Source organism: Anabaenopsis sp. FSS-46, from assembly GCF_029891665.1.
GTDB lineage: Bacteria > Cyanobacteriota > Cyanobacteriia > Cyanobacteriales > Nostocaceae > Anabaenopsis > Anabaenopsis arnoldii.
Genome location: NZ_JANQDG010000093.1, coordinates 1 through 44,743, shown reverse-complemented (window position 1 = coordinate 44,743; position 44,743 = coordinate 1). Strand labels below are relative to the sequence as shown.

Genomic DNA, 44,743 nt, shown 5'->3' with positions numbered 1-44,743 from the left:
AGGGATTTAAACGCAGCAATTAACTTATCGAGGTTGGCTAAACCTTGAAAGCTTACTGAGGGATAACCGCTCCCATGCTCCCATTGAAGTAAGAAATAAATGTCTAGACTTGTCTAGGATTTATATAGCAGATAATACAGCAGGTTTCATCTGAGTAGGTACAAAAGCCGGCAAGATGCCCACCCCACAAAAGTTGTATCATTCAATCTGTACTTCAGATTCGGTGCTAGGTGCTGTAGGAACTAATTCAACAAAGTGAAAAACCGCCGAATTAATCCAATAGTCACCGCGGGTACTTCTAACTGGGGCGTTAATCCCACATTTTCTAAGGGCTGAAATACTCTGATAGCTTGGGGATTCTTCTGGGCCAGACGACGACCAATTTCAGGTCCTGTGAATTGGGATTTTTGCCCCCAAATAATCCCAGTAGGAGTCGTCAACTGTTGAATATAAAGGGACAAATCAAAACATAAGTCACCACGGACAAAAGACAGGGCTGCATATTCAGCATTTGGTTGTTGGGCAGATTCCAGATAAGCTTCGACAATTTCCTCGTAAATGCGATGAGACTGGGCAAATTGCCTTTGTTCTAAAAAGTTGCGAATCCCTGCACTTGTAGCAATTCCAGTGCTATAAAGTAAGCGATCAATCATGGGAACACTAACTACCTGGGCAAAAATACTGCGAGAGTAGTCTTGACCAAAATCTGAGAGTCCCGCCGGTGTCACTAGAATTAAAGACCGAAATAAATCGGGATGGGCGATCGCCACTCGAATTGTGAAAGCCGCAGTCAGGGAAGAAGCGATCACCCTCACAGGTCCTGTACAAGTTTGCTGTAAAAACTCCCGAATCGTCGTCAGATAATCATCAATCATATAGTTTCGGGCTGGATGCTCAGACCTACCCCAACCGATTAAATCCGGTGCTAGAATGCGATACTCAGCCGCAAAAGCCGGATAAACCTTTGACCACTCATAAGCAGAAGAACCACCACCAAAGCCATGTAAGAAAACTAAAGTTTCCTGCTCATCTGTTGCAGTTCCATTCTGCCAAGGTGAGCTAGTGGCAGTATAATAAACCATCTTACCCAGTGAGGTCATTATGGAGCGTTGCTCAAATCCCTGTGGTTGAAACATAAGTATTGATTAGAGTTATGTAATAATCGGATCGCTGGCCTATTGAACCGAGACAGACTACAATTTTAATGATCACTCAGCCAGTAAATTTAAACCTCTGGCCACCGTCATAAATGATTTTTATGCGTCCTGTGCTATTTTTTTGATAGCCGTCTTAATATTAGACAATTTTTTATACACTAGATCAAGACTATGGCAAAGGCTTCATTTTTTATTAAAGTAATTACACAGATACTGCAATGGTTACCTGGAGAGTTGAAAACAAGCAGCTACAAGCAACTAAGTTTCCAGGTATTTTCCGGTCCGGGGGGTATTCTGGGCTTTCTGACAATTGTTCTGGCCATGCTGTTGTGGAACTGGAAACTGCTCTTAGCCCTTGTAGTTGGGGTTGGGGTAATGTTATTAGTTTACTCAATGCAAAAATGGGACTGGCAATTACACTTATCCCAGCTGTGGCGGTTATTAAATAGTTCCAATTCTCGTTTTGCCTTAGCGGTAGGTAGTGGAGGTATTGCCACTGTTACCACATACATGGCTGCTGCTATCTGGGTTGACTCTAAAAGTTCTTGGATTGCGACCGGTGCTATTGTCCAAGGTTTAGCAACCTTATTAACTTTAGTTTTACTGATGTGGCAAATCCTCAGTTTTTATGGAACACAACAGCAAAACAACCTTGATCAGTTGTTAGTTAATTTAACAGTAGAAGACCCATTGCAGCGTTTAATTACCATACGGCAAATAACTAAAATTATCGCTCATCACGGAGTTGATCGCAAGGTACAGCAAGAAGTCATTCAGTGCTTACAGCTATTACTCAGTCAGGAGCAAGAAACAGTGATCAAAGATGCGGTTTTAGATAGTTTACAGGCTTTAGATGGTTTACAAGCTCTAGCATCCAGTCCAGTGAAACCTTTGCGCCCTCTATCTAGCAAGTCTCAGGTTACCGTTTCTTCCTCTGGAAAATTAGCTTAATCCTATATTCCACCCCTTGCAGTTACTCGATAAATCAAAGCTTTCAGGGCAAATTCCGGCAAAGCCAACATCCGCCGCCAACGCCAAGGTTCTTGATATAGGCGATATAGCCATTCTAAGTTATTATTTGCCAACCAAGCAGGAGCGCGAGTTTTGCTCCCTGACCAAATATCGAAGCTACCACCAACACCAATCCAAATTGCTTGGGGACACAAATGACGATTTTGGGCAATCCATAACTCTTGACGTGGGACTCCCAAACCTACAAAAATTACTTGTGGCTGCAATTGTCTGAGGGTTTGTTTTAATTGCTGTTCTTCTTCTAAGGTATGGTAGCCAGAATGAGTACCTACTACGTTTAAGCTGGGGATTTTTAGCTGCCAAAATTCCTTGGCTTTGACAACTACTTGGGGAGCGCCACCATAGAAAAAAATTTTTGTATCTGTTTGCTGTTGTCCCAGTTCTTGCAGCAGGTTTTCTGCTAGTTCAATCCCCGGAAAACGCTGCACTTTTTGCCACATAAGCCACCGCAAATACAGGACTACCCCCGCACCATCTGGAATTACTAGGTCGGCATTTTTAACGGCTTGGGCCAGGGTCGGATTCTTTCGTGCTTGCATAGTCATTTCTGCATTCAGGGTGACCACATGAGCACCTCTGCTCTGTCGTAGGGATTCCAGGAGCCAGCCCGGATAATTGCTCACAATATGAACTGGTATTCCCAGTACCGAAAACTCTTGAGGCGGTTGCAACATAGCCTAATTTTCAATAGGAATTACAGGGGATGATTTCGACCGTTAGTCTATCAAATTTTTTTTTCATTGAGCAAAAAAAATTATGTTGTGAAGGCCAGAATAATATGAAAGTTCTTTACTAAAGAAATATCTATTTTTAAGGTAAAGTTGTACACTATACTCCCTAATTTGAATATGAATAAGATTTGTAAAATGCGTATTGCGATCATTGAAGATCATGAACTGATTCGTCTGGGGATTAGGAGACTTTTAGAACAAAGGGCGGAAATTGAAGTTGTAGGAGAAGCTGCAAATGCGGTGACAGGTCTGGAAATGTTAAAAAAGGTACAACCAGATATTGCGATTATTGATATTGGTTTACCAGACAAGGATGGTATTCAACTCACACAAGAGTTGAAAGCTCTCTCTCCTGGAGAAAATTTACATACAAAAGTGCTGATTCTCACGGTTGACAATCATCCAGAATCTGTAATGGCTGCTTTTGCTGCGGGCGCAAACTCTTATTGTACGAAGTATGTTGACTTTTATACTTTAATGGTAGCGCTACGGAACACTTATCAGGGCAATTGTTGGATTGATCCGGCGATCGCCAGGATTGTCTTACAAGCAGCACAAGCAAATACCCAATTACGACCAGATGAGTACAATATTTTACCAGATTCTCAGGGTGAGAAGAACAATACCGCGGCTCGTAACCTCTCAGCCAGGGAAATACAAGTATTACGCCTCATAGTGGACGGTTGTACTAATGACATGATTGCACAACAACTTGATATTAACCTGGGAACTGTCAAAAGTCATATCAGAAGTATTTTGAGTAAGCTGGGTGCTGATGACCGCACCCAAGCCGCAGTAAGTGCTTTGCGCCATGGATTGCTGGGTTAATAGTGTCTGCTCATCAAGAAGAAGCTAGGTAATCAGGTGGGTTTTTTGATGACCCCTTAATTTACATAATGGATGGTTTCTTAACAAAAATCAAATAATTTTTAGATATAGGTATATTAAGAAATGTTGAACAAAGGAAAATGGATCAATATTCTGTAACTAGCAGCAGTGTAGTTAAAGCTAAAGCCAGAGAGTTGGGATTTCACAAGGTGGGGATTACTGCTGTCAATGGGGTAGATGATACAAACGTCCAGAGGTTACAAACATGGGTAAATCTGGGTTATCACGCCGATATGGAATGGATGAATAACCCTAAGCGTCAAGATATTACCTTAGTTATGCCAGAAGTGCGATCGCTTGTATGTGTCGCTCTCAACTACTACACACCAGATCAACGTCCTGAAGGTAAAGAATATGGTAAAATCTCCCGTTATGGCTGGGGTAGAGACTATCATAGGGTCATGCATAAAAAGCTCAAGGCTTTGACTAGTTGGTTGCAATCCCTCGACACAAGTATTCAAGCCAGATATTATGCAGATACAGGCCCTGTACAAGATAAACTCTGGGCGCAGCGAGGGGGGATCGGTTGGATTGGTAAAAATGGTAATGTCATCACTAGGGAATATGGATCTTGGGTATTTTTAGGGGAGATATTGACCAATCTAGAACTAGAGAGCGATCGCCCACACACAGAACACTGTGGTAGCTGTACTCGTTGCTTAGAAGCCTGTCCCACAGGTGCAATTACCCAACCCTTTGTGGTGGATGCCAATCGGTGCATAGCCTATCATACCATTGAAAATCGCTCTGAAACATTACCAGAAACCATATCAGCCAATTTACAGGGCTGGGTTGCGGGTTGCGATATTTGCCAAGATGTGTGTCCGTGGAATCAGCGGTTTGCGCAAACAACAGATGTAGCTGATTTTCAGCCTTATCCTGGGAATGTTGCCCCCCATCTGGTAGAATTAGCCAATATATCCCACCAAGAGTGGGAAAAACGCTTTCCTGCTTCAGCCTTGCGGCGAATTAAGCCAGAAATGTTCAGGAGAAATGCTCGTGCTAATCTTGATGCATCCCCACCTAAAGAATGACCCACAAAGTAATTATTTTTGATTTTGATGGTACGATTGCGGATACAGTAGATGCTCTGGTGACTATTGCCAATCGTTTAGCTGGAGAGTTTGGTTATATCCAAATTACTCCAGAGGATTTAGCCCTGCTGAGAAATTTTACCTCTAGGGAAATTATTAAATACTCTGGTGTCTCTATGTTGAAAATTCCCTTCCTTCTCAAAAAAGTTAAGGGGGAATTAAAAGCAAAAATCCCCGAATTAAAACCTATACCGGGTATTTCTGAAGTTTTAGTAGCACTGCATAGTCAAGGTTATAGACTGGGAATCATTACATCTAATTCCCCAGAAAACGTCACAGCATTTCTGAGCAACAACCAATTAAATCACTTGTTTGAGTTTATTTATTCAGGGGTGACAATCTTTGGCAAGACAACTATAATTAATAATGTATTAAAACAGAAAAAACTCGACCCTACAACAGTAATTTATGTGGGGGACGAAACCAGGGATATAGAAGCTTCAAAAAAAGCCAATATTAAAGTTATTGCGGTGACTTGGGGTTTTAATTCTCCAGAAGCTTTAGCTAAACAAGAACCATCTATTTTAATTAACCATCCCCAGGAACTGCTAGAAGTTATCGGAGTTCTAGACTGTTGAATATTTTCATCAATCCTCTTGAGAGGATTTTTGCTTTCAGACGGGGAATTTATTCCCCGGACTGGTTGACTTGATGGTGAGTTTATTCCTTGATGTAGTTGACCTGATTGTGAATCTATGGCGCGATCGCATTGACGATCTAAGGTTATATTCCCGTCCCTTTTAGTGTCTGTATAAAATACTTAGTCGGGGAGAACATAAGACTTACCAAAAGAGGTATAATATTCTTCTGTTGGTTATAGCGAGAATTTTCTCGCTTTTTTTGTATAACAGCACGTGGAGGCTACGGAAAGCCAGTGACTGACCTTGCAGCGGGGGAAATCGTCCGGGTGCGATCGCGCCAATACCTAATAAATTTATCTCCAGAAATTGCAGAACGTTGGAAAGCAACTAAAAATGTGCTTAACCAAGGTGTTGACTCAATAGCTAATTCAAAACAGCAGTTTAGTGAGTCTTTAAAAGCAACAGCAAGTAAACAGACAGGTGAAGTAGTTGATACAGTTATTAATACTTTCCAAAAGGTTAAGGACTCTGTAGACGAAACTTTGCAAAGTGCTGAACAAATCAAAAATACTACATCATCAGCATTGCAAACTGTTGTGACTGATTCTGTAAATAATTGGCTGACTCAACACCCTGGATTTTTGCGGTTCCTTCATGTGTTGGGCTGGGCTGGTAGTCACCCGATTGTCACTATAGTGATTTTGCTGTTTGCGATCGCTTTGATTGGGAGCATTGTTAAAGTCATTGTCCGCCTGATTGAAACAGCTAGTTGGTCGTTACTCCAAATTCCAGTTAAATTAATTTGGTCTGTGATTAAAGTTAGCTTTGTTTCTTTGACTAAATTTACAGGTTTTGCTCTTCAATCAGTGAGAGATTCTAAATTAGATAATACGGTAAAAAATTTACCTATAAACTCTGAAACTTTCGATAACAATAAACATCAGCGATTAGCTCAAATCTCTAAACGTTTAGAAGTGATTCAAGCAGAACAACAACAACTTTTAGCAGAAGCAGCAGACTTAATGGCTGGGGAAAATATTGATCATTCCACTATTCATAGCGCCTTGGCGATAACTGAGGAATAATTTTATCCTCCTTTAAATCATTTAGGATTGCTATATGGGTTAATAAACTTGATGAAAATGATAAAATTCAATCAAAAAGGATTGATGATTTTAACTGGTGTCATTTGAAAATCATCAACATTGCGGGTAACTAAAATCAACTGATGATGATGCGCTGTCGCGGCAATCAGACTATCCATTACAGCTAACTTTTTACCTTGCAATTCTGCATTTGCAGAAAATTTTGCCCAACTATCTAAAATCTCATCATTTATCGGTAAAATCTGAGAAGAAAATTCCCTTTCTACTTTTTGCAGCCATATTTTTAGTTTTTGATATCGTTCCATCTGTGAGTTTTGGATTTTATAAATCCCTTTTTTTATTTCAGCGATGGTAACACTACTTAAAAATAGCTGTTCAATTGATTGTTGATTAAACCATTGACTAACTTGGGGGTTGGGAACTTTTTTAAAAAACTCAGACATTATACAAGTGTCAATTAGATAAGTCATATTTCAAAGTTCCTACCTGTGTCTCTATCACGTTCAAATAACGAGGCGATATCATCTTCGGCAGATTCATCATCTATAAAACGTAATCGCTCAAATAAAGGCAGTTCTTTTTTTTGTTGCTGTAAGTAATTGGATAGTATTTTAATGACTGCTTCCTGGGCATTTTCATAGTGACTAACTGCGACAATCTCATTAATTAGTTCATCATCTATTGTAATAATGGTCATTGTTTTTCCCCATTTTTAATAAGTTGTCCAACTATATTGTAAAATATTCTATTTTCGTTGTCAAAATTGCCTGTGATAAATGTGGGGCGTAAGGGTTAATTCTCATCTCTCAAACTTCCAAATCTTTGCACAGCCGTAATACACCCTACTTAATATTTACTCTCTCTTATACAATATATGTACAGCACTTTGCGTAACAATGAGGTACACTGTGTCGATTTTAAAAAAACAAAACTTGACGGTTGATTTATCTGGGCGATCGCCCCTTCCCCCTGTACACTGCTGTATATCCTGAATCTAAGACATAGTTACTGCGGTTAAATCCTCTGGGGTCAAATGGTTGTGAACCACAGCGCCATCACGAAACCAAATAATCCGCTGGGTTTGACGCGCCACCTCTGACTCATGGGTGACCATAATCACGGTAATTCCACTGTGATTTAATTCGGTGAAAATATCTAAAACTTCCTGGGTAGTTTGAGAATCCAGCGCACCGGTGGGTTCATCAGCTAGCAAGACAACGGGACGATTGACAATAGCACGGGCGATCGCCACCCGTTGCTGCTGTCCCCCTGATAATTGAGTGGGTTTGTTATTCAGGCGTTTTTCTAAACCAACCTTGATTAATGCTTCCCTGGCGCGATCGCCTCTTTCCCTGGGGTTGACACCAGCATATGCCATTGGTAACATGACGTTTTCTAATGCTGTGAGTTGGGGTAATAAATGGAACTGTTGGAACACAAACCCCAGTTTGATATTCCGAATTTTTGCCAACTCACCATCATTCATGGTTGCTACATCCAGGCCATCTAAATAGTAATGTCCCGTAGTAGGGCGATCCAAACAGCCAATAATATTCATAGCTGTGGATTTACCAGAACCAGAGGGACCCATAATTGAGCAATATTCCCCCTCATTGATGGTCAAATTCACATGATTGAGTGCTCTAACTTCCGTTTCTCCACTCCCGTAAATTTTAAAGATATTTTCTAGGCGAATAATTGCTGATGGGGTTGGGGGATGAACACCAAGATTATCGGTAATTGCAATAGTATTTTTCATAGGAAGGGAACAGGGAACAGGGAACAGGGAACAGGGTATAGGTTATGGGAAGGGAACAGGGAACAGGGAACACAGGAACAGGGTATAGGTTATGGGAAGGGAACAGGGAACACAGGAACACAGGAACAGGGTATAGGTTATGGGAAGGGAACAGGGAACAGGGAACACAGGAAAGACCTTAAGCACTTCTTAAAGCCACAATGGGGTCAAGTTGAGCCGCACGACGGGCCGGAACTACACCAAAAAATAAACCAACACCACCGGAGACCAGAACAACTGTTGCAATTGCACCCGGAGAAATTGCGGCTTCTAAGGGGGTGACTGCTGCTACTAGTAGAATACCGCTGACACCGATTGCAGTCCCAACCACACCACCCATAACCGAAACAATCACAGCTTCAATCATAAACTGAACTAAAATATCTTGTTGGGTAGCACCGATTGCCTTTCTCAGTCCGATTTCTTGGGTGCGTTCGGTAACTGAAACTAGCATAATATTCATAATGCCAATACCACCCACAAATAAAGATATACTAGCGATCGCAGCCAGCATAATAGTTAATGCGCCGGTAATTTGACCGACAATTTGTAAAGCATCCTTTTGGGTATTGATAGTGAAATCATCCTCCCCAGTAATTTTGTGCCGCAAACGCAGTAAATTAGTAATTTGAAACTTAGCTGCATCCACACTCTCGGCATTTTTAGCCGAAACCACAAGATAAGTTAACTCTAATCCATAGGGAGAAGTGCGCCCCACAATTCTGTTAGCCATAGTCATGAGTGGGATTACCGCGGCTTCGTCGTAATTCACACCTAGATTTGAGCCTTTACCTTCCAGTACCCCAATGACTTGAAAACTGGCATTTTTAATCCGCAACTGTTCACCAACGGGGTTCCTATTCCCAAATAGTCTTTCTGCTAACTCCGCACCTAGAACCACAACTTGGTTATTGCGTCTCATATCTAGGTCTGTAAAAAATCGCCCCATCGCAGTTTCAAAGTCACGAACCGTCAAAAACGAGGGAGTAGTACCAATGATATTGACGTTAGTGTTTTGGTTACGGTGTGTGACTACCTCCCGACTATTCAACTCCCCTGCAACTCCTGCTACCGTTGGTACTTGATTGGCGATCGCCTTTGCATCTTCATAAACTAAAGTTTTGGGGACATCCCTAGATATGCGCTGAGTGGCGCGATTACCTGGGATTACAAATAATACATTCGGACCTAAAGATTCTAATCCTTGGTTAATAAACCTTTGTCCACCTTCGCCGATTCCCATCATGGTAATTACTGAAGCATTCCCGATGACAATCCCCAGCATAGTTAGGGCGCTACGCAACTTATTAGACAGTAGGGTTTTACCGGCCATTTGGATACTTTCTAGGAAATTCATTGGTTATTCCCCCTCTTGTTGTAGTCTGGTGGTGGGTTGACAAACACGCGATCGCCTTGTTTTACTCCCTGTAAAATTTGAGTTTGGTCAGCGATTTGCGCCCCGATGGTCACCTGAGTGAAACTGGGTTGATTTTTCTCATCTGCTACTAATACCCCTGTTTGACCATTTTCCGTCACAATTGCTACTGTTGGTAAGACTAAAGCATCACTAATGCGATCGCCCAAGAAAGTCAAATCCACATTTAAACCAGAGCGCAGTTTTTCTGTACCCGTATCCAGCGCCACCCGCACCTGAAAAGATGTTACACCTTGTTCTACCACCGCTTCGGGGGCGATTAAGCGCACATGACCTTGGAAAACTTGATCTGGATAAGCATCAGCCACAATTTCTACTTGCTGTCGCTGTTCAATTCTGCCAAGATCCACCTCTGGGATTTGAGCGAGTACTTCTAAACCCCGTGCAACTGCCACAATAGAACTAGAAGTTGCCGATGCACTAGTAGAAGCCGAAGTTGTGGGAGTGACAAAAGCGCCCACGTTAGCGTATTTCTGAGTGACAATACCGGAGAACGGCGCACGAATCACACTATCTTGTAAGCGCACTTCTGCTGCTTTAACTTGAGCTTCAGCTGCTTTGACTGCGGCTTGACGTTGAGCAATTTCCTCCGGACGACTACCCTTTTCTAGTAGAACCAATGCGGCTTTGGCCTCGGTGACTGCGGCTTCCCTGACCGCAATTTCTTCATTGCGGCTACCACTTTCCAATAGTGACAAGCGTTTTTGTGCTTCTGCTAAAGCTGCTTTTGCCCTTTGGTGGTCGGTAACATATTGTTCTAATTGGTCTTGAGCAATTGCCCCTTGCTTCAGTAATTCCCCGTATCTGGTTACCCGTGATTGTGTAAGATTTACCAGAGCTTGGGCTGAATCTACCTGGGCTTGAGCTTGGGCAATTTCCTGAGAACGATTCCCTGCACGGGCTTGATTTAACTGCGCCTGGGCTTGGGCTAAACGGGCTTGGGCTTGGGCAATTTCCTGAGAACGACTCCCCGCACGGGCTTGATCTAACTGCGCCTGTGCTTGGGCTAAATTAGCGCGGTATTGCAGGATTTGCGCCGGGATATCACCCACATCCATCCGCGCCAGAATTTGCCCTTGTTCGACGCGATCGCCTTGTTCTACATATAATTGCGCCAGCACACCGGGGTTTTTGGGACTAATATTCACAGTTTGAACTGGCACTACCTTACCACTGGCTGCAATTCGCAAAGTCACATTTTGTGCTTCTACAGGGACAGTTAATTGAGTAATGTCTTGTTCAGTAGTTCGATTGATCAGATTATAGGTAATAGTTGTACCCACTGCTAAAGAACCCACTGCTATTAACCCAATTGCCCAGCGGAATGGATGTTTAACTTTTTTGCCCAGGAAGGGAACTTCTACTTGCGTAACCATAAATAAGAATAGCCTACTAATATCACTTAGTCTTAATCACCTGATTAATTGTCAAAATTCCAATCATATTTTGAGACAATTGTCAACATCTGTCCCTCAGGTAAATAACCCAACTAGGATTTACCCTGATATTTGCTTAATCTTTCTTTATATTACATTTTAGTCTTTGTTTATGTCTTCGGCTGAAGTAAGTAATTTTGTGGCTGTTGATGATCTGGTCTATTAACACTCCCGCTGCCGGGGAATGTTAACTGAAATCCGCTATAATATCTTGTGAAAGTCCGGTTTGTCTTTCTGATCAAGCATAGATCGTTTAAGCTAGCTGAAAGATTCCTTGATTTACGGCTAGGAGGCGTTAGTGTGCCTAAACATATTCGATTAATTTCCCTTCTGGTGATCTGTAGTTTGTGGAGTATGCCTAGGGCATCTCACGCACAGGCACTGATACCTCATGCATTGCAGCTAGATGCGGAAAAATTAGAACAACAAGGGTTGGCTTTAGCACAAGAAGCAGTTCAACTCGGACAGTTTGGGCAGTTTGACTTGGCTTTACCACGGGCGAGATTGGCTACTCAACTGGCTGCTAATAATGATAAGGTTTGGGTTCTGTTAGGTAGTTTACATTTACAATCGAGAAATTTTGAACCGGCCATCGCAGCATTGGAAAAAGCCCAATCTCTTAATCCGCGAAATCCTGACATTGTGTTTGCTTTGGGTTCGGTTAATTTCCAACAGCAAAATTACCAAGCTGCTGCGACACATTACCAAAAGGGTTTGCAGTTGAAACCCGAAAGCGCAGAAGGATGGTTTGATTTGGGGAATGCTTACTATATGTTAGGTCGATTACCAGAAGCGATCGACCAGTACAATAAATCCCTATCTAAAAATCAAAAATTCTGGCCGGCGATTAATAATATTGGCTTAATCAAATACGAACAGGGGGAGATTGAAACGGCGATACAGCAATGGCGAGCTTCGGTTAAAATAGACAAACAAGCGGCAGAACCGCAATTAGCATTAGCAGTGGCGCTGTATAATCAAGGACAACGCGAACCAGCCCTGTCCATGGGAGAAGCAGCACTCCGCATCGATCAGCGCTATGGTGATTTAGATTTCCTGAAGAAAAACCTCTGGGGTGAGAGATTACTATCTGATGCTGAAAAATTCTTAGCATTACCACCGATTCAAGCGGCTCTACAGCCACAAGAAAACTAACTACCTAGTAGCTGATTCGTGATTGAGATTGACATCTCCCCTGGTTGAAACACAGGGGATTCTAAACTGATGTTCCTACCCCTGCCCAAGCCTTGCTACCCAAAGTTTACGATATGATTTACTTAATCACTTAAATAAATCAACTCGTCTTGGAAGTGTCAAAGCTCCCCTACTCACCTGGGTCTAATGTCATACTTAGCTGTGTGGCTACTGAATGGGAGCATATGAACGGGTTTTTCACCATGTTTGTGGATGCTTTTTTTTATTTTAACTGCACAAAAATACTTTGTTAATACCTGTTAAAACCTTTTTGTTAAGGATACCACAGGATAAATCCTGTTGAGTTGCGTTTCATCCCTACGCTTTAGCGTAGGGGTTCTCACGTTCCCACTATGTTTTGATAGAATCAACATTTATTAGTGGATATCTGTAGGGAGAAGTGCCATAATTTGTTCAACAAACTGTTGATGATCCACAACTGGCTTAGAGATGTAGCCATCAGCACCGCTCTGGTGCAGAAAATTCTCGCGATCGCCTTCCATGGCATGGGCTGTTACCAAAATTACCGGTAAATTGGCGGTTTTTGGGTGAGATTTCAAGATTTGGGTAATTTTGATCCCATCAACAGACTGACCTTGATAAACGCTTCTCGAGAGGGAGACATCCATTAAAATCAGGTCTGCTTCTCCTGAGTGGGCAATTTTGATGACTTCTTCCACATTTTCTGTATGTTTGACATTCAAGCCACCCCGCTTAGTCAAAATTTTGGAAAAAACGCGAGCATTAATCAGGTCGTCTTCAACAATTAAAACGGTTTTCATGAGAATTTTAGACAATTGTGCTGAAAGTAGCCAAAGGATTTGAGATTAAGTGTAACCTTGGCATACGGGAGATGTGAGATTTATTCTGCCGATAAGCAGCGGAAGTGAACCAAAATCCCCAATCTAAAAAGTTACTATCAACGGATATGACTGATAAAATTGCTACCCCAACATCAAGGATAATACTACTAAGATTTATCCTGTGAGCACCACTGGCTTGAGACATAGGAGCAAGGCACTGAGGATTTTAATCGCTATGATAAACTACCATCAAAATTGTGTTATGAACCCCATGTCATCCGTTATGCTGCTTATTGCGTGCAGTGTTGAATCCAAGCGACGTTTGTGTAATTAAATTTCAGGGAAAAAACTCATGGCAAAACAGTTAAACCTTCTCCCAAAGGGACAGGTAATCACAACAGCCCTGCATACAGAGATGCAGCGGTCTTACCTAGAATATGCCATGAGTGTGATTGTAGGGCGGGCTTTACCGGACGTGCGTGATGGCTTAAAACCAGTGCACAGGCGGATTTTATATGCCATGCATGAACTAGGTCTAACCCCAGATAGACCCTATCGTAAGTGCGCCCGTGTGGTGGGAGATGTGCTGGGTAAATACCATCCCCACGGTGACCAAGCAGTTTATGATGCCTTAGTCAGGTTAGTTCAGGAATTTTCCAGCCGCTATCCCCTATTGTCAGGACATGGTAACTTTGGCAGCGTCGATAATGACCCACCAGCAGCCATGCGCTACACAGAAACGCGTCTTGCACCCATCAGCCATGAGGGGATGTTGGCAGAAATTGGTGATGAAACTGTGGAATTTATCGGCAACTTTGATAATTCCCAACAGGAACCTACGGTACTCCCGGCTCAATTGCCTTTTCTGTTGCTCAATGGCTGTTCTGGTATTGCTGTGGGTATGGCCACAAATATTCCTCCCCACAACTTGGGAGAATTAGTTGATGGCTTGATTGCCTTAATTGACCAGCCGGATTTGTCAGATGAAAAACTATGGGAGGTGATTCCTGGTCCGGACTTCCCCACCGGTGGCGAAATAGTCGGTAACTCAGGGATTCGAGACGCATATTCTACTGGTAAGGGTGGAATTGTACTGCGAGGAGTGGCCAAGACGGAGGAAATTGCACCGACTAGGGGTAGTAAGCGGCGCACAGCAATTATTATTACTGAATTACCTTATCAAGTGAATAAGGCTGGCTGGATTGAGAAAGTAGCAGATTTAGTTAATCACGGTCGCCTACAAGGAATTTCTGATCTGCGGGACGAGAGCGATCGCGAAGGGATGCGGGTAGTGATTGAACTCAAACGTGATATCAACCCCCAAGAAGTTCTGCAAAACTTGTATCACCAAACCGCCTTGCAAAGTAATTTTGGGGCGATTCTCTTAGCATTGGTGGATGGACAACCGCGCCAGTTAAGTTTACGCCAGATTTTGCAGGAGTTTTTGAAATTCCGGGAACAAACCCTCAACCGTCGCTATAGTTATGAGTTGGGTAAGGCACAAAGTAGGCTGCATCTGGTGTCGGGGTTGCTCAAAGCATTATCTCAACTGGATCAATTAATTGAAATTTTACGCCAAGCTGCTGATGGTAGTACTGCTAAAATCAACCTTTGTAGCCGTCTGGATTTGAGTGAGGAGCAAGGGGATGCTATTCTGTCTATGCCATTACGCCGCCTCACGAGTTTAGAACGCTCTAATTTACAGCGAGAGTTTGAGGAACTCAGCGGAGAAATCGCTGTATTGCAAAGATTACTTAGCGATCGCCAAGAACTACTCAAAAGACTGAAAAAAGACTTGCGATCGCTCAAGCGCAAATATAACAATCCCCGACGGACTAGGCTTTTAGCCCACACTAGTCAAGAGTTACCTCAAAACAAGGGAGCCGAAAGTAAAGATAAATTATATTTAGGCTATTTAGGCTCAAACAAAGTGGCTCCCGAAAGTTTACCATCTTCTGAACCACCAGAAGAAGTGGTGTTAGAATTCAGCCACCGGGGATATGTGCGTAGACTGCAGCCATCAGGGAAAAAATCGAAAGCCGAAAATGGTCTAGCGGATCATGACTTCATCACCCAAACGGAGTTAACTACAACAGATCAGGAGTTACTACTAATTACTAGTGGTGGCAAACTCTACCCTATGATTGTGGGAGATATTCCCCCTACGACTGGACGTTCTCCCCGGGGAACACCACTGATTACTATGCTCAGTAGTACGGCTCAAAGTGCTCAGGAAGCGGTGGTTAGTCGTGTCCTCTTACCAGAAAATTCTCAAACTAGGCAGATGGTTGTGCTGACAAAGCAAGGACGAATTAAGCGCCTATCTTTGGGAGAATTTACCAATCTCACCCGTCGGGGAATTACGATTTTGAAGCTCAAAGAAGATGATGAGTTGTTGTTGACCCAGTTAACTACTGCCCAGGACAATCTCATTTTAGCTAGTTCTGGCGGACGCTTGTTAAAGTTTGCTGCTGATGATCAACAACTTCCTCTTATGGGGCGGACTGCTATGGGGTTGCAAGCATTCCGGCTGTTAAAACATCAACACATGGTAGGCTGTGTTACTGTGCCTGGGGAGGATCACCTGTTGCTGGTGACTGAAGAGGGATATGCCAAACGGCTACCTGTGAGTGATTTAAAACGAGCTGATCGGGGTAATTTAGGCACACAAGCCCTGAAATTTGCCACTAAAACGGATCATTTAGTTGGGATGGTTAGGGCGATCGCCTCTGCTGAGGTGGCACTGGTGACTAATAAAGAGCGTGTTGTACGCATTAGAGTAGAGACTGTGCCCATTTTGGGTAGAGATGGTCAGGGTGAAAGCATTCTTGACATGCACCGGGATGAAAGAGTGATCACGGTGATGCTAGTCGGACTGTAATCGGCATACAGTAATTGAGAACTATGGGAACCTCACGCAGCTTCTATGTGTGGGGTTTTTAGCGTCATAAATCATAAACTTTACTATTAATCAATATAATTTGCCGGCTAGTATTCCCAAAATAATCGGTAATATCGGTATTTTTGTGGGCAAATCACCCAATTAATCATATATTTATTGAGAATAAATCTTAATATTTGTGTAAAATAGTTGTAATTTTTGCATATCTACCCAGTGATAGATGCTTTTCTAGCGCTATCAGCAATAAATACCTAAGTCAAGATATCGCAACAAATCATAAATAAATGTTGTATTTCTCAACTATTTGTTATATTATTTTACATAAGGCAATAATATATAGTTAGGAGTGCCAACCATGACAAACGCAACAAACGTTAATGCCCCCGTAACTGAAGATCGCAACGCTTGGCGTTGGGGCTTTACACCCCAGGCGGAAATCTGGAATGGTCGCTTGGCGATGATTGGGTTTTTAGCAGCTGCCCTGATTGAGTTGTTTTCTGGTCAAGGCTTCCTTCATTTTTGGGGTATTCTGTAAGTTTGATATACAGAAATAGGTAGATAAAAAAAATCAATAAAAAAACCTGGCATTACCAGGTTTTTTTATTTGTGGTTCATTTTTGCATTATTGACCTACTGCAAGCTGCCGAAGTAGTCTTACAGTCGCTCCTCGCCCATTTAAAGTCGTGCCGATGCCCCATGCCGACTATTTTAGACTCTACTATAGTGGACGCTAAACAGCAAGAGCTATGCAGGACGGACGAAAGCCGTCCTAGAAGGACGTTGCTGTGTATCCCACTCCTTTGGTCAAACTAATGACTAGCGAATATATTCCTTAAGAACACTATTGCGATTGGGATGACGTAACTTACGGAGTGCTTTAGCCTCAATTTGACGAATCCGTTCCCGGGTGACGTTGAAAATCTGCCCAATTTCCTCTAGAGTCTTCATGCGACCGTCATCTAAACCATAGCGGAGTCGGAGTACATCACGTTCACGAGGGCTGAGACTATCAAGGACTTTTTCTAGGTCTTCACGCAGCAGATTTTTGGAAACCTGATCTTCTGGAGTTTCACCATCGGATTCAATAAAGTCGCCCAATCGAGAATCTTCTTCTTTACCGATAGGGGTTTCTAGTGAAATGGGTAACTGGGCAGATTTGGCAATAAACCGCAACTTCTCGATGGTCATTTCCATGCGAGTAGCGATTTCTTCTTCAGTGGGTTTGCGACCCATTTCTTGAGATAGCAACTTGGTAGTTTTCTTAATCCGGGAAATGGTTTCGTAGAGATGAACCGGTAGGCGGATAGTACGGGATTGATCAGCGATCGCCCGGGTAATAGCTTGACGAATCCACCATGTAGCGTATGTAGAAAACTTATAACCTTTTTCGTGGTCAAACTTTTCTGCGGCGCGAATCAAACCAAGACTACCTTCTTGAATTAAGTCTTGGAAAGACAAACCACGATTCATGTATTTCTTGGCAATTGAGACTACAAGGCGCAGGTTCGATTGCACCATTTTATCTTTTGCCCGGCGACCAATATGCAGGCGATAACGAAATGCTGGCAATGGCAATTGTACAGCTTCTGCCCATTCCCGATATTCAGGTTCCCGTTCTAACTGCTCTTGCAGTCTATCCCGCACCCTTTCCAATTCCAGTAAATCAGCGATTTTCCGCGCCAATTCGATTTCCTCATCTGCCCGCAATAGGCGAATCCGGCCAATTTCTTGCAAATAAAGGCGAATAGAGTCTTCAGTGTAGTGCTTTTTCTTGCTTTGTGTCCGACGACGTGATTTAGCGGCTTTTCCAGACTTTATGTCGTCCTCATCAGACTGAGGCTCTAAAAACTCATCTTCGCCATCATCATTAATCAGCAAGTCCTCTTCTTCTTCTTCTTCTTCGACTAAGAGTTCTAACTCGAGCTCAGGCTGATTTGTTATTTCTAGGTCAGGCTGATAAATGCTTTCGAGTACGTTGTTAGCCTGGTTCATGCCGCGTTCCTCATGCTCCTTGCAGAATCAATTACTCAAGATGTGTTTACTGCTCTATTAACCGAGCTATTTCACTACCGAAAATAGGTTTTTAGGCTGACTTCCCGGAAGTTTTTCTCCTCTGTGAGAGGACTGTTTGATGATCTGTAGAAAGTCATATTACTGACTTGCTCATTTTAGTTAGAAATCATATGTGTTGCTATGACATACAACTTTTAACCAAGTTTAAACAAAGATTTGTCTTGATCCCAAAAACCTACCACTCCATATAACCAAAATATGAGTGTAATATGAATGTTGGCATATTTTCTGATAAAGACTTTTCCGATTGTAGCGTGTTTCACAAAAATTGCACTCTTTTTGTGTGTTAATCATGATGCAATTGTGGAAAGTCAAGCCGCTAATAACTAAAAGATATAGCAATCCTAAATGATTCATGAACAATTTCTGTTCCGGTGTGTTCCCTTTCCTCACTCATAATTTCTCAAGTCAAATAGGATGACTATATTAGAAATGGTAGTCATACCCTGAAATTTTTAACTTTCTCCCTTCTACTGGCGTTATGTTTACATTCAAAGGAAACTACACCCGCTATTACATACATTTAAGTATGATATGCAACATTAACTACATAGCAGCCGTTTTGTTAATCTTAACTTAAGCGAGAAATACTAATGCACCCATTTTTACATTTCCTTCATAAACAACTCAATTTTTAGATTTGCACGGAGCTTCTGGCGCCGTAAATACAGTCAGAATCATCATGCTTGTCTTCAGACACGGAACTTTAGCTCTGCCAAATGCCTCAACTAGGGAGTTAAGGCTGTGGTGTCATCAGCAAAATGACCAACAGTTGAGATTTGACTGATTCGTCTTATTCACACATTAGCGCACTGCCGAGATTTCTACCTTATGATAGTTGACAAACTGTTCTTATTGTATACACCGATATTTTAATCAATTCAGAGGAATTTTAACAGTTAAAATTACAGATTTTAGACTTAAGTAGACTAATCTCTAAATTATACCGGTAATATCATAGACATCACCCCGGCAATCCCAAGAAGGTATAAGCAGTCAGAATTCCCAACATAAAACAGTCAGATTATTGGTTGATCACCCACCGGCGGCGTGGCTGTAAGTCATAACATTGTTAAATCTAATACTCTTACTCTAGGGACAATGTTGTGATTACGCGATATTTAATCTTTAAGATATTGAGCTAATTCCGCTGGGTAGAAGAAATTAAGCTTTGCTATTCAAGCATAACAAATGCTTTTCTAACTTGTGGGTGAATTTCACCCATAACTTAGATTTATAGCAATCCTAAATGATTCATGAACAATTTCTGTTCCCTGTTCCCTGTTCCCTGTTCCCTTTCCTCACTCATAATTTCTCAAGTCAAATAGGATGACTATAGATATCGATGCTTTTGACTCTGACTAAAGTGCCAATACAATCTAGTTGGCATATACTTGACAAAAATTTGTTTTTGTGATCTTTGTACCATTGAAAAAATTATAGTTATGCTAATTTTATCTTGATGTATTATATCAAACAATTTGACCAGACAAGAAATCACCAAGAAAATTTCCCCGTTTTTGGTTCGACGGGGAAATTTTAAGCAGGGAGTATTACTATTGATAAAATTACTTGAGTTTTAGCTTGTGGTCTAAGTATCGGGGAAATCTGATGGCAGAATTACCCGATAAACTATTTGACACTCTGATGGTGTAAAGACACTGAGATACGGTCGTCAAACAGCGTCTACGCAGTCGGCTAAAGTCTAAGCCTAGTTTTCCCTCTCAGGGCTAAAACCGCTGAGTTTCCCGCTGACCGCGATATTTTTATGAACAATCAGGTTTTTCGCCATTTTCGTTATCAACGCTATATCAAGGTATTTAGATATCTAAGTACTTAGATATCTAAATCCGTGAGATTGAGTTTAGAAGCATAGGTTTCGATGAATTCCCGTCTGGGTGCGACGCGATCGCCCATTAAAATTGTAAAAATGCGATCAGCTTCCGCAGCGTCTTCAATTTCCACCTGCTTCATTTTCCTGGTTTCTGGGTTCATGGTCGTGTCCCAGAGTTGTTGAGGCATCATTTCACCCAAACCTTTGAAACGTTGGATGGTATAGTTAGCGTTGCTGGGGAATTGAGCAATTTTTTGTTGTAATTCCCGATCGCTATAGCAATACTCATGATTGCGTCCCCGTTCTAATTTAAATAGTGGTGGACAAGCAATATATATAAAACCCTGTTCAATGAGCGATCGCTGATATCGATAAAAGAAAGTTAACAATAGTGTACGGATGTGCGCCCCATCAACATCAGCATCAGTCATAATCACAATGCGATGATAACGCAGTTGGGAAGCGTCAAATTCGTCACCTTTTACCCCTAAACCCAGGGCTGTAATTAATGCTTGGACTTCGTTATTTTTATAGATTTTAGCGTCGTCTGTCTTCTCGATATTGAGGATTTTACCACGAAGGGGGAGGATGGCTTGGGTACGGCGATCGCGTCCTTGTTTAGCACTCCCACCTGCTGAGTCGCCCTCCACGATAAAGATTTCCGACTCTGCTGGGTCACGAGAACTGCAATCTGCTAATTTACCTGGTAAGGGTGAAGATTCCAGAACAGATTTGCGCCGCACTAACTCCCGCGCATGACGAGCTGCTTCGGCCGCTTTAAAGGCTTGAATAGCTTTATCTAAAATCGAGTCAGCGATTCCCGGATGAAATTCTAAATACTCACTGAGGACTTCTCCCACCAAAGAATCAACAATCCCACGAACTTCAGTATTACCCAGTTTGGTTTTAGTTTGTCCTTCAAATTCTGGGTCGGGGACTTTCACAGAAATTACTGCTGTCAAACCTTCCCGCACGTGTTCACCACTGAGGTTAGATTCATTCTCTTTAATTTTATTGCGCTTGCGAGCGATGGCATTTAAAGTGCGAGTCAGAACCGCCTTTAACCCTTCTAAGTGAGTACCACCATCAACGGTGCGAATATTATTAGCAAACCCCAGCACATTGTCTGTGTAAGCATCAGTACACCACTGTAAAGAAACTTCTACTTGTACATTATTGCGTTCTCCATGCACATAAATAATTTCTTCGTGTAGTGGTTGCTTCTCGCGGTTCAAATAACCAACATACTCTTTAATTCCACCCTTGTATTCGTAGGTTTCTACCCTGGGTGTATCGCTTTTGAGCAGTTCCAGGCGATGGTCGCTAAAGGTAATTTTGACACCTGCATTTAGATAGGCCAGTTCCCGCAGGCGACCTGCTAAAGTCATGTAATCAAACTCAATACCAGTAGTAAAGATTTGGTAATCTGGCTTAAATTTGACAGAAGTCCCGGTTCTGCCATCTTTTTCAGGCTTTACTTGTAGTTCAGTAACTGGTAGACCTCTTTCATAGCGCTGGACATGAACCTTATAATCCCGCCAAACAGTCACTTCTACTAGTTCCGACAGGGCGTTAACTACGGAAATCCCCACGCCGTGTAATCCCCCAGATACCTTGTAACCACCACCCCCAAACTTACCCCCAGCGTGTAGTACGGTTAACACAGTTTCCAAAGCAGATTTCCCCGTGCGCGAGTGAGTGTCGGTGGGAATACCCCGACCATCATCTGTGACGGTCACGGAACCATCAGCATTGATATCCACTTCTATATGGGTACAGTGACCCGCCAAAGCTTCATCAATAGAGTTATCTACCACCTCATAAACTAAATGGTGGAGTCCTCGCGGCCCTGTAGTCCCGATGTACATCCCTGGCCGTTTGCGGACGGCTTCCAGACCTTCCAGAACTTGAATCTGATCGGCACTGTAACTGCTCGTCATGAAAATTCTCCTGATGCGTGGGTTGAAAGTCGCCCAAAAACAAAAAAGTTAAAACACCCCAAAATTATAACACAAAAGGGTTAATGAGGACCGTAGACCATTTTTATGAGAAGTTTACATAGGGGATATAACCCCATAAGTTTTGTGAACTGATTGCCTCAAAATTTGCAGTTACTGAGATGCACTGTGTATTATCTGTAGTATATGAATTTTAATTAGTAAGGGCTAGGAAACTACCTATGAGAAAAAATAAAATAAAAACTTTAGGATTCTATCACAAAAGCTTGACTAGAAACCGGTGAGTATGGGAAGTTAAGATAAATGACTAAATTGATTGTAATTTGTGGTGCGACGGCCACAGGTAAATCAGGTTTGGCTTTGAGTTTAGCCGGGGGTTTAGGTTCTGTCATCCTCAGTGCTGATTCCCGTCAGGTGTACCGGGAATTTGATATTGGAACGGCGAAACCAACATCTACAGAACAAAAATTAGTACCACATTATTTAATAGATATCTGCGACCCCAGGGACACTATGACGGTAGCAGACTATCAGGAACAAGCACAAAGTTTAATTACTTCCCTACCTCAGTCTCCACTACTGTTAGTTGGTGGTACTGGTTTGTACATCCGCTCTATTGTTCAAGGAATGAAAATTCCCAGGGTTGCACCACATCCAGAATTGCGATCGCAACTGGAATCTTTAGGACAAACCTGCCTATATGGTATGTTAAAACAGGTAGATGCGATCGCTGCCCAAAAAATTCATCCCCATGATACTGTGCGGACTTTACGAGCATTAGAAGTATTTTACATTACCGGTTGCCCCATTTCCCAGCAGCAAGGAGAGAACCCCCCAGATTACCCAATTTTGCAAATAGGTCTAGATTGTGACCCGGAAAAACTAAGGCTGCGCATTCACAGGCGAACCGAACAAATGATCGCTGATGGTTTAGTGGCTGAGGTAGAATATCTCTCTCAAAAATATGGTGCTGATTTACCTTTATTAAATACCTTGGGATATCAAGAAATTAACCAGTATTTGGCGGGTAAAATTTCTTTAGAGTCAGCCAAAGAATTAACTGTTCTACATACACGACAATTTGCCAAGCGCCAGCGTACTTGGTTTAAAGCATATCCTCAAATTCAGTGGTTTAACGCAGATGATCCTGATTTACTAGAAAAGGTTGGGCGACGAGTAGGGGAATTTGTTTAGCAGCAAAGCCTCAACTCTGGGATAAAAGTAGTAACTCTCCCCCTTTGCAAGCGCTATTCTGGTAACAATGAAGATATATCTACATTTGACTATAAAAAGCTATGCTCATCCAAGAGAAAAAGCAATACAACTGGAAAGCTATTATTAAAGCATTTGAAACCGTAGTTGGTAAAAATGGCGTGGTACAACGCCGTGAAGAACTCATCACCTATGAGTGCGATGGTTTAACCAGTTATCGTCAACGCCCTGCTGTGGTATTACTACCCAGAACTACAGAACAAATTGCCCAAATTGTCAAAATATGCAATCAATATTCTGTACCCTTTATCGCCCGTGGTTCTGGTACTGGTTTATCTGGAGGGGCTTTACCTTCGGAAAATTCAGTTTTAATTGTCACTTCCCTAATGCGACAAATCCTGAGTATTGATTTAGATAATCAGCGCATTGTCGTACAACCAGGAGTAATTAATAGCTGGGTAACACAAACCGTCAGCGGGGCGGGATTTTATTATGCACCAGACCCTTCTAGTCAAATTATCTGCTCAATTGGGGGTAATGTAGCGGAAAACTCAGGGGGAGTACATTGTTTAAAGTACGGTGTGACAACTAACCATGTGTTAGGTTTAAAAATTGTCACGCCCACCGGGGAAATTTTAGATTTAGGGGGACAAATTCCCGAAACACCTGGTTATGATTTAACGGGTGTATTTGTGGGTTCTGAAGGTACTTTAGGTATCGCTACAGAAATTACTCTGAAAATCCTCAAAACTGCCGAATCAATTTGTGTGTTATTAGCCGATTTTACCAGTGTCGAAGCTGCTGGAGCAACGGTTTCTGATATTATCAGCGCCGGAATTATTCCCGGTGGGATGGAAATGATGGATAACATCAGTATTAATGCAGTTGAGGATGTTGTCGCCACAAATTGTTATCCTCGCGATGCTACGGCTATTTTATTAGTAGAAATCGATGGTTTAGATGTGGAGGTTCAGGTCAATAAACAACGGGTTATTGAAATTTGTCGCCAAAATGGGGCGCGAAATGTAACTAGTGCTAGTGACCCAGAGACACGTTTAAAACTTTGGAAAGGACGGAAAGCAGCTTTCGCCGCCGCTGGACACTTAAGCCCAGATTATTATGTCCAAGATGGTGTCATCCCCCGGACTCAGTTACCTTATGTTCTCCAAGAAATTGAGGCATTAAGTGAAAAATATGGTTATAAAATTGCCAATGTATTTCATGCTGGCGATGGTAATTTACACCCTTTGATTCTGTATGATAATTCTATACCAGGAGCCCTGGAAAAAGTAGAAGAAGTAGGGGGAGAAATTCTGAAGCTTTGTGTTAAAGTCGGTGGCAGTATTTCCGGTGAACATGGTATTGGTGCTGATAAAAAATGCTATATGCCAGATATGTTTACCCCGGCTGACTTGGAAACTATGCAATGGGTCAGGCTGGTATTTAATCCCCAAGGTTTAGCAAATCCTGGTAAAATATTTCCTACGCCCCGCACTTGTGGGGAGGCCGCAAATTCAGTAAATATCAAGCAGTTTCCCGGCGTGGAACAATTTTAATTGGGCTTTAAGTTAGGGTGAGTTTTGTATTGAGGATATCATCACATAATCCTGAGAAATGTTAGTTAGATATCTATATAAAACTGTTTCTCAGTAAAAAACAAAGTCAAGCCCATAAATGAATAGGTTGAATAAACGTAGTTTTTTTTACTTACTGTGTTGGGGATTTGTAATCGCCTACACAGTATTTTCTTTTCCTTTACTAACGGGATCTCAATCGGAGAAAAGCTTACCAATAACAACAGAACTACGAGGGGTTTGGCTAACTAATGTTGCTAGTGGCGTTTTATTTTTGCCCTGGGGAATTGACCGCGCTGTTACACAATTAGCTGCGCTAAACTTTAATACTATTTACCCTGTGGTGTGGAATCGAGGCCATACTTTCTATAAGAGTAAGTTAGCTAAAAGTGTAACAGGCTCTGATGCTGATACTTTACTAAATATCATGCACGGCGGACAAGATGTTTTAGCAAAAATTATTCAACTGGCTAGACCTCAAAATTTAAGTGTGATTCCTTGGTTTGAATATGGTTTTATGACCCCACCTCATTCACAATTAGCCAAGGGTTATCCTGATTGGTTAACTATGGGAAAGGAAGGGATAAAATCTACTAACGAAGTTCCTTTAGAGGAAATAAATGATAATTCAGGACATCAGCAAGCTTGGTTAAATGCTCTGCACCCAGAAGTGCAGCAGTTTATGTTAGGTTTAATTCAGGAAGTTGTCAGCATTTATCATGTGGATGGCATTCAATTAGATGATCATTTTGGTATGCCTGTAGAATTTGGTTATGATGCTTTCACAGTTGATCTCTATCGCCAAGAACATCAAGGTAAAAGTCCTCCTAGTGACCCGTTTAATCCAGAATGGATGAGTTGGCGCGCTAATAAGATTACTGATTTTATGGTAAAAGTTCATCAAAGTGTGAAAGCAATTAAACCTAATGCGGTCATATCTCTATCCCCAAATTCACAGGGTTTTGCCTATAAATACTATTTACAAGACTGGGAAACTTGGGTAAGAAGAGGTTTAGTAGATGAGCTAATATTGCAGGTATATCGCAATAATCAAAAGAGTTTTATTACTGAATTAGAACAACCAGCAGTAAAATTTGCTCGGACTCGGATACCGGTTAGTATTGGTATTTTAACCGGAACCTCTACTAGTCCTATGAAGATTTCCCAAATTCAAGCACAGGTGAAAACGGTACGCGATCGCAATTTTACTGGTATTTCGTTTTTTTACTGGGAAAGTTTGTGGGGGAGCATCACCCCAGAACCTCCCCAGCAAAGGCTACAAGTGTTTCAGAAATTGTTTGTCGCTAAAGCTGTTAGACCTTAACCAGGGAAATTCCTGTATACTATCGCTGACAGATTGTATATGCATTTAATATGATACGGCTTTTGGTGACGGTGATTTTACTGGCGTTATTGACAGGGTGTGGTACCATCGGACTATTACCGACTACTCAGTTAGTCCAAAAAGCGATCGCACTCCAGGTAGAACAAACTCAGCAGCAACTCAACCAAAAACTGGATTTAGACTTATCCGATTTTGAAATCAAAGATTTAAAAATTCGCCAGGAACAACCCCTAACCATTGAAAACCTACCAGCTTTCCGCGTCCGGGGAACCTACGATTTAATTTTGCACCTTCCCAAAAGACAGTTAACACAACACCAACAACCTTTTGAAATTTATTTGCAAATTCAGCAAGAAGGTAAGAGCTGGCGCTTGCTAGTTCCCCAACAACAAAATCAGGAGTCACAAGGGAATTGGCGCAGCTATTTAATCCTTTAATATCAGTGACATCACAAAATCTGTGCTGAAGTATATAAGCGTTTCATGATTGCTAAGATTTTTGTACCATAATCTAAATCTGCTGACCACCGCCCAGAAAGTTGATAAATTGATGGCGCAATTCCCCGGGTGATAAACCGAAATCGTGGATCTACCACTTCGGTTACTAAAGGTTCAAGACTCCCATAGGCTTTTAAGTGTTGAATATGCGCTCTCACACCAATTCTGGCGCTAGGAAAAGACGCAGCTTCAACACTACCACCAATACAACCCAAACCAGCAAAGTTATTTTGCTCAGGTCTGACATCGCCCCCAAAACGTAAAAATTCAGTTTCTAAGCACATTTGGCAGAAAGCAATGTCATAGTTTACACCCTCAATCTTACCCTCTTCTCGATACAATTGGGCTATCTGTGAAAAATTTACTAAAGCTTTTTCATGGTTGCTTTTCAGGAATAATTGTAACTCTACTTCCGATGTGTTACCCCTTGACATAATGCGGTCTATTTGATCAACGCAAATTAATAAATTTGAGCGTAAAGTAACTAGATTAATTGTGGTATCCCATGTAATTTGAACGTGAAATTCTCTTAAATCCACAGCTTTAATATAAACTATTCTATGGTAAGTAATGCGGTGAACATCTCTTAACTTTAATAAATCAATTTGTAGTTGATCTACTATGTTAATCGGAATGTAGCAATTACCATTAACTAATATTCCTTTCTCACCATATTTTTGCCCATTAATATGAATATCAATAACTGGGTAGTCAGATACAACAGCATTTACAGTACTGCGGTCAATTAGCCGACTCCAAGATATTAAACCCTCAGCAATTCCCAAGGCAAAATCACGGCGATAATTTTGTAACAATAAGCAATCTTCTGGACTGCTGAGAAAGCCTACTTGCATCAATAAAGAAGGAATGATAATCTGGCGGCAAAATGGCAAACTCCCCAAGCAGCTGTCTGTATCTGGTTTAACTCCCCAATTTGCTAACCGCGTGACACGCCCTAAAAGCTTGAGTAATAATAATTCCCCATGACTTTGACGCTCTTGGTTATCAGCAATGTAGTGGACACCCGCACCCTGGAGAGTGGGACTTATAGCAGCTTGAGCATGAATTTCTAGGGCGACATCACCCGGACAGCTCCGGGAATTAATCCAAGCAATACTCTCAGTGGCGCTCAGGTCATCGGGAACCGCTAAAACGTTACAACTTTGCGCGCGTAATTCTGTGACTATTAAATCCCGCAGCAAAATCATTTCTCTGGTTTCGTTTATATTACCTGCTATGGAGCCTGTATATAAACCTTTTGCTGCTTTACCTCCAGCAGCGGAAATAAAAATACGTCCCATTCTTTAGTTACTGTGTGTTATCAAAATTCAGTGCAAAGAATTTTACACATGATTGTTGGCTTTGGAGTAACAATATAATACCTATTAGTGACTACAAAATAATGAACTAAAATGCAAATTCCCCGTTTGCACCCAGATACAATTGAGGAAATTAAACAGCGTGCTGATATTGTTGATATTGTTTCACAGTACGTGGTTTTACGCAAGCGTGGTAAGGATTTTGTGGGCTTGTGTCCCTTCCACGATGAAAAAACCCCCAGTTTCACAGTCAGTCAAACTAAGCAAATGTATTATTGTTTCGGCTGTCAAGCCGGGGGAAATTCTATCAAGTTTTTAATGGACTTGGGCAAACAGTCTTTTGCGGAAGTAGTGTTAGATTTAGCACGACGTTATCAAGTACCTATCCAAACTCTCGCCCCAGAACAACGTCAAGAATTACAACGTCACATTTCTTTACGAGAAAAGTTGTATGAGGTTCTTGCTTCTGCGGCACAGTTTTATCAACACGCTCTCCGACAGAGCCTGGGAGAAAAAGCATATCAATATTTACTACGCGATCGCCAACTCCAAGAGGAAACAATTCAGCGGTTTGGTTTAGGTTATGCACCATCAGGGTGGGAAACTTTACATCGCTATCTAGTGGAAGATAAACACTACCCAGTACAATTATTAGAGAAAGCAGGATTAATTAAGCCGCGTCAGGGAGGAGGCGGTTATTATGATGTGTTCCGCGATCGCTTGATGATTCCTATCCGCGATGTTCAAGGGAGGGTAATTGCTTTTGGTGCTAGAACCCTATCTGATGAGCAGCCAAAGTATTTAAATTCGCCAGACACCGAGCTTTTTAATAAGGGTAAAACTTTGTTCGCCCTTGATCAAGCTAAAACGGGAATTTCCCAATCTGATCAAGCTGTGGTAGTGGAAGGATATTTTGATGCGATCGCTCTCCATGCTGCTGGTATTACTAATGTTGTGGCTTCCCTGGGTACAGCCTTAAGTATAGAACAAGTGCGGTCAATCTTACGCTATACCGAATCTAAAGAATTAATACTCAACTTTGATGCTGACAAAGCCGGTAATATCGCTGCTGAACGCGCCATTGGGGAAATAGCCGCACTAGCATATAAAGGTGAAGTACAGCTGAAGATTCTCAATATTCCCGATGGTAAAGATGCTGACGAATACTTATATACTCATACACCAGAAGAGTATATAAAACTGCTAGCAACCGCCCCACTGTGGCTGGATTGGCAGATTCAGCAAATTATTCACAATCGAGACTTAAAACAAGCTGCCGACTTTCAGCAGGTTAGCCAGCAGATAGTTAAATTACTTAAAGATATAGATAATAATGATACAAGAAATTATTACATCTCTCACTGTGCGCAAATCCTCAGCTTAGGTGACACCAGACTCATACCCCTACGGGTGGAAAATCTCTTAACTCAAATTGCGCCCACTAGAGTTATAACAAATAAAGCTTTACCCCCTCAGAAAAAATGGTATAGTCCCAAACCTACCCCCTCTCCCATTTCAGGGGATAAAAGTCTTTTAGAATTAGCAGAGTCTTTACTCTTAAGAATTTATCTGCACTGTCCCGAGCAGCGCCAAGCTATTTTGCAGACTTTAGAAGCAAGGAATTTAGAATTTAGCCTTTCCCACCATCGATTATTATGGCAAAAAATTTTGGAATTAACCGGAGATGAACTAGATTTAATATCAAGGTTACAAAATAAATATTTAGAATTATCAGAACCAATTGAGGTAATTTCCCATTTGTTTCATCTGACTGAAAAAACTCAGAAAGACATCCTCAGGACACCCCAAGTAGTCCAAGCAGCCATGGCTGTGATGGAGAGAGTATTTACAGAGAAACGCTATCGTTACTTCTTAGAACTGTGGGAAAAAACCGGATCACAATCAGATTACCAATCTTTCTACACCGAAAAAATCCGACTACAGGAATTAGAGAGCCAACGCCTATTTCCCATTACAGATTTGCTGTAATTTCATCCTGAAAATTGCCTATGGGTCACCATACTGAATAAATTTTACCCATGGCAATAAAAAACCACAGATGAACTTTGTTCATCTGTGATTCAACTTAGCAAAAGCCTAAGCTAGTCCTACCAACTTGGCGCTTAAATCCCACAGACGTTCAGCCTTGTCATCATCACTGGCTTCATTAGAAACCTCTTGTAGAAATGATTTACGGTTTTTCTTTTGTCGATTTCCCCAGCTCCAATAAGCACCAGACTGATTATATGCAGGATCGCTCACCACTTCTGCCACGCGATCGCCAGCCTCCTCCTCAGACACAAAGCCCCCAGTAATGTACTTTTGGAAAACTGGGAAAATCTTCTGAAACAAAGGATAATGATTTCTAAACAGAGCAGTCGTCGCCACACAACCGGGATAGAGCGAGCTAAAAGTGATCCCGTGTGACTGATGATAACGCCGATGTAGCTCCCTCATAGTCAACACATTACACACCTTGCTATCCTTGTAAGCCTTCACCGGTTCAAACTTCTTACCGTCAATCATCGTGACTGGATCTTTAAACCCTTGGGCAAAACCCTTCAAGTCGCCCAAATCTGGACGCGGTGGAATTTTTCCTCCCAACTCCTTGGGGTTATGGGTAACAGTTCCCAAAATCACCAACCTCGGCTCCGTAGATGGGGAATTTTTCAGGTCTTCCAAAAGCAAATTACACAAAAGGAAATGACCCAGGTGATTTGTGGCCACAGTCAGTTCAAATCCCTCTGGACTGCGCAATGGCTCCTTGATTAAAGGCATATAAATTGCCCCATTGCAAACCAAAGCATCCAAAGACCTACCACTGGCGCGAAAGTCCTTGACAAATTCCCGAACACTATCTAAAGAGGCTAAGTCAATATGCATGACTGTGTAGCTGTCCGGCTCCATTCCCAAAGACTTAGCAGCATTTTCCGCCTTGGATAAATCCCGACAGGCCATCACTACATACCATCCCCTTTGGGAAAGCGCTCTCGCGGCTTGCAAACCCACCCCAGAGGAAGCGCCAGTAATCACGACTGTTGACTTCTGATGTTGTGCCATTTTAATTAAAACTGCATGAATTGTCTGGTGACATTTTTATAATTTCTAATTTTCTCATATCACAGAACCACCAAGTTTTAACTTTTGAAAAGCGAATTACTGACAAAACAATGTCTCCCGTGTATCTCTTCGTGTTACGGGATTAGTACCTTTGGCAAGTTGGCACAATTTTTTCTCCTCATCCGGACGCAGCAGAACATCAGTAAAATCAGCACCATCAATAATCGCACCATCAAACCTAGCGTTAGAAGCAAACGCACCTTCTAAAATCGCATTGGTCAAATTAGCTTTAATCAGTCGAGCTGAATCTAAAGTAGCGAAGGACAGATCAGCACTCTCCAAATTTGCCGATTCTAAATTCGCCGCAAAAAAGCTGACACCACGCAAATTAGTATGGCTAAAGTTACTCTGGCGCAGATTAGCTTTAGTAAAACTAGAGTCTGTTAAATCACGTCCGGAAAAGTCAGACTCTATTAAAATCTCTTTGTTATATTCTAGGGCTAAAGCTGTTGGCGTATACCCTACAATTATTATCATGCCCACCACGACCCCAAGCAATACACCGAGTATGCTGGCCCAATTTTCCTTACTTAATCTATTATTCATCATATTTTTAACCAATGGCTAAACCTCCTTTCTCTCATTATCCCGATATTGGTGAATTAGGAGAAGACCTAGTAGCACAATGGTTACAGTCTAGGGGCTGGACTATTTTGCATCGTCGTTTTTGCAGCCGTTGGGGGGAAATCGACATTATTGCCCAGTTTCAGGAGCAACAGCTAGGTAGTGAAGGTGGTCTGTTTGTTGACCAATTACCCCAACTAGCATTTGTCGAAGTCAAAACCCGTAGTCCCAGAAGTTGGGATGCAGGGGGTAAAAGTGCCATCACGCCACAAAAGCAAGCTAAAATTTGGCGCACGGCCAAAATATTTTTAGCTGAGTATCCTCACAAGGCTGACTGGCCATGTCGCTTTGATGTTGCCATTGTCCACCGTCAGCAAATCTCAGAACAGCGGACTGGAATGACATTGACCTCAGAACCTTTAGCTAGTTTATCCGCAGATGGATACCAATTTTATTTGCAAGAATATCTCCGAGCAGCTTTTGATTGTTCTGCTGATGGCTGATGGTCTGGAATTAACAATTACGCTAGTGTTTCCGGACAGTAACCCAATCCTCGCACAAATTGTTGTCGGAAGGCTTCAATTTCTTCTTTCTCAGGGTGACCATGAGAAACTATGGCCACTTGGTAGCGGCGCATTACCTCTACGGGACATTGTCCCCCTTGTAAACTCCAAAGTGCCATTTGCACCCGCATTGGTGGTGTATACCTAATTCCTAATTCATTGAGAAAAGCTCGAAAGTCCCCATCCTCTTGGGGCGAAACTTCCTCTCTTAATTTTATTCTCACCACCCACCCATCAATTTGATGAATTACGGTGACGAAAGAAACTGGCATCTGAGGTCTGGTGTGGAGATGTTGTACAATTCTCAGGGTTATACTGGCATTTGCCACGTAATATAAATATTCCATAGTTGCTGCTTGGGATTACCGCCCATCCTACATTTCCATCTTCGTCAATAAATTGCCCTTGTGAATAGGGTAAAAGCACCCGTTTTTATATGGGGAGGTCTACCCAATTTTCATCCTATTTTATGGTTTTGTATGTTCCCAATTCACATGAAAGTTACATAATATTTGGCTATGAAGGTAAACTATACTACCTGTTTTCGCGATTAAATGCCTATTCATAGGGAATATACGGATGTCCTAGCATTACTAGCTAAATCAGGATTTAAGTAAAATTACATACAATGTTTCTGCATGCAATCCATGTTTTATATCTTAACATTTAATGACTAAAAATTAATGTTTTTTAATATCTAGAGACGCACAATTGTGCGTCTCCATAACTTAATCTGTTTTAAATGAAATTTTGCAGATGTTGCACTAGTTGTTCTGCTTGCATCACTCCCTCAATTCTCTCCACTGGCTGACCTTGCTTAAATAGTACCAATGTTGGTAAGGCAGTAATTTGGTACTGATTTGCTAGCACTGTATACTTTTCAGTGTCAATTTTTACAACACGCAAACGATTTTGTAATTGAGCATTAACTTTCTCTAAAATTGGCACCATCATCTGACAGGGGCCACACCAATCAGCATAAAAATCCACTAATACTGGTACATCAGAACCAGATAACATCTCTTCAAAACTGTTGAATTGTTTTTTTGTCGCCATGTGACACACACCAAATCTTTATTGATTGCTTTTAATGGTAATGTGTACCTTAAAGAATCGGCATATCATCATTTTGTTTTTATTGTTGCTCAATTTCCCCATCTTCCCAAAGGTATAGATATCCGGATCAGCAAGCAATTAAATCTAAGAGGTTGTTTGGAAAGTATTAAACAGGTAATTTTTATCTTAGGGAACAGGGAACAGGGAACAGGGAACAGGGAATGAGGAATGAGGAATGAGGAATGAGGAATGAGGAATGAGGAATGAGGAATGAGGAATGGGTAACACACCGAACACACCAAAACAATAAAATCCAGTCCCCTCCCCTTACAAGGGGAGGGTTAGGGTGGGGTCAAACAATACTTGATACACTAATCATGACTTATCAAACATCCTCTAAAATCCTGCAATTATAAGCACAAATCACCATAAGATTATTAGCGCGGTTATTTGAAAAGCAAAAGGAATAATTTATGGAAACCTTGCAGGGTAAAGTTGCAATTGTCACAGGGGCTTCACGGGGGATTGGACGAGCGATCGCTTTAGAACTAGCTAAACAAGGAGCGAGTATAGTAGTTAATTATGCTAGTTCTAGCAGTGCCGCTGACACTGTAGCCGCAGAAATTAATGCCGCCGGAGGTCAGGCTATTGCCCTAAAAGCTGATGTATCAAAGGTTGAGCAAGTGGAGGCATTATTTAACGCCACCATAGAAAAGTTTCAGCGCCTTGATATTATTGTCAATAATGCCGGTATTACTCGCGACACATTACTTTTACGCATGAAGCCAGAAGATTGGCAAGCAGTAATTGACCTCAACCTGACAGGTGTGTTCTTATGCACACGCGCCGCCAGTAAAATCATGCTCAAACAACGTTCTGGACGCATTATTAATATTGCCTCCGTAGCTGGACAAATGGGTAACCCAGGTCAAGCCAACTATAGCGCCGCCAAAGCAGGGGTCATCGGCTTTACTAAAACCGTCGCCAAAGAACTCGCTTCTCGCGGAATCACAGTTAATGCCGTTGCTCCTGGTTTTATTGCCACAGACATGACCAGTAAACTTAGCAACACCGAAGATATTTTAAAATATATCCCTCTGGGTCGCTACGGTCAACCAGAAGAAATAGCTGGTATGGTGCGGTTCCTCGCTGCTGATCCTGCGGCTGCTTACATTACTGGACAAGTCTTTAACGTTGATGGCGGCATGGTAATGTAATCATGAGTGACTCCAGGTTCTTTGCCAGATGGTAAAGCTCAAGAGTATGACAATACTAATGGCAGTGGTCAATATCACCACCACAGTCATGCCTTGTATTCTCATGGCCACCAAGTTAAAAACTAAAGTGATACTCCACAGAGTCAAGGCAGCATGGCCTTGGGAAAATCCCCAGGCGAGTAAGCGGTGGTGTATGTGGTCTTTACCTGGGGTACTCAGAGGGTTTTTTCCTGCCAATAACCTGCGGATAAACACTTGTGTAGTATCCAATACTGGCAATATGAGAAATAAAATCGTCGGTCCGAGGGCAAAAATTGTATTTTGTTGCAGGTTACCTAAAATACTAGTTGCAGCTAGGACATAACCAAAAAAGTATGCACCAGCATCACCCATGATAATCCTTGAGGGGTGGAAGTTATGGCGCAAAAAGCCCAAAGCTCCACCCCCTAAAGCTGCCAGCACTAAAATAGCAGCCGCCCGATTGGGAAATTGGGCAGCAACCCCTAACAAACTCATGGCAGTGATAAAACTCACTCCCCCAGCCAATCCATCCATACCGTCCATCAAATTGATGGCGTTAGTGATACCTACTACCCAAAGTACCGTTATTGCCATGGAAAATAGCGAGTCTATGGGCGTGTTGAATCCAACATCAATGCTGATGCCGTTGGCATACAGCAACAATGCCGTGACAATCTGTGCCCACAGGCGCACAGAGGGCGGTAAACCGAACTGATCATCAATAAAACCAACAAGCACTAGGATGGAACCTCCTAGTAAAATGGTTAGGACTTGAGCCAAGACGCTTTGCAGGGCAATAGGTCGTAACAGGCTAGCTAGTACCATAGCGGCAATCACTCCCGCATAAATAGCTAAACCACCCGCATTGGGTAAAGGCTGCTGGTTGAGTCGTCGTGCATTTGGTTGGTCAGCCCAACCTACCCGCAAGGCAAATTTACGTATTGTGGGAATCAAACGCCAGGTGACCAGCCAAGCCAAAAGAAACGTAAACACTACTGCCAACCAGCCGGAACCGCTAGGGTCGGCAATGCCGAGGGACTTAAGAAAGTTGTCTAGATTCATCCCCCAATTCAAGCATTACTGCCATTGTCTTATATGAGTATCAACTGTAATATTACTCAATTTTGGGAATTTGCATTTATAATCTGAACTGTTTGGTGATTAGCACTCTAGTCTAGTGAGTGCTAAATTGTCTAATGGAAGGACTAGAGAGATAAAACATGGCAAAAATTATTTCATTTGATGAAGAGTCCCGGCGATCGCTAGAGAAAGGTGTTAACGCCATAGCTGACGCGGTAAAAATCACCTTGGGACCTAGAGGTCGTAACGTCCTTTTAGAAAAAAAATTTGGCGCGCCCCAAATCGTTAATGATGGGATCACAGTTGCCAAAGAAGTTGAATTAGAAGATCCTTTAGAAAACACCGGTGCAAGACTGATTCAAGAAGTGGCATCCAAAACCAAGGATATCGCTGGTGATGGAACCACCACCGCCACAGTTTTAGCACAGGCGATGATTCGAGAAGGTTTAAAGAACGTCGCCGCTGGTACTAACCCCATGAGCTTGAAGCGGGGGATCGACAAAACTATTGAAGTGTTGGTACAAGAAATTGCCAAGTTGGCAAAACCAGTAGAAGGAAGTGCGATCGCCCAAGTGGCCACTGTTTCCTCCGGTAATGATGAACAAGTGGGCGCAATGATTGCCGAAGCCATGGAAAAGGTCACCAAAGACGGTGTGATCACTGTGGAAGAATCTAAATCCCTGACTACCGAACTGGAAGTAGTGGAAGGGATGCAAATTGACCGGGGTTATATTTCTCCCTACTTCATTACCAATAACGACAGGCAAATCGTAGAATTTGAAAACGCCCGCATCCTGATTACCGACAAAAAAATCAGCAGCATCCAAGATTTAGTTCCTGTGTTGGAAAAAGTAGCCCGTCTGGGTCAACCCTTGCTGATTATTGCCGAAGACTTAGAAGGAGACGCTTTAGCAACTTTAGTAGTCAATAAAGCTCGCGGTGTCCTGGCTGTGGCTGCTATCAAAGCACCCGGATTTGGCGATCGCCGCAAAGCGTTGTTACAAGATATTGCGATTCTCACCGATGGACAGATGATTTCTGAGGAAATCGGTTTAAGTCTAGACACTGCTACTTTAGAAATGCTCGGAACTGCCCGCAAAATCACCATTGACAAGGAAAGCACCACAATTGTGGCTGGTGGTGAGACCAAGCCAGAGGTACAAACCCGAGTTGCTCAAATTCGTAAGCAATTGGCAGAAACTGATTCTGACTACGATCGCGAAAAACTCCAAGAACGCATTGCCAAGCTAGCAGGCGGTGTCGCAGTCATTAAAGTGGGTGCGGCCACAGAAACCGAACTCAAAGACCGCAAACTACGCATTGAAGACGCGCTCAACGCCACTAAAGCTGCTGTAGAAGAAGGGATAGTGCCCGGTGGTGGTACAACCCTGATCAACTTGACTAAGAAAATAGACCCCATCAAAGCAACCCTTCACGAAGAAGAAAAAATTGCCGCGGATATTATCAAACGCGCATTAGAAGCTCCCTTACGTCAGATAGTAGATAATGCCGGCGAAGAGGGTTCTGTGATCGTCTCTCAAGTCAAGGAAAGCGATGGCAATATTGGTTACAATGCTGCTACTGGCAAATTTGAGGATTTGATTGCTGCCGGTATCATTGATCCTGCGAAAGTTGTCCGTTCAGCTTTGCAAAATGCTGCTTCTATTGCCGCTATGGTCTTGACGACTGAAGCCATTGTTGCCGAAAAACCAGAGAAGAAACCCGCAGGTCCTGCTCCTGACATGGGCGGTATGGGCGGTATGGGCGGTATGGGCGGCATGGGCGGTATGGGCGGTATGGGTATGTTCTAGTCTGTGTTGCTGAATGTAAATATTTTCTGGTGCAGTTTGTCTGAGCAAGGCAAACTGTTTTTTTTCATCTCCCAGTCTGGCGGCACTAGTGGGCAGGCGCGACGCTGGTATACTGATCAGATGATTCCTATGGTTAAAACTGTAAACAGTTAGGGAATGAATTATGAGGAGTGGCGACCAAAATTTAGTTATTTTGACCCTCTATATTATTGGCGTTGCTTACGTCTTTAATCGTATGGTTGAGTCTATTGATGATCAAGTAAAATTTGAATTTCAAAAAGCAGAGGTTGATCAACAACTCAAAGAACAAAATCTCCTCGACCAAGTGGGGATTTCTTTTAAATTCAAATCCTTATATGCCGTAGATGACGTTAAAGATTTATCCCTGAGTATTGAAAATAAATCTGATAATATTGCCATATATGTAGACTGGGACAATAGCTCTTTAGTGGTGGAACATAGCAAGCAATCACGTCGAGTCATTCGCAAATCACCTGATTTAACCCGTGACTTAGGTGTACCACAAAGTCCTAGCCTAATTGCTCCCCAGAAAACTCTTTCAGAAACGGTAACAGCAGAAGATGTTTTTGACCGTGACCCCGCCACAGGAACCTACTCTGCTACCAAACCCATAGTTAATATCACAGCACTAAGTAAAGGTGGTGGACCGCAAAAAAAGTTATATAACGATTTTATGAAGGAAAGAAAGGAGTTGACATTTTCACTCCAGCTAGTGTTACGCATCTCTGAATTACGTGTGGGTCTAGCCCCGGGTGTGGATATCCCCCCCACTTGTATTATCAATTGTCCTTTCACTATTAGAAAAGTACCCTGGACTTATGCTTTGCCTTGGAAGAAAAAATAAGTAATCCAAACCAGGCACATTGTGCCATCCCGGATTACACTGGAGTTGGGGAGAGAGTAGGCGCAGGCGGTTGCAGATCAGTTACAGTGACTGGTTTGAGGAAAGTCCGGGCTCCCCAAAGACCAAACTTGCTGGATAACCCCCAGTGCGAGCGATCGCGAGGATAGTGCCACAGAAAGATACCGCCTTTTTTTAAAGGTAAGGGTGCAAAGGTGCGGTAAGAGCGCACCAGCACAACCGAGAGGTTGTGGCTCGGTAAACCCCGGTTGGGAGCAAGGCGAAAGGAAACTAAGGTTGGTCTTTTACCAGTTTCCAATGATTAGAGCCGCTAGAGGCGTTTGGTAACAAGCGTCCCAGATAGATAACTGCCCTCAAAGGTGTTTTTTAACAGTCTGCGAGAACAGAACCCGGCTTATGTCCGACTCTCTCCCCTCTTTTTATTCCCCAGCCCCCCATCCGGTTTAATGACACTTGTTTATCCACGTCGTCAGCGACAGCTCGAAAGTTTAGTCAGAAAGTTAGGTTTACCACCAGGTTTACCCATTAAGTGGGAACTGTTGGATTTGGCTCTGACTCATCCTAGTGTTTCTGAATCCGCAAATTATCAACAATTGGAGTTTGTCGGTGATGCGGTGGTGCGACTGGCGGCCTCGGTAGTTTTGTGGGAAACATATCCTGATTGTCCAGTAGGGGATTTTGCTGCTATTCGTTCAGTTTTGGTGAGCGATCGCATCCTGGCTCAACTAGCAAGAGAATATGGTTTGCAGTTATATTTACTTGTGGTCGGTAGTGCTACCAGTGATAAAATTGGTCAAGAATCACGATTAGCAGATGCTTTTGAAGCTGTTCTAGGTGCCTTGTACCTGAGCACAAACAACCTGGAATTAATTCGCCCTTGGCTAGATTTTCACTGGCAAAAGTTAGCCACGGAAATTCGCCGCGACCCAGCCCGACTCAACTACAAAGCAGCTCTCCAAGAATGGACACAGGCAGAATTTAAAGTTTTACCTGAGTATCGAGTCAGGGAAGTTAATCAACCGAATCCACATCAAGAGCGCTTCGCCGCAGAAGTTTGGCTTCATGACAATAAACTAGGTGAAGGTAAAGGACGCTCAATCAAAGCTGCGGAGCAAGCGGCAGCCAAGGTAGCTTTTTTAGCTATTTCTCCCCCACAAAACCCGTGAATACAACGATATATCTGACTTCCTAATGGCGAGTCAGGTAACCCATAATGCCGTTATCTTGACCTCCAGAAGTCTCAATCACGCCTTCTTTTGCAGCTGCACCAGTTAATAAAGCACTATCAATCATCGGCAAGGTAATCTTGACAGCCGTGCCTTTGTTTATACCCGCACTTTCCAGAGTAATACTACCTCCCATCGCTTCGACTAAATTCCGCGAAATAGCTAATCCTAGCCCCGTACCTTCAACTTTGCGTGTGGTTCCTCCATCTAACATCACAAAGGGGCGAAATAGTTTGTGCTGCTGGGTAGGTTCTATCCCTAGACCTGTATCTGTGATGCTGATTATTACCTGAGATTTGTTCTGACCAGATTTGGAAATGGCCGTAGCAATGGTAATGCTTCCTTGGTCGGTAAACTTAGTGGCATTACCAATGATATTAATGATCACCTGCTTTAACTTTACCGCATCTGCTGCGACAGGAATCAAATCAGTACCTAAATCGGTTTTTAACTGCAAACCTTTGTTTTGAATATTTACTGATTGTAAATTAATCACTTCCAGCAGTATTTGTCGCAGATCAATAGGTACTGTAACTACTGACAGCTTACCTGCTTCAATTTTAGAAATATCAAGCAGCTCATTAATAATACCTAACAAGTGAATAGCTGTTTCATCGGCACGTTGCAGAAATTCTATTTCCTCTTCCCGGCTATCACACAAGCCATCATGCACCACCCGCACACAATTAATAATCACATTAAGTGGATTTCTCAACTCATGGGAAGTGGTAGCCAAAAACTGACTTTTGATCTGGTTAGCACTTTTTGCCTCTTTCCAAGCATTTTCTAGTTCTTCGGCCCAGGCCTTGAGTCTCTCAACCATTTGGTCTATGGCTTGGGCTAGTTGGTTAAACTCCCGAATTTGGAAATTTCGCGGTACTGGTTGTGCGGCGTGGTGGCTATGAAGATGCAGAGCATAGTCTCGCAATTGTTCTACAGGAGTGGCTAAATAAGGCGCTAGATATAGGGATACTAACAAACTCGCACCAATCAAACCAACTGTTAAAACAATCAGGATGAGTTTAATTTCTTCTAAACCTAGGAGGGCATTATCTACAGTGGTTACAGCCAGAACTATCCATTTTTTCCCCGGTTGTGTTGTGATGGGATTAGCAATAGCCCTGTAACCCACGATGAATTCTGTACCCTCTTGAGAAGCTAAATTGACGGAGTTACTTTGTCCCGCTACGGCATTTTTCACAATTGCTTGCAGTTGGCCAGCATCTGGGTGTTCTTGAATATTACTACCAACTAACTCCGCTGATGGGTGTGCTAAAATTATCCCATTTTCAGAAATTACTATAGTAGAGCCTGTTAAGGAACCCGGTTGATTTGTGCTTTGTTTATATAGTGCTGATTTGATGCTCAATGTATATCGGACTTGCCCTGTGGGGTTGTTGACTGGGGTAGATAGTAGCAGTTGCAGTTGATTACCCCGATTTATTTGACCTGTGGTTCCTGATTTTGGCGGTAATATTTTTTGTATATTAATTTCTCCTGTTTGCTGCTCAATAGATGATTCCCACTCGGTAATTGGTTGCTCACCACAGCTACTGGCAATAATTTTACTTGTTTGTATATTAGTTAATTGTAAGCAGTCAATGTGACTTGGTAATTGTTTTGCTACTTCAGTGAGATATTTTTCTACCTGGGCTGAGGAACCGGACTGAATGACTCTTGTTTGACTCAGAATGAGTAAGTGAGTTTTGAGGGTAGCGATCGCATTAGCTATTTTTTCACTTTTGAAAACAGCACTCTCTGTAAGATTTTCGCCGGCGGTTTTTAATAGGCTAGATCTGGCTTTATTCAAAGCCACGATTTCCCCGAGCAATATCACCGGGACAAACAACAGCAAAATTCTTGTTACTAAAATACGTCGAAAGGATGATTGACGAGCCTTAGCCATCGAGTATCTCACTTCGCATCTGTAAACCACAAAATTAACGATGTGCAATTAGAACAGCTCAAAGAGATATTCTGCTAAGTTATAATTGTGTTTTTGTCAACTGCCAAAAGTCGCAAATATTGAACGTATAACCAGAAATTAGACATATCAAAACTCTTATGGGGTAAATGTGAATGTGACTGCTGTTGCATATAGATATAGATATATTATGAAATTGCTCAATAGTAGCCGTAGGCAAATATTGTTTAGCAAATCAATTCACTAACAAGTAAAATTTCCAAAATATCACACTCATCCCATAATGCAACATCGTCCTCATACTATAGTAGTTTTGGCCATGAGTGCAGATGGCAAGATAGCAGATTTTAGGCGATCGCCTGCTCGTTTTGGCTCAGGAGCTGATCAAGCACACCTGGAAAAACAAATCGCTGCTGCTGATGCCGTTTTATTAGGTGCTGGCACTATTCGCGCCTACGGTACAACACTTACCGTATCACAACCAATTCTGCTGCAACAACGAATGAAAGAGGGTAAACCCCCCCAGCCGGTTCATATAGTCCTTACACAATCTGCCGAACTTCATCCGGAAATTAGGTTTTTCCAACAGCCTATTGAACGCTGGTTACTCACCACAACCACGGGAGCAGATGCTTGGGCAAAAACCCAGCAGACAGCACCCACAAAGGAGTTAACAGCCTTACAGGGTTGTCCTGCTAAATTTGATCAAATTCTCATTTTTGATACACCCACGGGCAATGTAGACATATCTGCTGCTTTGTTACACCTTAGATCCCTAGACATAAACCGGTTAGCAGTATTAGGGGGCGGGGAATTAGTAGCTGCTCTATTGCAATTAGATTTAATTGATGAAATGTGGTTAACAGTGTGTCCACTAATTTTAGGTGGTGCATCTGCGCCTACACCAGTAGAGGGTGAGGGATTTTTATCACAATTAGCCCCCAAGTTAGAACTTTTAGAAGTGCATCAAGTCCAGCAAGAGGTGTTTTTACACTATCGGCTACAACGTTAATCTATTGTAGCCATTCCCCATTCCCCATTCCCTATTCCCTTAATGGTTATTAACTGTATTCTAGGTAACCCACTAGTCCACTTTCAGTGGACTTGAGCTATTAGACAGGGAATTTATTCCCTGGCGAATGGAAGTAGACAACAATTTCCCCCTTACTCCTTACCTGTTCCCTGTTCCCTTTTTTATTTCCCAAAAGTTTTATTTAAAAAAATTTACTTAATTTTGACATCAGAGCGGATCTTTGAGAAGTGTCATAGGTTATACTACTGGCTAATAATTCCCTTGGCAGTTTCACAAAATTACAAAGTACTAGATTAACATCTGGTGCGGATATCTCCAATGTCCGGAAATAGTGCGATCGCCTATAACAAAAACAGCCCCCGTATAGTAACTGATTAAATTTACATTTTCAACTTAAGCAGTAGCGGAAACCCTTGACTTTTGTAGCTCACAGATATTTGGAGAAAAGGTGATTTATCTATGGTAACTAGTGCTTCCAACCAACCCAACTTAGTAATTAGTTCCCTGACAATTCCCACAGAGGTAACTTGGGGCGAAACCTATGAGGTTTCTTGGACGGTCACCAACCAAGGTGAAACAGCAACCAGGAGAAGACAGTGGTATGATGAGGTTTACTTTTCACTTAATGACCAACTGGGCAATGACTTTTATTTAGGTGATTACGAATACGAAGGCGGGGTATTAGCACCAGGGGAGAGTTACACTGGCTCTGCTCAAATTACCGTCCCCCCCGGATTTAGCGGAACTGGATATATTTTTGTTATTGCTAATAATTATAGTGACCAATTAGAGACAGACCGAGAAGATAATCTAGCAGTCCAAGCAGTACAGGTCAGTGCTTCTGATTTATTGGGTGATTTACCGGATTTAGTAGTCACCTCAATTACGGCGGCGGAATCTGTGAGGTGGGGGGAAACTCAGGAAATATCCTGGACTGTTACTAACCAAGGTAGTAAGACAACTGGGACAAACTACTATGGGTGGAGCGATAGGATTTATTTTTCCTTAGACGAGAGTTTTGATGAGAATGATATACCTGTAGGTGATTATTATAGCAACTATAATCAACAACTAGCTCCTGGGCAGAGTTATACAGCTTCACAGACAGTCACAGTTCCCCCTGGGTTTACAGGTAGTGGGTATTTGTTGGTAGTGACAAATGCCAATTATAGCCGATTGGAGTCGGATATTACTAATAATGTTTTGGCTCAAGGGATTGAAATTAACGAGGGGGATTTACCAGATTTAGTAGTCACGGAAGCAACCATTTCCACCAGTACCGCAGGTTGGGGTGAGTCTGTAGAAGTAGATTGGACTGTGACCAACCAGGGAACCCTGGTAACCCAACAAAGGTGGTCTGATTATATTTACCTATCCACTGATGACATATGGGATGATAGCGATCGCTCCCTGTCCAGTTTTTGGGCTGGTAATAGCCCCTTGGCAATAGATGGAAGTTACAGCTTAACAGGCAATATATCCATTCCCTATGATATAGCAGCGGGTAATTATCATCTGTTAGTAGTGACAAATCCTAACAATTACTACTACAACCAACAATATGAAACAGATGAGACTAATAATACCTTTGCAGTTCCCATTACTATCAACGAAGTTGATTTACCAGATTTAATAGTCACAGAAGCAACCATTTCCACCAGTACCGCAGGTTGGGGTGAGTCTGTAGAAGTAAGTTGGACTGTAACTAATCACGGAGAGGGTATAGCTAAAGAGGAGTGGTCTGATCGTATTTACCTATCCACTGATGAGATATGGGATGATAGCGATTACTTCCTGTCCAGTTTTTGGGCTGGTAATAATAGCCCCTTGGCAATAGATGGAAGTTACAGCTTAACAGGTAATATATCCATTTCCTATTATATAGAGGCGGGTAATTATCATCTGCTAGTAGTGACAAATCCCGACGATTACAACTACTACAACCGACAATATGAAACAGATGAGACTAATAATACCCTTGCAGTTCCCATTACCATCAACGAAGTTGATTTACCAGATTTAGTCATCACCGCCGCCACCGCACCAGCATCAGGTAACATAGGTAGTACTATAGAGGTATCCTGGACGGTAAAAAATCAGGGAATAGTAACAGCAGAAAGAGATTGGCGGGATTATATTTACATCTCAGATGATGAGATATATGATTACTCGGATACTTATGTCACAGATGTATATATTGGGGAGCAGACACCCTTAGCAGCAGATGGTAGTTACACCATTAGCCGTAATATTACCTTACCCAATACAGCCACAGG

37 protein-coding genes, 1 other RNA gene and 1 pseudogene are annotated in these 44,743 nt (G+C 42.3%); 21 read left to right on the top strand and 18 right to left on the bottom strand.

Translation table 11 applies throughout. The features are described from left to right. Positions 1-242: 242 nt before the first annotated feature. Positions 243-1,136 (bottom strand): alpha/beta hydrolase, encoded by an 894-nt coding sequence (locus NWP21_RS11070; protein ID WP_280792731.1) that lies wholly within the window; start codon positions 1,134-1,136, stop codon positions 243-245. A 192-nt stretch (positions 1,137-1,328) separates the two neighbouring features. Here NWP21_RS11070 and NWP21_RS11065 point away from each other — a divergent pair, with 192 nt between their 5' ends. After that, entirely contained in the window at positions 1,329-2,108 is a 780-nt protein-coding gene (locus tag NWP21_RS11065; RefSeq protein ID WP_280792730.1) for an armadillo-type fold-containing protein, read from the top strand. Between the two features lie 2 nt (positions 2,109-2,110). Here the strand turns inward: NWP21_RS11065 and NWP21_RS11060 are convergent, their stop codons facing one another. Then, complete coding sequence (locus NWP21_RS11060; RefSeq protein ID WP_280792729.1) at positions 2,111-2,863, bottom strand: WecB/TagA/CpsF family glycosyltransferase; 753 nt, start codon at positions 2,861-2,863, stop codon at positions 2,111-2,113. A 183-nt stretch (positions 2,864-3,046) separates the two neighbouring features. On the opposite strand from NWP21_RS11060, the gene NWP21_RS11055 reads away from it, so the two are divergent. From NWP21_RS11055 to NWP21_RS11040, 4 genes and pseudogenes are all read left to right on the top strand, one after another. Beyond that, a complete protein-coding gene (locus NWP21_RS11055) occupies positions 3,047-3,748 on the top strand; it encodes a response regulator transcription factor (RefSeq protein ID WP_280792734.1) in 702 nt (233 codons plus the stop codon). Between the two features lie 140 nt (positions 3,749-3,888). Further along, positions 3,889-4,864 (top strand): annotated as a pseudogene (queG, locus tag NWP21_RS11050) (tRNA epoxyqueuosine(34) reductase QueG). Beyond that, positions 4,839-5,480: an HAD-IA family hydrolase gene (locus NWP21_RS11045; RefSeq protein ID WP_280792728.1), complete on the top strand. Its 642-nt coding sequence runs from the start codon at positions 4,839-4,841 to the stop codon at positions 5,478-5,480. Before queG ends, NWP21_RS11045 begins: the two are co-directional and overlap by 26 nt. Before the next feature lie 296 nt (positions 5,481-5,776). Continuing rightward, on the top strand, positions 5,777-6,568 hold the full coding sequence (locus NWP21_RS11040) for a hypothetical protein (protein WP_280792727.1): 792 nt from the start codon (positions 5,777-5,779) through the stop codon (positions 6,566-6,568). Positions 6,569-6,639: 71 nt separating this feature from the next. Here NWP21_RS11040 and NWP21_RS11035 read toward each other — a convergent pair whose 3' ends face one another. The 5 genes from NWP21_RS11035 to NWP21_RS11015 form a co-directional block, all read right to left on the bottom strand. Further along, a complete protein-coding gene (locus tag NWP21_RS11035; protein ID WP_280792726.1) occupies positions 6,640-7,059 on the bottom strand; it encodes a type II toxin-antitoxin system VapC family toxin in 420 nt (139 codons plus the stop codon). Continuing rightward, complete coding sequence (locus tag NWP21_RS11030) at positions 7,056-7,286, bottom strand: type II toxin-antitoxin system VapB family antitoxin (RefSeq protein ID WP_280792725.1); 231 nt, start codon at positions 7,284-7,286, stop codon at positions 7,056-7,058. The genes NWP21_RS11035 and NWP21_RS11030 overlap by 4 nt, the downstream gene beginning before the upstream one ends. 297 nt (positions 7,287-7,583) lie before the next feature. Continuing rightward, entirely contained in the window at positions 7,584-8,348 is a 765-nt protein-coding gene (locus NWP21_RS11025) for an ABC transporter ATP-binding protein (protein WP_280792724.1), read from the bottom strand. 178 nt (positions 8,349-8,526) lie between these two features. Then, the gene (locus NWP21_RS11020) at positions 8,527-9,744 is read right to left on the bottom strand and encodes an ABC transporter permease (protein ID WP_280792723.1); all 1,218 of its coding nucleotides are present in this window, start codon (positions 9,742-9,744) and stop codon (positions 8,527-8,529) included. Continuing rightward, entirely contained in the window at positions 9,741-11,198 is a 1,458-nt protein-coding gene (locus tag NWP21_RS11015; RefSeq protein ID WP_280792722.1) for an efflux RND transporter periplasmic adaptor subunit, read from the bottom strand. Before NWP21_RS11015 ends, NWP21_RS11020 begins: the two co-directional genes overlap by 4 nt. A gap of 360 nt (positions 11,199-11,558) precedes the next feature. On the opposite strand from NWP21_RS11015, the gene NWP21_RS11010 reads away from it, so the two are divergent. Next, positions 11,559-12,413, top strand: a complete 855-nt coding sequence (locus NWP21_RS11010; protein WP_280792721.1) for a tetratricopeptide repeat protein — start codon at positions 11,559-11,561, stop codon at positions 12,411-12,413. A gap of 416 nt (positions 12,414-12,829) precedes the next feature. Here NWP21_RS11010 and NWP21_RS11005 read toward each other — a convergent pair whose 3' ends face one another. Beyond that, a complete protein-coding gene (locus NWP21_RS11005) occupies positions 12,830-13,234 on the bottom strand; it encodes a response regulator (protein ID WP_271731800.1) in 405 nt (134 codons plus the stop codon). A gap of 7 nt (positions 13,235-13,241) precedes the next feature. Further along, positions 13,242-13,460 (bottom strand): hypothetical protein, encoded by a 219-nt coding sequence (locus tag NWP21_RS11000; protein WP_280792720.1) that lies wholly within the window; start codon positions 13,458-13,460, stop codon positions 13,242-13,244. A 147-nt stretch (positions 13,461-13,607) separates the two neighbouring features. Here NWP21_RS11000 and NWP21_RS10995 point away from each other — a divergent pair, with 147 nt between their 5' ends. Then, positions 13,608-16,136: a DNA topoisomerase (ATP-hydrolyzing) gene (locus NWP21_RS10995; RefSeq protein WP_280792719.1), complete on the top strand. Its 2,529-nt coding sequence runs from the start codon at positions 13,608-13,610 to the stop codon at positions 16,134-16,136. 376 nt (positions 16,137-16,512) lie between these two features. After that, positions 16,513-16,692 (top strand): chlorophyll a/b-binding protein, encoded by a 180-nt coding sequence (locus tag NWP21_RS10990; RefSeq protein WP_200987555.1) that lies wholly within the window; start codon positions 16,513-16,515, stop codon positions 16,690-16,692. Between the two features lie 281 nt (positions 16,693-16,973). On the opposite strand, the gene rpoD is transcribed toward NWP21_RS10990, so the two are convergent. Further along, complete coding sequence (gene rpoD / locus NWP21_RS10985) at positions 16,974-18,149, bottom strand: RNA polymerase sigma factor RpoD (protein WP_280792718.1); 1,176 nt, start codon at positions 18,147-18,149, stop codon at positions 16,974-16,976. Positions 18,150-20,066: 1,917 nt separating this feature from the next. Beyond that, entirely contained in the window at positions 20,067-22,004 is a 1,938-nt protein-coding gene (gene gyrB, locus NWP21_RS10980; protein ID WP_271731804.1) for a DNA topoisomerase (ATP-hydrolyzing) subunit B, read from the bottom strand. Between the two features lie 321 nt (positions 22,005-22,325). Between gyrB and miaA the strand changes: the two genes are divergently transcribed. The 4 genes from miaA to NWP21_RS10960 all read left to right on the top strand — a co-directional run bounded on the left by miaA (position 22,326) and on the right by NWP21_RS10960 (position 26,590). Further along, positions 22,326-23,216, top strand: coding sequence for a tRNA (adenosine(37)-N6)-dimethylallyltransferase MiaA (gene miaA / locus NWP21_RS10975; RefSeq protein WP_280792717.1), 891 nt, complete (start codon positions 22,326-22,328; stop codon positions 23,214-23,216). 101 nt (positions 23,217-23,317) lie between these two features. Then, entirely contained in the window at positions 23,318-24,790 is a 1,473-nt protein-coding gene (glcD, locus tag NWP21_RS10970; protein WP_271731806.1) for a glycolate oxidase subunit GlcD, read from the top strand. Positions 24,791-24,908: 118 nt separating this feature from the next. Beyond that, positions 24,909-26,132 (top strand): glycoside hydrolase family 10 protein, encoded by a 1,224-nt coding sequence (locus NWP21_RS10965; RefSeq protein ID WP_280792716.1) that lies wholly within the window; start codon positions 24,909-24,911, stop codon positions 26,130-26,132. Positions 26,133-26,182: 50 nt separating this feature from the next. After that, positions 26,183-26,590, top strand: coding sequence for a hypothetical protein (locus tag NWP21_RS10960; RefSeq protein WP_271731808.1), 408 nt, complete (start codon positions 26,183-26,185; stop codon positions 26,588-26,590). An 11-nt stretch (positions 26,591-26,601) separates the two neighbouring features. Here NWP21_RS10960 and NWP21_RS10955 read toward each other — a convergent pair whose 3' ends face one another. Further along, positions 26,602-27,951 (bottom strand): N-acetylmuramoyl-L-alanine amidase, encoded by a 1,350-nt coding sequence (locus NWP21_RS10955; protein ID WP_280792715.1) that lies wholly within the window; start codon positions 27,949-27,951, stop codon positions 26,602-26,604. Positions 27,952-28,062: 111 nt separating this feature from the next. Here NWP21_RS10955 and dnaG point away from each other — a divergent pair, with 111 nt between their 5' ends. Continuing rightward, complete coding sequence (gene dnaG, locus NWP21_RS10950) at positions 28,063-29,958, top strand: DNA primase (RefSeq protein WP_280792714.1); 1,896 nt, start codon at positions 28,063-28,065, stop codon at positions 29,956-29,958. A 108-nt stretch (positions 29,959-30,066) separates the two neighbouring features. On the opposite strand, the gene NWP21_RS10945 is transcribed toward dnaG, so the two are convergent. Continuing rightward, entirely contained in the window at positions 30,067-31,029 is a 963-nt protein-coding gene (locus NWP21_RS10945) for a protochlorophyllide reductase (protein ID WP_280792713.1), read from the bottom strand. 96 nt (positions 31,030-31,125) lie between these two features. Further along, positions 31,126-31,635, bottom strand: coding sequence for a pentapeptide repeat-containing protein (locus NWP21_RS10940; protein WP_280792733.1), 510 nt, complete (start codon positions 31,633-31,635; stop codon positions 31,126-31,128). A gap of 14 nt (positions 31,636-31,649) precedes the next feature. On the opposite strand from NWP21_RS10940, the gene NWP21_RS10935 reads away from it, so the two are divergent. Continuing rightward, positions 31,650-32,156 carry a YraN family protein gene (locus tag NWP21_RS10935; protein WP_280792712.1) on the top strand — a complete coding sequence of 169 codons (507 nt, stop codon included), beginning with the start codon at positions 31,650-31,652 and terminating at the stop codon, positions 32,154-32,156. A 17-nt stretch (positions 32,157-32,173) separates the two neighbouring features. Here the strand turns inward: NWP21_RS10935 and NWP21_RS10930 are convergent, their stop codons facing one another. Both NWP21_RS10930 and trxA read right to left on the bottom strand, forming a co-directional pair. Next, positions 32,174-32,563, bottom strand: coding sequence for a hypothetical protein (locus NWP21_RS10930; protein WP_280792711.1), 390 nt, complete (start codon positions 32,561-32,563; stop codon positions 32,174-32,176). 391 nt (positions 32,564-32,954) lie between these two features. Then, positions 32,955-33,272 carry a thioredoxin gene (gene trxA, locus NWP21_RS10925; protein WP_271731481.1) on the bottom strand — a complete coding sequence of 106 codons (318 nt, stop codon included), beginning with the start codon at positions 33,270-33,272 and terminating at the stop codon, positions 32,955-32,957. Between the two features lie 473 nt (positions 33,273-33,745). On the opposite strand from trxA, the gene fabG reads away from it, so the two are divergent. Next, complete coding sequence (gene fabG / locus NWP21_RS10920) at positions 33,746-34,489, top strand: 3-oxoacyl-[acyl-carrier-protein] reductase (protein WP_280792710.1); 744 nt, start codon at positions 33,746-33,748, stop codon at positions 34,487-34,489. Here fabG and NWP21_RS10915 read toward each other — a convergent pair whose 3' ends face one another. Next, positions 34,490-35,572, bottom strand: coding sequence for an MraY family glycosyltransferase (locus NWP21_RS10915; RefSeq protein ID WP_280792709.1), 1,083 nt, complete (start codon positions 35,570-35,572; stop codon positions 34,490-34,492). It lies immediately after the preceding gene. Positions 35,573-35,730: 158 nt separating this feature from the next. Between NWP21_RS10915 and groL the strand changes: the two genes are divergently transcribed. The 4 genes from groL (at position 35,731) to rnc (ending at position 39,450) form a co-directional block, all read left to right on the top strand. Beyond that, a complete protein-coding gene (gene groL, locus NWP21_RS10910; RefSeq protein WP_280792708.1) occupies positions 35,731-37,401 on the top strand; it encodes a chaperonin GroEL in 1,671 nt (556 codons plus the stop codon). A 163-nt stretch (positions 37,402-37,564) separates the two neighbouring features. Continuing rightward, positions 37,565-38,266: a hypothetical protein gene (locus tag NWP21_RS10905; protein ID WP_280792707.1), complete on the top strand. Its 702-nt coding sequence runs from the start codon at positions 37,565-37,567 to the stop codon at positions 38,264-38,266. A gap of 53 nt (positions 38,267-38,319) precedes the next feature. Then, positions 38,320-38,696: RNase P RNA component class A (gene rnpB, locus NWP21_RS10900), an RNA gene on the top strand. A 34-nt stretch (positions 38,697-38,730) separates the two neighbouring features. Continuing rightward, a complete protein-coding gene (gene rnc, locus NWP21_RS10895) occupies positions 38,731-39,450 on the top strand; it encodes a ribonuclease III (RefSeq protein ID WP_280792706.1) in 720 nt (239 codons plus the stop codon). 22 nt (positions 39,451-39,472) lie between these two features. Here rnc and NWP21_RS10890 read toward each other — a convergent pair whose 3' ends face one another. Then, positions 39,473-41,416: an ATP-binding protein gene (locus tag NWP21_RS10890; protein WP_280792705.1), complete on the bottom strand. Its 1,944-nt coding sequence runs from the start codon at positions 41,414-41,416 to the stop codon at positions 39,473-39,475. Positions 41,417-41,714: 298 nt separating this feature from the next. Here NWP21_RS10890 and NWP21_RS10885 point away from each other — a divergent pair, with 298 nt between their 5' ends. Both NWP21_RS10885 and NWP21_RS10880 read left to right on the top strand, forming a co-directional pair. Beyond that, positions 41,715-42,446: a RibD family protein gene (locus NWP21_RS10885; protein WP_280792732.1), complete on the top strand. Its 732-nt coding sequence runs from the start codon at positions 41,715-41,717 to the stop codon at positions 42,444-42,446. 480 nt (positions 42,447-42,926) lie between these two features. Continuing rightward, positions 42,927-44,743 (top strand): CARDB domain-containing protein (locus tag NWP21_RS10880; RefSeq protein ID WP_280792704.1); only part of this gene is annotated, 1,817 nt, incomplete at its 3' end.

What these genes read in the sequence shown, in the direction of transcription:
- NWP21_RS10960 (WP_271731808.1), top strand. Translation starts at nt 26,183, where the DNA reads ATGATACGGCTTTTGGTGACGGTGATTTTACTGGCGTTATTGACAGGG.
- NWP21_RS11000 (WP_280792720.1), bottom strand. Translation starts at nt 13,460, where the DNA reads ATGTCTCAAGCCAGTGGTGCTCACAGGATAAATCTTAGTAGTATTATC.
- rnc (WP_280792706.1), top strand. Translation starts at nt 38,731, where the DNA reads ATGACACTTGTTTATCCACGTCGTCAGCGACAGCTCGAAAGTTTAGTC.
- NWP21_RS11070 (WP_280792731.1), bottom strand. Translation starts at nt 1,136, where the DNA reads ATGTTTCAACCACAGGGATTTGAGCAACGCTCCATAATGACCTCACTG.
- NWP21_RS11025 (WP_280792724.1), bottom strand. Translation starts at nt 8,348, where the DNA reads ATGAAAAATACTATTGCAATTACCGATAATCTTGGTGTTCATCCCCCA.
- NWP21_RS10905 (WP_280792707.1), top strand. Translation starts at nt 37,565, where the DNA reads ATGAGGAGTGGCGACCAAAATTTAGTTATTTTGACCCTCTATATTATT.
- NWP21_RS11030 (WP_280792725.1), bottom strand. Translation starts at nt 7,286, where the DNA reads ATGACCATTATTACAATAGATGATGAACTAATTAATGAGATTGTCGCA.
- groL (WP_280792708.1), top strand. Translation starts at nt 35,731, where the DNA reads ATGGCAAAAATTATTTCATTTGATGAAGAGTCCCGGCGATCGCTAGAG.
- NWP21_RS11005 (WP_271731800.1), bottom strand. Translation starts at nt 13,234, where the DNA reads ATGAAAACCGTTTTAATTGTTGAAGACGACCTGATTAATGCTCGCGTT.
- NWP21_RS10945 (WP_280792713.1), bottom strand. Translation starts at nt 31,029, where the DNA reads ATGGCACAACATCAGAAGTCAACAGTCGTGATTACTGGCGCTTCCTCT.
- NWP21_RS10930 (WP_280792711.1), bottom strand. Translation starts at nt 32,563, where the DNA reads ATGGAATATTTATATTACGTGGCAAATGCCAGTATAACCCTGAGAATT.
- NWP21_RS11045 (WP_280792728.1), top strand. Translation starts at nt 4,839, where the DNA reads ATGACCCACAAAGTAATTATTTTTGATTTTGATGGTACGATTGCGGAT.
- fabG (WP_280792710.1), top strand. Translation starts at nt 33,746, where the DNA reads ATGGAAACCTTGCAGGGTAAAGTTGCAATTGTCACAGGGGCTTCACGG.
- trxA (WP_271731481.1), bottom strand. Translation starts at nt 33,272, where the DNA reads ATGGCGACAAAAAAACAATTCAACAGTTTTGAAGAGATGTTATCTGGT.
- gyrB (WP_271731804.1), bottom strand. Translation starts at nt 22,004, where the DNA reads ATGACGAGCAGTTACAGTGCCGATCAGATTCAAGTTCTGGAAGGTCTG.
- NWP21_RS10915 (WP_280792709.1), bottom strand. Translation starts at nt 35,572, where the DNA reads ATGAATCTAGACAACTTTCTTAAGTCCCTCGGCATTGCCGACCCTAGC.
- miaA (WP_280792717.1), top strand. Translation starts at nt 22,326, where the DNA reads ATGACTAAATTGATTGTAATTTGTGGTGCGACGGCCACAGGTAAATCA.
- NWP21_RS10955 (WP_280792715.1), bottom strand. Translation starts at nt 27,951, where the DNA reads ATGGGACGTATTTTTATTTCCGCTGCTGGAGGTAAAGCAGCAAAAGGT.
- NWP21_RS11020 (WP_280792723.1), bottom strand. Translation starts at nt 9,744, where the DNA reads ATGAATTTCCTAGAAAGTATCCAAATGGCCGGTAAAACCCTACTGTCT.
- rpoD (WP_280792718.1), bottom strand. Translation starts at nt 18,149, where the DNA reads ATGAACCAGGCTAACAACGTACTCGAAAGCATTTATCAGCCTGACCTA.
- NWP21_RS11060 (WP_280792729.1), bottom strand. Translation starts at nt 2,863, where the DNA reads ATGTTGCAACCGCCTCAAGAGTTTTCGGTACTGGGAATACCAGTTCAT.
- NWP21_RS11035 (WP_280792726.1), bottom strand. Translation starts at nt 7,059, where the DNA reads ATGACTTATCTAATTGACACTTGTATAATGTCTGAGTTTTTTAAAAAA.
- NWP21_RS10995 (WP_280792719.1), top strand. Translation starts at nt 13,608, where the DNA reads ATGGCAAAACAGTTAAACCTTCTCCCAAAGGGACAGGTAATCACAACA.
- dnaG (WP_280792714.1), top strand. Translation starts at nt 28,063, where the DNA reads ATGCAAATTCCCCGTTTGCACCCAGATACAATTGAGGAAATTAAACAG.
- NWP21_RS10940 (WP_280792733.1), bottom strand. Translation starts at nt 31,635, where the DNA reads ATGAATAATAGATTAAGTAAGGAAAATTGGGCCAGCATACTCGGTGTA.
- glcD (WP_271731806.1), top strand. Translation starts at nt 23,318, where the DNA reads ATGCTCATCCAAGAGAAAAAGCAATACAACTGGAAAGCTATTATTAAA.
- NWP21_RS10965 (WP_280792716.1), top strand. Translation starts at nt 24,909, where the DNA reads ATGAATAGGTTGAATAAACGTAGTTTTTTTTACTTACTGTGTTGGGGA.
- NWP21_RS10935 (WP_280792712.1), top strand. Translation starts at nt 31,650, where the DNA reads ATGGCTAAACCTCCTTTCTCTCATTATCCCGATATTGGTGAATTAGGA.
- NWP21_RS10890 (WP_280792705.1), bottom strand. Translation starts at nt 41,416, where the DNA reads ATGGCTAAGGCTCGTCAATCATCCTTTCGACGTATTTTAGTAACAAGA.
- NWP21_RS11065 (WP_280792730.1), top strand. Translation starts at nt 1,329, where the DNA reads ATGGCAAAGGCTTCATTTTTTATTAAAGTAATTACACAGATACTGCAA.
- NWP21_RS11015 (WP_280792722.1), bottom strand. Translation starts at nt 11,198, where the DNA reads ATGGTTACGCAAGTAGAAGTTCCCTTCCTGGGCAAAAAAGTTAAACAT.
- NWP21_RS10990 (WP_200987555.1), top strand. Translation starts at nt 16,513, where the DNA reads ATGACAAACGCAACAAACGTTAATGCCCCCGTAACTGAAGATCGCAAC.